We start from the raw sequence: 55892 nt of genomic DNA on the forward strand, positions 1-55892 counted from the left end.
CCCGAGCGCGTCGGCGAGCCCATCGGCCACGGGGTCGAGCGGGCCGGCCGTCCCGCCGTCGTGGTCGAGCCCCGTCGCGCTCGTCCCCCTCGTCGTCGCCACCCGCCGGGCGACCTGGCTCCTCGAGGTCGCCGCCGCGCGCTCCCCGAAGGCGGTGCGCTCCGCGTGGCTGCGCGACATCACCGCGCTGCAGGCCCTCACCTCCGACCTCGTCGACGCCACCGGACCGTCCGCGCCCGAACCGGACCTCGGGCAGACGCTCCCCCGGCCGGTGACCACAGCCGCCGAGGCCGCGACGCTCGCGACCGAGGCGTTGACGACCCTGCTCACCGCGATGGGCGCCGCGCTGCGACCGGCGATCGACGCCGACCCCGAGGCCGCGTTCGCCGCCCTGCCCGGCTGGCTCGGCACGGTCGCGGCGGTGGCGCACCAGCACGGCATACGGCTCACGGCGTTCCCGGGTCTCGCGTGAGGGGATTCGCGTGAGCGAGACGTCCGCGCGGGAGCCGCTCGCCCCGCTCGACCCGCGCGCCCCGGCCGAGTGGCGCACGTGGATGAGCCGGCTGCCGGCCGAGGGTGGCCCGACGGGAGCCGACTGGGTCGCGACCGTCGACCGGCTCGCCCGCGAGTGCCTGGAGGCGTGGGACCTCGAGGTGACGGGCGCGCCGATGACCGGCTGGACGGCGGTCGTCCACCCCGTCGTGCGACGCGGCGGCGAGGGCGGCCCGCTCGTCCTCAAGGTCGGCTGGCCACACGTCGAGTCGGCCCAGGAGCACCTCGCGCTGCGGGCGTGGGACGGGCACGGTGCGGTGCGGCTCGTCGCCGCGGACCCGTCACGCGGTGCATTGCTCCTCGAACGGCTCGACTCGGGCCGCGACCTCGACCCCGTCGACATCGAGGACGCCTGCACCGTCGTGGGCGGGCTCTACCGCGAGCTGCACGTGCCCGCGCCACCGACGATCCGGACGCTCACGGCATACCTCGACCCCTATCTCACCCAGCTGCGCCAGCGCACCGACCTGCCGCGACGAGTCGTCACCCGCGTCACGGGACTGGCCCGTGAGCTGCTCGCCGAGCCCGGGCCGAGGGTGCTGCTGCACACGGACCTGCACTTCCAGAACGTCCTCGCTGCCGACCGGGCGCCGTGGCTCGCCATCGACCCGAAGCCGCTCGCCGGACCTGCGGCATACGAGCTGCATCCGTTGCTGCGCAACCGGATCGAGGAGATGGGCACGGGCTCGTCACTGCGCTGGTCGGTGCGGCAGCGGCTCGAGCTGGCATGCGACGCGGGCGGCGTCGACGAGGAGCTGGGGCGGCTGTGGTGCATCGTCCGGTGCGGCGTCGAGATCCTCTGGGCGGCGGTCGACGGGGACGACACCGAGCTGTCGAAGAACCTCACGCTGCTCAAGGCGCTCGAGGACTGAGCCGGACGGCGTCACCGGGCACCCCGGGTCAGCTGCGCCAGCCGTACTCCACCTCGGGGCGTCCGGCGCCGGAGTAGCGCGAGCGCCGTGTGGCGACACCGCTCTCGTGGAGGTGCTCGAGAAAGCGCCGCGCGGTCACCCTGCTGACCCCCAGCTCGCCGGCGACCTCGCTGGCGGACAGCGCCGACGGCGACTCCCGCAGCGTCGAGATGACCCGGCCGAGCAGCTCCTCGGACATCCCCTTGGGCAGGCTCACCGGGCGGGTCGGGCGGGCGGCGGCGAAGACCTGGTCGACCTCCGCCTGGCTGCCGACCTCGGCGGCGGCGACGTGCGTCGCGCGGTAGTCGAGGTAGGCCGAGAGCCGGTCGCGCAGGGTGCCGAAGGCGAACGGCTTGAGGACGTACTGGACGACGCCGAGCGAGACCGCCGACCGCATGATGTCGAGGTCGCGCGCGGAGCTCACCGCGATGACGTCGGCGCCGTGACCGGCCGCGCGCATCGCCCGCACCACCTCGAGCCCGTGCCGGTCCGGCAGGTTCATGTCGAGCAGGACGACGTCGACCTCGGTGCCCTGGAGCGCCCGCAGCGCCTCCTGGCCCGTCGACGCCACGGCGACGACGACGAACCCCGGCACGCGGCCGACGTAGGTGGCGTGCGCCTCGGCGGCGACCGGCTCGTCCTCGACGACGAGGACGCGCAGCGGGTCAGGCACGGGACTCCTCCTCGCGGGGCACGAGCGGCAGGCTCACGACGAAGCGCGCACCAGGCGGGCCCGTCACGTCGAGGGTCCCACCGAGCCGGTCGATCGTCTGGGCGACGAGCGCGAGACCGATGCCGCGCCGGCCCGCACGGCCTTCACCCTTGGTGCTGAACCCGCGCCGGACGACGGCGTCGACCCCCGCCTCGGGCAGCCCCGGACCGGAGTCGGAGACCTCGAGGACGAGGTGGTCGTCGTCGACGCGGGCGTCGACCTCGACCCGGCGCTCCGACCCGGGTGGCAGGCTCGCCACGGCGTCGAAGGCGTTGTCGATGAGGTTGCCGGCGATCGTCACGACGTCGCGCACGGGCACGGCGCCGGTCGGCCACTGCGCACCGGGCGCGATGCGCAGGTCGATGCCCCGCTCGCTCGCCTGGGCGCTCTTGCCGACGAGGAGGGCGGCGAGGGCGGGCTCGGTGTCGGCCGCGACGACGTCGTCGGTGAGCTGCTGGGTCACGGCGAGCTCGTCGGTGGCGAAGTCGAGCGCGCGCTCCACGTGGCCGAGCTCGATGAGCGAGACGATCGTGTGGATCCGGTTGGCCGACTCGTGCGCCTGCGAGCGCAGCGCCTCGGTGACGCCGCGCGCGGAGTCGAGCTCACCGGTGAGGTGCTCGAGGTCGGTGCGGTCGCGCAGGGTCGCGACGGTGCCGAGCCGGCGACCCTCCCACATCGCGGGGGCGGTGCCGAGGACGAGGACCCGGGCGTCGGTGACGTGGAGCTCGTCCTCGCGCCGCTCGCCGTCGGAGAGCGCGGCCGTGAGCCCCGGGCTGAGGCCGAGGTCCGCGAGGGGCCGGCCGCTCGCCCCGTCGGGGAGCCCGAGCAGACGGACCGCCTCGTCGTTGGCGAGCTGGAGCCGGCCGTCCTGGTCGACGAGGAGGAGGCCTTCGGTGACGGCGTGGAGGACGGCGTCGTAGTACTCGTACATCTCGCGCAGCTGCTCCTCGCCGAGCCCGAGCGTCTGGCGGCGGGTGCGCCGCGAGACGAGTCCGGTGCCGAGGCCGGAGAGCAGCGCGGCCGCGGCGCCGGCGAGGAGGAGACCGGGCAGCTGCTCGCTCACCGCGCGCGACAGGGCGGTGCGCCGGATGCCGACCGACACGAGCCCGACGACCGTCCCGGCGTCGGACTGGACGGGCACGACGACCCGGCGGGAGGGACCGAGGGTGCCGGTGTAGTCCTCGACGACCTCACCACCGCGCACGGCCGCGTCGATGTGGCCGAGAAACTTCTGACCGACCTGCGACGGGTCGGGGTGCGAGTAGCGCACGCCCGCGGTCGTCATGACGACGACGAAGTCGGTGCCGGTCCCGCGGCGCACGTCCTCGGCGTAGTCCTGCACGGCCGCGGTCGGGGTGGCCGACGCGAGCGCGTCGACGACGGCCGGGGTCGAGGCGACGGTGCGGGCCACGGACATGGCCCGGCTCGTCGCCTCCTGCGTCTGGGCGCGTCGGGCCTGCACGTAGGCAGCGGCGAGCCCGACGGTGACGACGAGCAGCGCGACCCCGACCTGGAGGACGAACGTCTGGGTCGCCACGCTCCACCGCGCCGGCGAGCGCGGGGAGCTCACCCGGCCCGCCGGCATACGGGACAGGGGTGCGCGCGGGGCAGCTCGCGCACGGCCCCGCGGAACTCAATGAACACAACGGTGACCCTAGCCAGTCGCGACACCAGAATCGGGGTCGCCCAGACCCGGGACCACCCCGGGCCCGCCCACCCAGGAGAAACCCGTGACCGACAACGTCGTCGACCGGCCCGTGCGCCGGGACCGCACGCACTGGCTCTACATCGCCGTCATCATCGCCATGGTCCTCGGCATCGCCGTCGGGATCATCGCCCCGGACTTCGGCGTCAAGCTCAAGTGGCTCGGCACCGCGTTCGTGGACCTCATCAAGATGATGATCAGCCCGATCATCTTCTGCACGATCGTCCTCGGCATCGGCTCGGTCCGTCGCGCCGCGCAGGTCGGCAAGGTGGGTGGGCTCGCCCTCGGCTACTTCCTCACGATGTCGACCGTGGCCCTGGCCGTGGGTCTGCTCGTCGGCAACATCGTCAAGCCCGGCGCCGGGCTCAACCTCACCGACGAGCTCGCGGCGAGCGGCCAGAAGGCCGTCGGCGAGGAGCACGAGACGACCGTCGACTTCATCCTCGGGCTCATCCCCGACACCCTCGTCTCGGCGCTCACCGCCGGCTCGGTGCTCCAGACGCTGCTCGTCGCCCTGCTCGTCGGCTTCGCGCTCCAGAAGATGGGCCGCGCGGGCGAGCCGATCCTCGGCGGCATCCGTCACCTCGAGCGGCTCGTCTTCCGCCTCATGGCGATGATTATGTATGCCGCACCCATCGGTGCGTTCGGAGCCATGGCTGCCGTCGTGGGCGCCACGGGCTGGCAGGCGCTCAAGTCGCTCGCGCTCATCATGGTCGCGTTCTACGTGACGTGCTTCCTCTTCGTCTTCGTCATCCTCGGGGCGCTGCTCAAGGCCGTCACCGGCATCAACGTCTTCGCGCTCCTCAAGTACCTCTCGCGCGAGTTCCTCCTCATCCTCTCGACGTCGTCGTCGGAGTCGGCCCTCCCCCGCCTCATCGCCAAGATGGAGCACGCCGGCGTCTCCCGCCCGGTCGTCGGCATCACGGTCCCGACGGGCTACTCGTTCAACCTCGACGGCACGGCGATCTACCTGACGATGGCCTCGCTGTTCATCGCCGAGGCGCTCGACAAGCCGTTCTCGATCGGTGAGCAGGTCTCGCTGCTGCTCTTCATGATCATCGCGTCCAAGGGCGCCGCCGGTGTCACCGGCGCCGGGCTCGCGACCCTGGCCGGCGGCCTCCAGTCGCACCGCCCCGACCTCGTCGACGGCGTCGGCTTCATCGTCGGCATCGACCGCATGATGAGCGAGGCGCGGGCCCTGACGAACTTCGCGGGCAACTCGATCGCGACGGTGCTCATCGGGCACTGGGTCGGCGAGCTGGACCGACCGAAGCTCGACCGGGTTCTCGCCGGCGACGACCCGTTCGACGAGGCGTCGATGCTCGACGACCACGACGACGAGGGTGCCGAGCGAGACCTCGTCGGCGACCCGCAGTCGCAGACCGTCGGTCGTCACTGACCCCCTCCGTCTGGAAGGCCCGGATTCCCGATGTCGGGGATCCGGGCCTTTCCTGGTGCTAGTGGGCCCGGGTCGCCGACACCACGCGGGAGCGGACAGGTGTCATTTGGGTTGAGAGCCAATAGGTGTTTCGAAGTACCTATCGGTTCTCCACCCGAACCGACCCACGCGACACGCTGCCAGCGCCTCATCGTGGTCCGGCAAGCGGCACAGCGTCAGGTTTGGGAATCGGCTCCCCCTCGAACTACCCCGTTGTTGAGGTTTGCTCGAGAAGACCTATACGAGAACTAAGCTCCGACTCGCGTCGCGGTCGCAACCGGACTGGCCTTTGCGATCGTGTCAGCGAGCGCCGCGATCTCTTGTTCGACGTGTTCGGGCGGGCCGCCTAGGTCGACAGATCGAAGCACCAACTTCTTGGCGGCGTTCCTCACAGTCACGACACTATGGTCCGTATCGTCCTGACGCCTGCAATAGATCAACATCCCTTCGGACAGGTCCATCGCCGTTGCATACGCCAGGAGCTGGTAGTAGTCCCCACTGCGGCCGCGTGCATCCGTTGCCAGCTTGTACTTGACGTCTGCCACGTAGCAGACCTCGCGGCCCGGTTCGCGGAACACGAGGTCCGGTTGCATGGCCACCTGTCGCCCTAGGCCCAGGTGCACAGTGGGCTCGTCGACGACGTTCAGAGTGCCTCGAAGTTCGCGCCGGAGACGCTCGGTAACAAATCTCTGGAACAGGTCATTCATGTCCACCATGAAGGAAGAGGCGGAAGTCGCTCCCCGCACATCAGTGAGTGTGAGGTTCGCGAGCACAAGGCGAGCGAGCCCCAGTGCCGGCGCATAGTGCTGGTTGAGCCTGGTCATCCGAATCATGTCGACTGTGTCGGTTCGGATATCCGTGTCGGACACGCCCTCTAGAGCGACGAGTTGCCGCATGAGGCGCCGCCGCTCTGCGGCGTCCACCCGAGGAACCCGCAGTGCCAGCCGGACGGCCGCCCGTAAAACGCGGTTCTCAATGACGTCCTCCGAGAAGTCGTCGTATGAGCAAGCCACCGGTGTGAGAACTCCCGAGCGTTTGAACTGGCCGACGATGTCCAGCCGGCCACGCAACGCGACGAGCGACTCGTCCCGCGCTTGGTAGGACCGCAGGACTCCGCGGCCGAGGGTGGTCTCGACCGTTCTCGCGAAGAAGGCGATGACTGATGGCAGCAGGTCGGAGGTGACGTCGTAGTCGAAGGCTTCCTTGCGCCACGCGCTCGGCGGGAGTCCTGGCTCGAGCAGCAAGAAGAGGTTCTCCGGGTTGATCTTGGGACGGATGAGCAGTTCTATCCCGTCCACCACGAGTGAGCCCACGTACGACGTGGCCGTGACGCGCCAAAGACCTGCCGGGGCCGGAGTGACGTCAACGAAGCCTGTTCGTTGGATGGCCTCCGCCTGTGTGCGCGTCAGCTCAAGCTCCGACCAGCCGTACTCCGAGAGGACAGGCACGATTGTCAGCCCCCAGCCTCGTCGGATGCCGGCTCCGCGGTGATCGACTCTGGAGCCAGATCGCTGAAGCGGCCCCAAACCTGCGCGAACCGGAAGCGGTCGATGCGTGGGGCGTCGCCGAAGAACTGATCTTCGATAAACGGCTCGATGTCGTACTCCCAGATCCGCCGGAGCACGTCTTTGTCGAGGCCGGGCCTCATGAAGTGGCTCGGTCCAAGTTGCAGATGAGGGCCTCCGAGCTCCTGCTCAAGCTCGTCATTGACCTGGGCCACCAACTCGCCGACCCACGCTGGCTCTCCCTCGCGCTTGAGCCAACGATCTAGGAGGCCCGCCATCGGGCCGTGATTCGGAAAGAACGGTACGAAATGGAAGCGGCGCCGCAGAGCCGCGTCGACCAACGCGATCGAACGGTCCGCGGTGTTCATGGTGCCGATGAACCAGATGTCCTTGGACAGTTCGAACGGGTCGTCGGGACGGTAGAGGGTGCGCACCGGAGTGTTGCGGTATTCGAAGAGGAACAGCATCTCGCCGAGAACCTTCGGCAGGTTGGCGCGGTTGATCTCGTCGATGATCATGAGGTGGCGTCGTCCCGGCGCGTCACTTGCCCGCGCAGCCAGTTCCGCGAGCGGTCCACGCTGCAAGCGGTACGACATGACGCCTTCCGCGTCGGTCTCGGGTCGATAACCCTCGAAGAAGTCCTCGTAGGAGGTGGACGGGTGAAACTGAACGACGGGCCGGCGCTCAGCATCCGGTACCAGCGCCTCAGCCAACTTGCGAGCGAAGTAGGTCTTTCCGGTACCGGGCGGCCCGTAGAAGACCACCTGGCGCTTGTCCTCCAGTAGCGCGACCACATCATCGATGAAGGCCCGATCGACAAGAGCTTCCTCAGCCAATTCATCGAGGGGATCAGCTGTCGGTTGGGGTTCATGGCCCTCCCCCCGCTCGGCGTACCAGTAAAGGAACGCGCCGACGCCGAGGGCATCCCCCGGGAAATAGCGATCGAGTCGGGCGCGCAATGCGTCGTTAGATGCGACTTGCCGCTCGCCTATCGAGGTGGCTTCTGGTGCGCTGATACCCAAAAGTTTGAGCATCCGCAGCTTCCCTTTCGGGCCCGTGTACGGGTACACGGTGATGAACTGCTCAGGGTGGGTGATGGCCAGCATTTTCATGATGACCGACTCGCCGAGACCCTTGACTCGGAGGGAGTCCTCGTCAAGGACCCGATCGATACGAGTCGCGGGAGAGTCATCGCCCCAGCAGAGGTAGCGGAACGTCTCGATGATCCGGTGGTACTCGGCTTCGTCGGCATCACGCAGGCTGGTGTTGAGGATCGACATGGGTCCGGTACCGCCGTATCCGCCGGCGTTCCAGATGCGTCGTAGGTCGACCCGGTCAACGATCGCGAGATCGTCAGGGTCGAGGAGCTTGGCGAAGTCTCGCCGGGTCGCCTTGTCATGCTCGTGGCCGGGCGTCGGATACCCGGTCGATTCTCTGAACTCGGCAACGATGGGGGCGAGATCGTCATCTCGGTCGATGATCTCGGTGTCGCCGTTAAGTTCTGCAATCAGCGGTGCAACATCGCGCGCCGTCTGGAGCACCTGATTGACAGCGTCCAGCGACCCGAGCGCCTCGCGGCCGAACCAGCGCGCGTAGATCACCTCGCCAGATCCGCCCCCGATGAAGCCGACGTCCTTGCCGATTCGTGATCCGCCGCTGGCAAGGACCTCGTAGCCGGGCAGCGGGTGGCTCTCCAGGAGCTTGAGGACGCGCTCGGTGCCTCCGGCATCTCCGTCCGGATAAGGGCGAAGCCCAATTGCAAGTCCGCGCCCATTGAGCCAGACACGGACGGCGAGGCCATAGCTGGTGGGGACCCGCCAGTCGACCCAGAGGTCGCCACGCGGCCACACCCCATCCCACATCAAAGCAGGCTTGTTCCACTTGAGCGTGCGACCGGCCGACTCGGCGACTCGGGCTTCGAGGGATGCGCCGATGTGGTGCGCCACGGCGACCAGAGCGCGCGCGTTCGCTCGGTACTGCTCGGGGTCGTCATGCGCTTTGTTCGCACCCTCGCGAAGAGCCGCCCGGTCGCAAAGGACCTCGTCGATGACCACGGGCTGGGTGTCGGCCCACCAGGCTGCCACCTGCTCGAAGCGGATCGGATCGCCGTCGAGATCCATCGCGTGGCGGTACAGCGCGGCATAGCGGACACCTTGGTCGTCGTAGTCCGCGGTTCCGGTGCAATAGTCCAAGTAGAGGGTCGACTTGGGCCACGCCACAGGCCATGCCTTCGGATCATCGAGGCCCCAATAATACGACGCGACGAACGGCGCACGTTTGGGGCTGGGATGCGCACCTACTCGAATTGACTCCAAGTGGTCAGCGAGGAGTCGGACTTTACGCATCGCGTCGTCCAGGTCTGTTGGCGTCGTCAGCGCATCCAGCAAAACACTGACCGCGGCGTCCGGATCGGGTGAGATCTTGTTGATCTGGTTGATGATCATTTGGCCGGCGGCGCCAGCAAACCCGGACGTGAAGGTCCGCACCCACTTGTCAGTCCCCGCTTGGAAGGCGCTCAGGTCGCGGGACTTGCGCAGCGCGGCGAGGAACGGACGCGCCTCATCCGCATGTGGGGCGATGTTTGTGTCACGCCATGGGACGTAACTTTTGTCTACTCCCGCCGCGAATCGCTGGACGTGCGCCTCGTGCCACCTTCGCTGGAACTCCCGCTCCTGGACCTCGACATCCTCGTGGTGGGTCATGTCGCTCCCGTTCTCTCGCCTCGGGGGGAGCGTAGCGATGACCCGCAACCTTGGCAGGCCTGCGCAGGAATGGGCGCAACCCGTCACGGCATCCCAGTCGCGGGGTCGCCCCGAGTCGATGACCTATGGGTGTTTTGGAGTACCCATCGGCTATCGACCAACACCGGCCTATGTAACGGCGCCCCTCGCCTCTTCCTCGTCCGGGGAGCGGCATACGGTGCAAGCATGGCGAACCGACTCGCGACGTCGACCTCCCCCTACCTCCTCCAGCATGCCGACAACCCGGTCGACTGGTGGGAGTGGGGGGATGACGCCTTCGCCGAGGCACGCCGGCGCGACCTGCCCATCCTGCTATCGGTCGGCTACGCCGCCTGCCACTGGTGCCACGTCATGGCGCACGAGTCGTTCGAGGACGAGCACGTCGCCGATGTCGTCAACGCCGGGTTCGTCGCCGTCAAGGTCGACCGCGAGGAGCGTCCGGACGTCGACGCGGTCTACATGAACGCGACGACCTCGCTCACCGGCCACGGCGGCTGGCCGATGACGTGCGTCCTCACCCCCGACGGCGACCCCTTCTTCGCCGGGACCTACTTCCCGCGCGAGCAGTTCCTCAGCCTGCTCGCCAACGTCTCCCGCGTGTGGTCCGAGCAGCGCGCCGACGTCCTCGCCTCCGGCGCGCACATCGCCGCCCGCCTGCGTGAGGTCACCGCGCCCGGGCCGTCCGCGCCCATCACCCGCGAGACGACCTCGTATGCCGTCCGCGCCCTCCGCGGTCACTACGACCTCACGCGGGGCGGCTTCGGTGGTGCACCGAAGTTCCCGCCCTCAATGGTGCTCGAGTTCCTCCTGCGCCACCACGCCGCCACCGGCGACGCCGATGCCCTCGCCATGGCGCGCGGCACGTGCGAGGCGATGGCGCGCGGCGGCATCCACGACCAGCTCGCCGGCGGCTTCGCCCGGTATGCCGTCGACGCCGACTGGGTCGTCCCCCACTTCGAGAAGATGCTCTACGACAACGCCCAGCTGCTGCGCGTCTACGCCCATTTGTGGAGGGCCACAGGCGAGCCTCTCTGGCACCGGATCGCCTCTGGCACAGCGGACTTCATCATGCGCGACCTCGGCACGGCGCAGGGCGGCTTCGCCTCGGCGCTCGATGCCGACACCGTCGTCGACGGCGTCTCGGTCGAGGGGGCGACCTATGCCTGGACCCCGGCACAGCTCGTCGACGTCCTCGGTGAGGAGGACGGACGCCGGGCCGCGCGGCTGCTCTCGGTGACCGAGCGGGGCACCTTCGAGCACGGCTCCTCGACGTTGCAGCTGCGCGAGGACCCCGACGACGAGGCGTGGTGGGCCGACGTGCGCGCCCGCCTGCTCGCGGCCCGCGCGGCCCGGCCGCAGCCGGCCCGCGACGACAAGGTCGTCACGTCGTGGAACGGGCTGGCGATCGCCGGGCTCGCCGACGCTGGCGTCCTGCTCGGCCGGCCGGACCTGCTCGACGCAGCGACGCGGTGCGCGCGCTTCGTCGTCGACTCCCACCTCGTCGACGGACGGCTGCGACGCGCGTCGCGGGACGGCGTCGTCGGCGCCGCCGCCGGGGTGGCCGACGACCACGGCAACCTCGCCGAGGGCCTGCTCGCGCTGCACCAGGCGACGGGCGAGCCGGAGTGGCTGGTCGTCGCCGGCGACGTCCTCGACGTCGCCCTGGCCCACTTCCGCGACGCCGACGGGGCGGTGCACGACACCGCCGACGACGCCGAGCAGCTCTTCACCCGTCCCCGCAGCCAGGGCGACAACGCCGAGCCGAGCGGGCTCTCCTCGCTCGCGGGCGCGTGGCTCACCCTCGCCGCCCTCACCGGCTCGACGACCCACCGCGAGGCCGCGGAGTCGGCCCTCGCCGCGGCCGGGCCCCTCGCCGAGCGCGACCCCCGCTTCGCCGGCTGGAGCCTCGCGGTCGCCGAGGCCGCGCTGGCCGGCCCGCTCCAGGTCGCGCTCGTCGGCGAGGGTCCCGCCGCCGACGAGATGCTCGCCGTCGCGCGGTGGAGCACCTCTCCCGGGCTCGTCCTCGCGCACGGCGCTCCGGACTCCCCCGGCCGCCCGCTGCTCGAGGCGAGGCCGCTCGTGGGAGGTGGGCCGACGGCATACGTGTGCCGTGGGTTCGTCTGCGACGCACCCGTGACCGACGTCGAGGACCTGCGAGTGGCCCTCGTCAGGCCTGGAGAGTGACGCGCCCCTCGATGCGGGTCACCGCGTCACCGGAGACCCAGACCTCGCCGTCGGCGGCCTCGACGTGCACGCGGCCCCCGCGGCCGATAACCGAGCCCTGCCGCGCGACATAGGAGTCGGGCAGGGCTCCGGTGCCGACCAGCCACTGGGCGAGGCCCGCGTTGGCGCTGCCCGTGACCGGGTCCTCGGCGAACTCGTTGCCATCGGCATAGAAGGCGCGCACCTCCACGTCCGCGCCCACCTCGGCCGCCGTCGCGTCGTCCCACCGCCCGAGCAGGCAGACCTTGAGGTCGGTGAAGGCCGCGAGGTCTGGCACGACATCGACCACCGCCGACGCGGCGCCGAGGTCGACGCCCACCCAGCCGGGCCCGTTGTCGACCCAGGCCATGTCGTCGACCGTCGACGCGTCGAGCCGCAGCCCGCGCAGGATGCGTGCCCGGTGGTCGTCTTCGACGGGACCGGAGCGACGCAGCGGCGGTGCCGCGAACCCGAGCCTCGGTGAGCGCCGCACGTCCACGAGCCCCGCGCCGCACTCCTGCACGACGACGTCGCCCTGCGGCTCACCCCCGGCCTCGAGCCAGGCGTGCGCGCTCCCGATCGTCGGGTGGCCCGCGAAGGGCAGCTCGCCGCCCGTCGTCCAGATGCGCACGCGGTAGTCCGCGCGCGGGTCGGTCGGCGCGCAGAGGAACGTCGTCTCGGACAGGTTGGTCCAGCGTGCGAACGCCGCCATCTGCGCGTCGGTCACCCCGTCGGCGTCGTGGACCACCGCGAGCGGGTTGCCGAGCCACGGCTCGGAGGAGAAGACGTCGACCTGGCGGAAGGGCAGCACCGGCCCATCCCAGCACACGTCCGGTCAGAGCAGGACGAGCCGGTATGCCGGGTCGCGGGCTTCCAGCAGGCGTCCCGCCCGCGCGGGGTCGACGAAGGCGGCGGTCGCCCAGACGTCGGCCCACAGGAGGTCCGGGCCGACGACGGTCGCGGAGCCGGGCCGGTTGACGCCGGCGCCGGTGCGCGGGTCCACGATGTGCGCGCCCCGCGCCGCCGCGCCCGAGGTAGCGACGGCCCCACGGCACAGGGTGACGACGTCGGCGATCCGGCCACGGACCCGGGGGTCCTCGATGCCGATGCGCCACTGCGGCGCCGGTCCGTCCCATCCGCGGCCGGTGCCGACGACGACGTCGCCCCCGGCGCCGACGCTGAAGGCGATGCCGGGCACCTCCTCGAGGTGGGCCGCGGCCGCCGAGACCGCCCAGCCCTTGACGAGCCCGGTCGGGTCGAAGGTCGGCCGGCCGCCGTCGCGGCTGCGCCAGGCGCGGAACAGCCCGTCGGTCCGGTCCTCGGCCTCGAGGCACAGCTCGGTGACCTCGGCGACCCACGGGTGGGCGGCGTCGGCGTCGAGCTCGCCGTGCTGGAGCCGGAGCAGGTCGCTGTCGGCGCGCCAGGTGCTCAGCGTGCGGTCGACCCGTCGCAGGTGCGAGTGCACGTGCTCGCTCGCCGCGTCAAGGACCGGGTCGTCGGGGTCCGTCGTGCGGACGTGGATGCTCACCGCGGTGCCCATGACGTCGTGGACGAAGACTCGTCGCGACGGTCCGGGCGGCGGGGGCGGCTGCTGGGCCGGCTGCTGCCCGTGCCGCGACGCACGGAGAGGGATCTCGAGGGTGCTCACAGCCCCGCCTGGTCGAGCGCGGACTGCAGCGACTGGATGTAGCCCTCGGACGTGAAGGTCGCGCCCGAGACCATGTCGATGTCGGCGCTCTGCGCGGAGACGGCCTCCTCGTTGAGGATCGGCACGGCCCGCGAGTTGATCTCCTGGTCCTTGTGGTCGCGCCACGGCACCTGCGTGACGTCGACGGCGGTGACCTTGCCGTCGGCCACCGTGATCTGGACCTGGACGTCGCCGTAGCGCGTCGAGACCGCGTCGCCGGTGACGGTCGTGGATCCCGAGGAGCTGGAGGCGCCGGCGGAGCCGGAGGACCCCGACGAGTCCGAACCCGATGAACCGGAGGTCGACGAGTCGGACGAGCTCGAGCCCGACGAGCCGGACCCGGACGACCCGGACGACCCGCTCGACCCGGACCCGCCGGCGGCGACGACCCCGTCGTTCGCTGCGGCGACGGCACTCGTCGTCGTGCCCGCGGAGGTGGACGTGTGGTAGCTGAAGAGGAGCACGAGCATCGTCACCGTGCTCGCGGCCCACATGGTGATGCGGCGCATGGTTCGTCTCCGGTTCGGTGTCGAGGTGGGGGTCAGTAGCTGAAGCGTTCGAGGTGGACGTGCTCGTCGGGCACGCCGGCCTCGACGGCGGCGGCACGAGCGGCCTCCATCCAGGCCGGGCTCCCGCAGAGGTAGACGTCGTGCTCGGCGACGTCGGGGACGAGGTCGCGCAGGGCGTCGGCGTCCGTGAGGTGCGACGCCTGGGCCGGCAGCCAGGTCGGGCGGCCGGGGATGCGTGGGCCCGCGACGACGACGTGCCGGGCACCCTTCGCGGCCGCGAGCGCGGAGATCTCGTCGCCGAGGACGGCCGCACCCCGGTCCCGCACCCGCTGCACGACGGTGACGTCGCCGGGCGCCGCGTCGAGCTCCTCGAGCAGGGCCCGCATCGGGGTGATGCCGATGCCCGCGCCCATGAGCAGCACCTTGCGCCTCGTGCGAACGCCCTCGTGGAGCCGTCCGTAGGGACCCTCGAGCAGGACGCGCGTCCCCGGCCGCAGGGTCGCGAGCCGCCGGGTGCCGTCACCGACGTGCGCGGCGGTGAACCGGAGCGAGGTGCCGTCGGGCGCCGCCGACAGCGAGTAGGGGTGCGCCCGCGTCCAGCCCGGCCCGTCGAGGAAGCGCCACTGGAAGAACTGCCCGCCGCGCGCCCGCAGCCGAGCGACGCCCGGGCCGGTGACGGTCACCGTCGTCACGTCGTGGGCGTCGTGGCGGACCTCGGCGACCCGCAGCGGTGAGCGCAGCGAGCGGACGAGAGGCACGCCCACCCGGAAGACGAGCACGGAACCCGCGGCGACGGCATACAGGGTCCACCAGAACCACGTCGAGACGGGCGACGCGGTGAAGTCGCGACCGGTCCACAGCTGGTGCGGCAGGGCGAGGCCCGCGCCGAGGTAGCCGTAGAGGTGGATGAGGTGCCACGACTCGTAGCGGAGGCGGGCGCGGGCCCGCTTCACCGAGGTGACGACGACCATGACGAGCGCCGCAGTCCCGGCGACCGCGAGCAGCATGCCCGGGTAGCTGACGACGAGGTCCCACACGGTGCCCCACAGCCCGAGGTCGGAGGACGCCGCGTAGCCCAGGACGATGAGCACGATGTGGCCGAGCATGAGGGTGAACGAGGCGAACCCGACGAGGCGGTGGGTGCGCGCGAGGCGGTCCTGGCCCCAGGCCTGCTCGACCCACGGCAGGCGCGCCATGAGCAGCACCTGGACGAGCAGGAGGGCCGAGGCGAGCAGCCCGGTCAGCCGGCCGAGCGAGGTGAGCCCGTCCGCGAGCCCGGTGAGGTCGTGGAGCCCGCCGTGGAGGACCCAGAGGGAGGTCACCCAGACGAGCAGCGCCCAGAGGGCGAGCCCGGAGGACTCCCGCCACCAGCCGGGGACGGGTGCGGCGCCGGGGGCGCGCCGGCTGTCGACGACGCGGGGGCGGGGAAGTGCGGTCATGGTTCGAGGGTGGTGGCGCCGCCTGTGGCCCTGCTGTGGGCGAGCACTGCGCGCGCAGTGAGTCAGACGGGTCCACAATGGCGCTCGTGACGACGTCCCCGCCGCCTCCCGTCGACCTCGCCGGAGTCGCGCCCGAGCTGCGCGAGATGTTCATGCTGCGCCTGGAGCGCTGGTGGCCCGACCTCCACGACGCGCTCGTCTCGCTGCACGGCACCGGCGCCATTCCCCTCGCCGAGGAGCTCGTCTCCCTTGCGGCACAGGCGTTCCGGGACCGCTCCCCCGCCCTGCGACGCCGCGACCTTCAGCGCATCCTGCGTCCCGACTGGCTCCAGGACCCGTCGATGATCGGGTATGCCGCCTACACCGAGCGGTTCGCGGGGAACCTTCGCGGGGTGGTCGAGGAGATCCCGTACCTGCGAGACCTCGGGGTGACCTACCTCCACCTCATGCCGCTGCTCCAGCCGCGCGAGGGCGACAACGACGGCGGCTACGCCGTCGCCGACTACCGCGCCGTCCGTCCGGACCTCGGCGACATGGACGACCTCTCGGACCTCGCCGCCGCGCTGCACGAGGAGGGCGTGAGCCTCGTGCTCGACCTCGTCCTCAACCACGTGGCACGCGAGCACGACTGGGCCGCGCGAGCGCGAGCCGGCGAGCCGGCATACCGGGACTACTTCCACGTCTTCCCCGACCGGACGCTGCCCGACGCCTACGAGCGCACGCTGCCCGAGGTCTTCCCCGACTTCGCGCCCGGCAGCTTCACGTGGGACGACGAGCTCGACGGCTGGGTGTGGACGACGTTCAACGAGTGGCAGTGGGACCTCAACTGGGCCAACCCGGCCGTCCTGCGCGAGTTCGCCGCGATCATCCTCGAGCTCGCCAACCGCGGCGTCGACGTCTTCCGGCTCGACGCGATCGCGTTCATGTGGAAGCGGATGGGCACCGACTGCCAGGGCGAGCCGGAGGTGCACGCGATCACGCAGGCGCTGCGTGCCGTGACCCGGATCGCCTGTCCCGCAGTGGCCTTCAAGGCCGAGGCGATCGTCGCGCCGAGCAAGCTGCTCGCCTACCTCGGGCAGGGTCGCTACTCCGGCAAGGTGAGCGACCTCGCCTACCACAACAGCCTCATGGTGCAGGTCTGGTCGATGCTCGCGATGAAGGACGTCCGGCTCGCCGCCCACGCCCTCGACCGGCTGCCGACGAAGCCGACGACGTCGACCTGGCTCACCTACCTGCGGTGCCACGACGACATCGGCTGGGCGATCCAGGACGAGGACGCGGCGGCGGTCGGCCTCGACGGCCACGCGCACCGGCGGTTCCTCACCCGGTGGTACGCCGGCGACGAGTGGGGATCGAACGCCGACGGCCTCGTCTTCCAGTACAACCCCGAGACCGACGACGGGCGCACGAGCGGCACGGCGGCCAGCCTCGTCGGCCTCTCGACGGCACGCACCGACGAGGAGCGCGACCTCGCGGCGCGGGCGCTGCGCCTCGGTCACGCCGTCGTCCTCGGCTGGGGCGGCATCCCGGTCATCTGGAGTGGTGACGAGCTCGGCCAGCCCAACGACCCCGACTGGGCCGACGAGCCCGGGCACGAGGACGACAACCGGTGGGCGCACCGGCCGCGCCTCGACCGCGAGCGCCACGACGCGCGGCACGACCCGACCGCGACCGCGGCCCGCGTCTTCGAGGACCTGCGCGAGCTCGTCCGCGCCCGCGCATCGCTCCCCCACCTCCACGGCAGCATCGAGTCGCGGGTCGGTCCGGTCGACGACCCCGGCGTCCTCGTCACCGTGCGAGAGCACCCGCTCGGGCGCTTCGTCGCGCTGCACAACGTCACGCCGACGTGGCGACGGTGGCCGGGCCACCGCGCCCACGAGCTCGGGGTCGACGCGTCGAGCGACGCCATCACCGGCGCGTCCCTGCGCTGGGACGGCGGTGACGTCGTGCTCGAGCCCTACGCCGTCCTCTGGCTCACGACCCCGGTCGCCGAGAGCTGACGACGACGCCGTCGAGGAGCACGACGTCCGCGCGGGCCTCGCCCTCGGCGACCGCGCGGGCGTTGGCCTCGTCGGAGCGCAGCACCCATGCGGTCGCGTCCGCGACCTCGCGACCGGTCTCGACGTGGCGGGCGATGAGCCGCTCGACACGGGCGTCCGGGGCGAGCGCACACCACCAGACCTCGTCGAGCAGCTCCGGCACAGCACCCCAGCCACCGTCGTCGAGCAGGAGGTAGTTGCCCTCGGTGACGACGAGGTCGGCATCGACCGGCACGACGAGCGAGTCCGGCACCGGCTCGCCGACGACGTGGTCGAAGCTCGGCGCGGTGACGACCGCGCGCGGCTCGGTGCGCACGGCGGCGAGCAGGCCGGCATACGCGCTCGCGTCGAAGGTGTCCGGCGCGCCCTTGCGGTCGCGCCTGCCGAGCGCGTCGAGCTCGGCGTTCGTGAGGTGGAAGCCGTCCATGGGCACGTGCGCGACCCGCCCGGACAGGCGTGGGTATGCCGTCACGGCCGTGAGCAGCCGCGTCACCAGGGTCGTCTTGCCGGCTCCGGGGGGGCCGGCGATGCCGAGCACGGCGCGACGCGGGGCCACGCTGTCGACGAGGTCGGCGAGGCGGTCGAGCAGGTCCTCGACCTGCTGCTCCGACGGGTTGTCACCAGTCACGTCACCAGACACCGAGCACCTGCCCTCCGATTCGGATGATGAACGCCGCCACGACGACGACGAAGACGACGCGCACGAAGCCGCTCCCGCGGGAGACAGCCGTGCGGGCACCGACGTATCCACCGAGGAGGTTGGCCGCGGCCATGACGGCGCCGACCTTCCACATGACGTGGCCGCCGGGGGCGAAGACCGTGAGCGCACCGAGGTTGGTCGCGAAGTTCGCGATCTTGGCCTTGGCGCTCGCCTCGAGGAAGGCGTAGCCCATGAGACCGACGAGCGCGAAGACCATGAACGAGCCTGTGCCCGGCCCGAGGGCGCCGTCGTAGATGCCGATGACGAAGCCGACGACCATCGCGACGACGGTGTGGCGGGTGCCGTCCCAGCGCAGCGCTGTGCTCGTGCCGAGCGAGGGCTTGAAGAGCGTGTAGGCGCCGACCGCGACGAGCATGACGAGGATGATCGGGTTGAACGCCGACTTCGGGATGTGCAGCCCGATGAGCGCGCCGCCGATGGCACCGAGGTAGGCGACGCCCGCCATGGGCAGGGCGGTGCGCAGGTCCGGTCTCACCCGCCGCCAGTAGGTCGTGGCGCTGGCGACCGTGCCCGCGATCGAGCCGATCTTGTTGGTCGCGAGGACCTGGGCCGGCGTCGCGCCCGGGAAGCCGAGGAGCAGCGCCGGGATCTGGATGAGGCCTCCCCCGCCGACGACCGCGTCGATCCAGCCCGCGACGAACCCGGCGAGGGCCATGAGCGCGAGCGTGGTGAGGCCGACGTCGCCGAGCGCCTCGCTCATGCGGCGGTCATGACCCTGACCAGCCGTCGACGATGTCGAGGACGTCGAGCAGCTCGTGCGCGACGGCGTCGGGCGTGACCTCGACGGCGACCTGCTGGTCGACGGGGATGTCGGAGTGCGGAATCCAGATGGCGCGCATCCCGACCTGCTGCGGGCCGTGGACGTCCTCGAACGGACGGTCCCCGACGTAGGCCGCGGCCTCCGGGTCGACGCCGACCGCCTCACACGCGGCGAGGAAGGCGTCGGCGTGCGGCTTCACGACGTGGATCTCCGAGGAGTAGACGTCGGCGTCGAGCAGGTGGAGCACGCCGTCGCGCTCGAAGACCTCGCGGTGATAGTCGCGCGACCAGATCGTGTTGGAGAGGACGCCGATGCGGATTCCCCTCTCGCGCAGGCCTTCCCAGACCGGGCGCACCTGCTCGTCGGTGTGGGTGTGCGGCTCCCAGAAGCCGCGGTAGGCCGCGAGCGCGAGGTGGTGGCGGTCGTGCTGGGGGTCGACACCGGCGTCGTCGAGGATCTCCTCGAGGGTCGCGCTCGAGTGGTCGCTACGGCCCCGCTTCCACGCCCGGTCCTCCGCCTCGAGGATGCGCAGGGCGAGCGAGTCGGCCTCGGCGAGCTCGTCGGCGGGCATCTCGCTCGCGTCGACGGGGATGCCGTGGACCTGGCGGGCGTAGACCCGCCACTGCTGCGGCAGGTCGACGTCGTGCCAGGGCGTGAGCGTCCCGCCCCAGTCGAAGATCACGGCCTCGATGGGGCGGGACCCGCTCATGCCTGGGCCTCGGCGGGCGCGCCCTCGCCGGCGACCGCGGCCCCGCCGCGGACCTCGCGCACGACCTCGTCGACGATCGCCTCGACGGCGACCTCGCGGCGCTCGCCGGTGCGGCGGTCCTTGATCTCGACGACGCCGTTCTCGAGCGACTTGCCGACGACGACGATGGTCGGGACGCCGATGAGCTCGGAGTCCTTGAACTTCACGCCGGGGCTGACCTTCTCACGGTCGTCGTAGATGACCTCGAGTCCCTGGGCCTCGAGGGCAGCGGTGAGCTCGTCGGCCTTCTCGAAGACCTCCCCGTCACGCTCGCGGTTCTTGCCGGTCGCGACGACGTGGACGTCGGCGGGCGCGACGTTGCGCGGCCAGCACAGCCCGGCCTCGTCGAGGTTGCCCTCGGCGATCGCAGCCACGGCGCGCGAGACGCCGATGCCGTAGGAGCCCATCGTCACCGTGACGAGCTTGCCGTTCTCGTCGAGCACCTTGAGGTCGAGCGCGTCGGCGAACTTGCGGCCGAGCTGGAAGATGTGACCCATCTCGATGCCGCGCGCGGTGTGCAGGACGCCGTCGCCGTCGGGGCTCGGGTCGCCCTCGCGCACCTCGGCGGCCTGGATCGTGCCGTCGGCGGTGAAGTCGCGGCCGTGGACGAGGTCGAGGACGTGCTTGCCGTGCTCGTCGGCGCCGGTGACCCACGCGGACCCCTCGGCGATGGACGGGTCGAGCAGGTAGCGGATGCCGGACGAGCGCTCCTCGCCGAGGACGCCGGGGCCGATGTAGCCCTTGGCGAGCACCGGGTTGGCCGCGAAGTCCTTCTCCTCGAAGGCCTCGACCTCGGCCGGCGACACCTGCGCCTCGAGCCGCCTGGCGTCGACCTCGCGGTCGCCGGGCACGCCGATGGCGAGCGGCTCACGCGTCCCGTCCGGGTGGACGAGCATGACGATGACGTTCTTGAGCGTGTCGGCGGCCGTCCACTCGCGACCGTCCTCGCGCGCGTGGTTCGCGTTGAGCGAGGCCACGAGCGTCTCGATCGTCGGGGTGTCGGGGGTGTCCTCGACGTGCGCCGCCGGGACCCCGGAGGCGTCGACCGGCGCGGCCTGGGGCACGACGACGGCCTCGACGTTCGCGGCATACGAACCGCTGTCGTTGCGCACGAAGGTGTCCTCGCCGATCGGGCTCACGGCGAGGAACTCCTCGCTCGCCGAGCCGCCCATCGCGCCGGACATCGCGGCGACGATGACGTACTCGAACCCGAGCCGGTCGAAGATCCGGACGTAGGCCTCGCGGTGCGCGTCGTAGGACGCCTGCAGCCCCTCGTCGCTCACATCGAACGAGTACGAGTCCTTCATGATGAACTCGCGCCCGCGCAGCAGCCCGGCCCGCGGACGTGCCTCGTCGCGGTACTTGTTCTGGATCTGGTAGAGGCTGAGCGGCAGCTCCTTGTAGGAGCTGAACATGTCCTTGACGGCGAGGGTGAACATCTCCTCGTGCGTCGGCCCGAGCAGGTAGTCGACACCCTTGCGGTCCTTGAGCCGGAAGATGTTGTCGCCGTACTCGGTCCAACGGTTCGTCGCCTCGTAGGGCTCACGCGGCAGCAGCGCCGGGAAGGTCAGCTCCTGCGCGCCGATCGCGTCCATCTCCTCGCGGACGATCGCCTCGACCCGGCGCAGCACCTTGAGCCCGAGCGGCAGCCACGTGTAGATGCCGGGGGCTGCGCGACGGACGTATCCGGCGCGCACGAGGAGCCGGTGACCGGGCAGCTCGGCGTCGGCCGGGTCCTCGCGCAGGGTTCGCAGGAACAGCGAGGACATGCGCATGGCCACAGGGAGTCTCCAGGTGTCGGTCGGGGGGAACCCGCCAAGGATAACGACGCCCCCGTATGCCGTTCACTCCGATTCCGCGTACCTCGCCCGGGCGGTCGGCACGGACCGTCCCGGGCGAGGTGCACGACCGGCCTCCGCGGTCGTCAGGGCCGGGCGAACACCTTCTCCACGAACGTGCTGAGCTGCGCGTCGTCGAGGTGCCTCGCGAGGTCGGCCTCGCTGATCATGCCGACCAGGCGGTGGTCCGAGATGACCGGCAGGCGCTTGATCTGCTCGCGCCCCATCATCTCGACGATGTCGGTCATGTCGGTGTCCGCGTCGACCCAGGTGACCTTGCCCTGGGCGAGCTCGGCAGCCGTGCAGCTGCTCGGGTCCATGCCCTCCGCGATGCACTTGATGACGATGTCGCGGTCGGTGATGATCCCGTGCAGCTTCTCGTCGTTGCCGCAGATCGGCAGGGACCCGACGCCCATGTCGCGCATCATCCGCGCGGCCTCGTCGAGGGTCTGGTTCTCGCGGATGCACTGCGTGCCCGCGTGCATCACGTCTCGAGCCGTCGCCATGGTGAACCTCCTCGGTGGTGGGGACTTCCGGGGCGGCGCACTGGGCGGTCGGGTGACGAGGCCGCGTCCGGCGCGTCGTCGCCTCCCACTCTGCTCGCGTCGGCGGGGCGGCACAAGATCACCGGAGCCGCCGCTCGGCCGACGGCGAGTGCCACCTCTGCGGGACCGGCCCGAGATCGCCCTAGGCTGGCGACATGGCGAGCGAGCTGACGATCGAACGGGTCCTCACCCTGGTCGAGCTCGTCCCCCGGGGTCGTGTCGTCAGCTACGGCGACCTCGCGAAGATCGTCGGCATCGGCCCGCGCGAGGTCGGGTCGTTCATGTCCCGTCACAGCGACGGCCTTTCGTGGTGGCGCGTGACCAATGCCGCCGGCGACCTGCCACGAGACCTCCTCGACCGCGCGCGGCCGCACTGGGCCGACGAGGGGATCCTCGTCAAGCGCAACGGGCTCGGGTGCCGGATCGCCGACTACCGCGCGGACCTCGACGCCCTCGCGACGGCATACCGGCTCCGCATCGCCGACACGCTCGCGCGCATGGGCACGGAGATCCCGCACACGAGCAACCCGGCCTCGCGTGCGCTCACCGCGGCGGGACTCACGACGCTCGAGGAGCTGAGCGAGTGGCGCCGGGCCGACGTGCTGGCGCTGCACGGGATGGGGCCGAAGGCGCTCGGCATGCTCGACGGGGCGCTGCGCGAGGCGGGCCTGGGCTGGAAGGCGTGAGCGTCGGCGCGGCCCCTTGGCCGGCTCGACGGCGTCAGCCGGCGGGACGTGACTCGGCTGCGGCCTTGAGCCGTGCGAGGCCCTTCTCGAAGTCCTTGCCGACGAGCTTCTCGGTCGGCATGACCTTGGCGAGGAGCGCGGCGAGCCCGGTGTTGTTGCCCCGCATCACCCAGTCCACCTTCGTGCCGTCGCCGGCGGGCGTGAGCACGAACTCGATGTCGTTGTCGGCCTTGAACGGCTTGAGGAAGCGCAGGTCGATGGCGATGCGCTCGGGGGTCGAGCCGGTGATCTCCATCGAGCCCTCGCCGGCCTTGCGGTTGCCCTGCCACTCGTAGCGGGCGCCGACACCCGAGTCGGCACCGGAGTAGGCGCGGCGCAGGTCGGGGTCCACGTCCTCCCACGGTGACCACTTCTCCCACTCGTGGAAGTCGTCGACGAGTGCGTGGACCACCGCCGGCGGGGCGTCGATGGTCGTGCTGCGGCGGAACTCGAAGGCGGCCGTGGCGACAGGGTAGGCCGTGGGCGGCCCCGGGCGTGGACGGTCAGAGACGACCGGCCGCCCGCAGCGCCGTGCGGATCATCGGCCACTGCATCGGCAGCCTCGCCACGGTGCCGGCGAGGAACGCCTTCGAGCCGGTGTCCTGCTTGCGCTGCGCACGCTTCGCGTGGTTGGCGGTCATCTGGACGTTGGCCGGGAAGACGGCGACGAGCAGCGCGGCGCTCGCGAGCCCGGCGACCTTGCGGGTGCGCGAGTGGAGCAGGCCGAGCGCGCAGGCGATCTCGGCGGCGCCGCTCACGTAGACGAGGGCGCGCTTGCGCGGCAGCACGTGCGGCACGATCCCCTCGAAGACCTGGGGGCGCACGAGGTGCGTCGTGCCCGAGGTGAGGAAGAGGGTGGCGAGGCCCACGGTGGCCTTGTCGAGCGGCGGGGTCGTCTGCGGCATACGGGCCAGCATCGCAGAACGCGCCCCGGCTGCCGGGGCAGCGGGGGCGCGTTCCAGGTGCGACCATCGGTCAGGCCGGCGGCGGGGGCGGCGGGGTCGTCCCGTCGGTGCGCGGGCCGACCGCGTCGTGCGGGGTGGTCGTGGGCCCGGCCACCGGTCGGGCCGAGGAGATGCCGAGCCCGGCACGCAGGGCGTTGCCGCCCTTGCCGACGTGGCCGGCGTACTTCGGGCTCACCTTCTTGCTCACCGTCGACTCGACCTTGCCGATGGCCGACGAGACGGACTCGGGGTTCTTCTGGGCGTAGTCACGGGCCTGCTTGGCGAGGCCGGCGAGGGCGGCGAGCTTGATGACGCCACGAGCCATGGGTCCTCCTGAGGTTGGGGATGGTCCTGTGAGGGGCAACTCGTCAGCCTGCCGCAGGGTTCCCGCCCATGGGGTCTCGGGGCTTGACCAACTCCTGAGGCGTTCCTGACACGTTGCTGACCGGGGCCTTGCCGACGCCTTCCTAGCGTCGAAGGTGCTGGCTTCGACTGACTCACGCGCAGGCCACCGCGAAGCTCTCTGCCGCCGGCATCACGTGGTCGTCGTCGGGCGGGTGCAGCAACCGCACCCTCTCGACGTGCACGTCGTTCGACCAGGTCAACTCGACGACGATCGACGGCGTCATCACCCTCAAGCGCGCCAGCGGGTGCGCCGTAACGTGACCGGCGGCACCGAGACCGGGCACGCCTCGGGGACCCACAGCCACTGGTACGGCTACAAGGTCGACATCTCGCTCTACTCGTGCGTGAGCAGCTACATCACGAACACCTTCGCGTATGCCGGTACCCGCAGTGACGGTGCCGCGCTCCACCGCTTGGGGGCCGGCAACCTCCATGCCAAGGAGGGCAGCCACTGGGACATCCTCTACTACAACTGCGGCGGCTGCTGACCCCTCGCTCGTCGCTCCCGGTCCTCACGAACGGGGGACATGTCACGCACATGTGAGGACCGGGAGGCCGAGGCCCCGCGCCACCTGATGCATGAAGCGGTCCGGTTCCAGCCGAAGCCCGAGGAGGGGGATGCGAAGCACCCGCGTCGACCCGAGGGCCACCTCGTTGGCCCTGAGCGCGTCGTCGGTCGGGTTGAGCCCCAGCAGGTGGTGGCCACCGTCGATCTCGACGACGAGCCCGTCCCACTCGGCGTCGAGGTAGACCCGTCCGGAGGGGCCGGACCGGAGGCTCTGTCGCACGGGTGGCGGCAGGCCGTGGCGGCGGCACCATCCTCCGAAGTCGAGCTCGCCCAGCGAGTGTGCGCCGTCGCAGACATCGGGGATGATCTGGCCGAGGAGCGCGCGACGGGGCGAGCGCCTCACACCGAGCCAGGTGTCGAGCAGCCGCTGGGGCTGGACCAGTCGTTGCTGCACCGGCAGGCAGACCAGCAGCGCCGCCTGTCGGTCGGTGGAGGCCCACTGGGCCGCGTGGATCGTGGCCCACTCCGGAGCCAGGCGCGGCACGCCCGCGCGGATCCACCGCTCGAGCCGTCGACGCTGGTGCGTGGTCACCCCTTCGACGTCGCGCACGGTTGACGACCTCGGCAGGCTGACGTCGACGGTCGACGGGGTGAAGTGGGTCATGCCGTGGGCAACCAGCGCGGCGGGACCATCGAGCACGGCGCCGGGGCCGGACTCCCACACGGCTCGCCACAGATGGCCCACCGGCTCCATCGGAACCTCGAGCACCGCGACGGTGTGCAGCCCCCACGACCACCAGCGCCCGTTGCCGCACTCTGTCCGGACATCGTTGCGGTGCACCCCCGCTGCACGCAGGTCACGGCGGCACACGACTCCGCCGTGCGCCGACGCCAGGCCCACTGCGACCCGCCTTCTCTGATCCTTGTCCATCCGCCGATCGTCGGACGGCGCGTGGCCCGGAGCCACCTGCGGTGTGGTTCCTGTGGACCCCGAGGCCCCAGGCCCTCAGCTGTGGACGACGGGGGTCCTCACGAACGGGGTGCATCTCCCCCGGTTGCGAGGACGCGGGCATCAGCGTGGTTGGATCGTGACCGGTGCTTCATCGAATTCCTGCACGGTGGGGCCGGTGAGCCCGGATCATGGCTGCGCATGGAGGGTGATCGTGCGTCGGGGGTGGCGTGGGCGGTGCGCTGGGTCGGCGCACCGACGACGCTCGTCGCGCTCGTCGTCCTCGTCCTCAACGACCGGGTGCTCAAGGACGCGTGGCCCGGGCTGCTCACCGGCAAGCTGAGCGACGTCGCCGGGCTCGTCGTCGCTCCCCCGCTGCTCGCCCTCGCCATGGCGGCGGCCCGGCTGCCTCACGCCCGTGCGTGGGCTGTCGGGTCGACCGGCGTCCTCTTCGCCGTCGCCAAGGCAACGCTCGTCGGCAGCGAGGTCGCGTCCCAGGCGTGGTCGCTCGCACTGCCCTCGCTCGTCCGCCACGACGTCACCGACCTCGTCGCGCTCCCCGCCCTCCTGCTGGCGTGGCGCGCAGGTGGACGGGCATCCCGACCGTTCCCGGCTGGACGGCGGCGGTCGTCCCTCGCCGTCGGCGCACTCGTGCTGCCCGGGGCGGTCCTGGCCACGACGGCGACGTCCTGCTCCCCCGCCGACGGTCTGCGGGAGGTCACGGTCTACGAGGGCGTCTTCACCGGCGGTGACGGCGGCATCGAGCGCCGGATCGTCACCAGCGACTGGTCGGCGGTCACGATCGACGACACCGGACGGCTCCAGCAGCTCAGCGGGCTGGACGAGGAGCGCCTCGCAGAGGACAGCGACGTCGTGACGACCGAGGCGTGCTCCACGAGCGACCCGCGCCGTTGCTGGCGCCGCGCGCAGGGCGCCCCGGCGGCCGTCGAGACCAGCTCCGACGGAGGTGCGACGTGGCAGCTCGAGTTCGCCGTCGACCGCCGCGAGCTGGCGGCCGTGCGGGAAGAGGTCGGTGACCGACGCTGCGGGTCCGAGCCGCCCCTCGGCGTCTCCGACATCGTCGTCCTCGACGGTCCGCAGGGTCAGGTCGTGGCCGCGGCCTCGTCCAACTCCGGTCTCCTCCTCCGCAGCACGACGGGCCAGTGGCGACGCGTGCCGCTCGGAGCCATCGGCCGGTCGGCCGACCCGCCGCCGACCCCTGATCCGCAGGTTCAGCTCTTTCCCGTCGACCGCGCCCCGACACCCACGACGACGACCCCGGGTCCGACGGGATCGACGGGTCCACGGGGGACCAGCGGACCGGCGCCGAGCCCGACGTGCGCCTCACCCGGGACACGGACCTACACCCCCGACCCCCGCAACGGCCCGCCCGTCGTCGTCACCCGCTGCCCCTGACCTGACCGAGCGAGGGTCGGTCAGAGCAGGACCGTGGTGAACTCCCCGACCGGCGCGAACCCGAGCCGGTCGTAGGTCGCGAGCGCCGGCGCGTTGAAGTCGTTGACATAGAGCGAGACGAGGGGAGCCGGCCCGGCCATGACCTGCTCCATGACCGACGCGATCATCGGCACGGCCAGCCCCTGCCCCCGCAGGTGCGGCGCGAGCCACACCCCCTGGAGCTGGGCGCACCCCAGAGCGAGTGAGCCGATGTCGGTCTTGAAGACGACCTCGCCGTCCTCGACGACCACCCACGTGTGCCCGCGGGCGATGAGTGCCGCGAGCGAGCCTCGGTAGCTGCGCGGTGACCCCGTGTAGGGCGGGTACCCGATCTCAGCGGTGAACATGTGGGCCGCCGCTGGCAGGACGATGTCGACCTCGTCCGCACGCGCCGGTCGCACCCGCATGTCGAGCTCGATGCCGAGCGCGGACGGCGGGGTCGACGTCGACAGCATCGGCTGGTGAGCCCGGACGGCGCGCGGCTGTCCCCAGTGCGGCTCGAGGTCGTCCCAGAGGTCGACGACCTCCTCGCGAGGACCGAGCAGGGAGGCGATGCGCCCCCGCCACCGGCGCATCCGCTCGGCGTACATCACCCGTTCGGCCGCGGTCGTCTCGACCGGCACGACGTTGGAGCTGGCCCAGCACAGCGATGTGAGCCGCCCCTCCTCGCGCACGCCCATCACTGCGCTCACCGACCCCGCCGCGACCGTCTCGAGGATCCGCGCGGCCACGAAGACGTGCGCCGCGACGTTGCGCGAGCAGAGCTCGAGGGCGTCGTCGACGTCGGTGCGGGTGAGGGACCTCACCGGGCTGCGGGTGCGGAGCACGCGCTCAGCCTAGGCGGCAACCCTGCCCACCACCCGGCGCACGAGCCATTTCGTCGCGCCCCGCGACGCGACGCCCAGCGGCAGGTCAGCCGACGGTGACGCTCGGGACGCCCGCGGACTCCTCGTCGATCGGCTCGCCCATCTCCTCGGCGATCCGCATCGCCTCCTCGATGAGGGTCTCGACGATCTGGCTCTCGGGCACGGTCTTGATGACCTCGCCCTTGACGAAGATCTGGCCCTTGCCGTTGCCCGAAGCGACACCAAGGTCGGCCTCGCGGGCCTCGCCGGGTCCGTTGACGACGCAGCCCATGACGGCGACGCGCAGCGGCACGGTCATGCCCTCGAGGCCGGCGGTGACCTCGTCGGCGAGCTTGTAGACGTCGACCTGCGCGCGACCGCACGACGGGCACGAGACGATCTCGAGCTTGCGCGGCTTGAGGTTGAGCGACTGGAGGATCTGGTTGCCGACCTTGACCTCCTCGACCGGCGGGGCCGAGAGGGAGACGCGGATCGTGTCGCCGATGCCCTTGGAGAGGAGCGCGCCGAACGCCGTCGCCGACTTGATCGTGCCCTGGAACGCCGGCCCGGCCTCGGTGACGCCGAGGTGCAGCGGCCAGTCGCCCCGCTCGGCGAGCAGCTCGTAGGCCTTGACCATGACGACCGGGTCGTTGTGCTTGACCGAGATCTTGAAGTCGTGGAAGTCGTGCTCCTCGAAGAGCGAGGCCTCCCACACGGCCGACTCGACGAGCGCCTCGGCGGTCGGCTTGCCGTACTTCTCGAGCAGCCGCTTGTCGAGCGAGCCCGCGTTGACGCCGATCCGGATCGAGACGCCGGCGGCCTTGGCGCGCTTGGCGATCTCGCCGACCTGGTCGTCGAACTGACGGATGTTGCCGGGGTTGACGCGCACGGCGGCACAACCGGCGTCGATCGCGGCATAGACGTACTTCGGCTGGAAGTGGATGTCGGCGATGACCGGGATCTGCGACTTCTGCGCGATCGCCGGCAGCGCCTCGGCGTCGTCCTGGCTCGGGCACGCGACGCGCACGATGTCGCACCCGGCCGCGGTGAGCTCGGCGATCTGCTGGAGCGTCGCGTTGATGTCGGTCGTCGGGGTCGTGCACATCGACTGCACCGAGATGGGGGCGTCGCCGCCGACCTCGACCTTGCCGACCTTGATCTTGCGCGTCTTGCGACGCGGCGCGAGCACGGGAGCTGGCAGGGACGGCATACCGAGACCAACAGTCATGCGACCCAGTATCCCGTATGCCGGGAGCGCGCCTTCCCGGGCACCCTCACCCGCCGAGGTCGATGGGGTTGACGATGTCGGCGTAGATGAGCAGGGCCGACATGACGAGCAGACCGAGCGAGACGGCATACGCGACAGGGAGCGCCTTGGCGACGTCGACGTGACCGGGGTCGGGGCGGCCGCGCAGGCGGGCCCAGCCCTTCTTCGTGCCCTCCCAGAGCGCACCGGCGACGTGGCCTCCGTCGAGGGGCAGCAGCGGGATGAGGTTGAAGACGAAGAGCATGAAGTTGAGCGAGGCCAGGAGCATGACGAGGAACCAGGCCTTGTCGTCCCACGACTCCCCGACGATGTCGTCGAGCTTGCCGGAGGACACGTCGCCGGCGACCCGGCCGACGCCGACGACCGAGATCGGGCTCTCGACGTCGCGCTCCTGCCCGGAGAACGCGGCGTTCCAGACGCCGACCATCTTCTGCGGGATGCGGACGATCGCGCCGGCCGTGCGCCACAGGTTCTCGCCGATGATGCCGGGCACGGCGGTCAGCGGCTGCGCCTCGTAGTCGAGGATCGACGACGAGCTGACTCCGAGGTAGCCGGTCTCGATGACCCTCTGGGTGCCGTCGCCACCGAGGATGGGCTGGCCCTGGTCGTCGTAGGCCGGGAGCGTGTTGAGGATCGGGGTCACCGTCAGGGTGCGCTCGGCACCGTCGCGCAGGACGACGACCTCGGTCGGCTGGTCGACGCGGGGGCGCACGAGGCGACCGACGTCCGCCGAGGTCATGACGGGCTCGCCGTTGATCGTGCGGATCTCGTCACCGGGCAGGATGCCGGCGGCGTTGGCCGGCGTCTCGGGCGCCCCGGCGCAGCTTGGGTCGGTGCGGGCCTCGTCGACGGTCTTGACGCACTCGGCGACGGCGGCGACCCGCGCGCCCTCCTGCACCGAGAGGATGCCGTGGGCGGTGACGAGGACGGTGAGCAGGACCGTGCCGATGACGAAGTTCATGAAAGGGCCGCCGAGCATGATGACGACCTTGCGGTGCACCGGCAGCCTGTAGAAGACGCGGTTCTCGTCGCCGGGCCGCAGCTCCTCGAGCGAGGCCTTGCGCGCCTCGTCGGCGAGCTGGCTGAACCGCCCGGTCGAGGACACCCGCACCTTCGTCGGGTCCTCGCCCGGGCGCGGCGGGAACATGCCGATCATCCGGATGTAGCCGCCGAGCGGGATCGCCTTGATGCCGTACTCGGTCTCGCCCCGGCGGCGCGACCACAGGGTGGGCCCGAAGCCGACCATGTACTGGGTCACCCGCACCCCGAACTTCTTCGCGGGCACGAGGTGGCCGATCTCGTGCAGCGCGATCGACGCCCCCACGCCCACGGCGAGGACGAGGACGCCCACGAGATACGCGACAACGGTCATGAGGGAAACCTTCGGTGCCTTCCGGTGGTGCGTGCGACGGTCCCAGAGGATCGGTCTCGGACGAACGGCTCAGATGCCGAGCTCGGTGGCGGCCTGCCCCCGGGCCCACGCGTCTGCGCTGAGCACTCCCTCAACGGTCGACGCGTCGACATCACTCCCAGTATGCGCGTCCGCGTGGGCGTCGACGACCCGCTCCACCGAGCGGACGATGTCGACGAACCCGATCCGGCCCTCGTGGAAGGCGTCGACGGCGACCTCGTTGGCCGCGTTGTAGACGGCGGGGAACGTCCCACCCGCCTCCCCCACCCGGCGCGCGAGACGCACGGCCGGGAAGGCGTCGTCGTCGAGCGGCGCGAAGTCCCACGACTGGGTCAGCGACCAGTCGCAGGGCTCGTCGACGTCGTCGAGCCGCTCGGGCCAGGACAGACCGAGCGCGATCGGCACGAGCATGCGTGGCGGTCCGAGCTGGGCGATCGTCGAGCCGTCGCGGAACTCCACCATCGAGTGGATCTGCTGCTGGGGGTGGACGACGACGTCGATCCGGTCGAAGGGGATGTCGAAGAGCAGGTGCGCCTCGATGACCTCGAGACCCTTGTTGACGAGCGTCGCCGAGTTCGTCGTGATGACCCTCCCCATCGAGAAGTTCGGGTGTGCGAGCGCCTGCTCGGGCGTGACGCCGGCGAGCTCCTCCCGCGTCCGCCCGCGGAACGGCCCGCCGCTCGCGGTGATGACGAGCCGGCGCACCTCCTCGGCGCGGCCACCGCGCAACGACTGCGCGATGGCCGAGTGCTCCGAGTCCACGGGCACGATCTGGTCGGGCCCCGCCGCGCTGCGCACGAGGTCGCCACCGATGATGAGCGACTCCTTGTTGGCTAGGGCGAGCGTCGAGCCGGCGGCCAGGGCCGCCAGGGTCGGGCGCAGGCCGATCGACCCGGTGATGCCGTTGAGGACGACGTCGGCTCCGCACCCGGCTGCCCTCACCGCAGCCTCGTCCCCGACGACGATCTCGGGTGCGTATGCCGTTCGTCCCCGCTCCACGGCATACGCACCGACAGCGGAGCGCACGTCCTCGACCGAGCCGGACGCGACCGCCACGAGGGGCACGTCGAAGTCGACGGCCTGGCGGGCGACGAGGTCGACGTTTCCGCCGGCGCTCAGCGCGACGACGGTGAAACGGTCGGGGTTGCGGCCGATGACGTCGAGGGCCTGGGTGCCGATGGAGCCCGTCGACCCGAGGAGCGCGACCGTGCGCGCGCTCACGCGCCCTCCCGCGACTCGTCCTGGGCCTCGGCTGCCCGGGAGGCCTCGATCGCTGCGCGCATGGCGAGCCGGTGCTCGCGCCGGATCTCGGCCTCGCGGAAGCGCCGCTTCTCCTCGGCGGTCTCGAGCTCCAGCGGCGGCACCGCCTTGGAGCGACCGTCGGCGTCGACGGCGACGAAGACGAGGTAGGCACTAGCGACGTGGACCCGGTCGGTGTTGGAGTCCCAGCGGTCGACCTCGACGCGCACGCCGACCTCCATCGAGCTGCGGCCGGCCCAGTTGAGCTGCGCGCTGGAGTGGAGGATGTCGCCGACCCGGACCGGGGTGAGGAAGGACATCTCGTCGAGGGCGGCCGTGACCGCCGGTCCACCGGCATAGCGGTTCGCGACGACGCCGGCGATGCTGTCGACGGCCTTCATGATGTTGCCGCCGTGCACGGTGCCGAGGAGGTTGGCCTCGGTCGCGCGCATGATCTCGGACAGGTTGACGCGGGTCTCGCTGGGTGTCGTCACGCACCCATCCTGCCAGCGGGTCGATGGCGCCTTCGAGACGCTCGTCAGCGGTCGATAATCGTCACGTGGACGCCCGGGTGGACCTCGTCGAGCTCGGCGAGGACGGACTCGATCCCGGTGGCGGCGCGCGGGTCCGCGCGCCGGAGCTCGGCGGCGTCGTCCCACACGATCTCCCAGTCGCTGCCGCTCTCGCGGGCGATCGTGTCGAGGCAGTCGGCGAGCGCGTCGAGGTTCATGCCGAACCACTCCGGGAAGTTGAGCGCCTCCGAGAACGCCTCGAGCGTCTCCTCCTTCGTCGCCCGGCCGTGGACGACCTGGACCTGTCGCCCCTCCTCGACGGCGTCGGCGACGAGCCCCTCGAGGTCGACGCGGTCTCCGAGAACGCGCATCACTGGCCCTCCTTGATCTGCCGGAAGCTGGCGTAGTGGTCGTCGGTCCAGAAGCGGTCGCCGGCGGTCCCGCTGACGATCCGGCGGGCACCGCGGTCGTCCGACCCCGGTGTCTCGACGGTGTACTCCCGGTAGTAGCCGCGCTTCTGCTCGGGCAGGATCCCCTCGCGGTTCTGGAACGTCTTGTCGTCCTGCTCGTGGGGGAAGGGCCCGCCGATGCGGATGAGGTCGAGCGTCGTGCGCGCCTCGGCGGGCAGGGCCGACTCCGGGATCGTGGCCAGTCCCGAGTCCGGCGTGGCGGGGACCGTGGGGTATGCCGTCGGGCTGGGTTGCGCGGTCGCCGTGGGCCGGGCACCCCGGTCGCCCCCGCCATCGGTGGTCCCGTTGTTCCCCGTCCACCAGAGCAGCGCGACGAGCACGGCCACGGCGAGCGGCGCGAGCCACATGAGGCTCGAGCGGCGTCCGGCCACGGGTGAGGTCACGCCGCCATTGTGCCGTGGGCGGACGGCATACGCCGTGCGGTGTAGGCGGGTCCGTCCTGCGACGGACGCGGGCAGCGTGGTCGCCGCCTAGCCTTGCCGCATGAGCGACGTGTGGGGCGACGATCGGCCGACCCGGCGGCAGGTCCTCGCCGACGTCGCGGTGGCCGTCGGCTTCGGCCTCTTCATGCTCGCCGTCCACGTCGCGATCGGCGCGTGGCCGGTCCTCGCGGCGGTCCTGCTCGCCGTGGCGCTCGGGCTGCGCCGGGTCTCGTGGCCGCTCATGTCGGCCTTCGCCGTCGCGGGGTCGGTCGCGCAGGTCGTCGGCGACGACATCGCCTACCTCGCCAACATCGCGTATGCCGTCCTCTTCTTCACGCTCGGCGCCCACCGCGACTCTCGGGTCCGGCGGTTCGGCCTCGCCGCGGCTGGAGTCGCCGTGCTCTGCGCGGCGGCCTACGGCGCGACCCGCGGTGCGCCGGACCTCGGCGGCTTCAAGCGAGGAGTCGCCACCGTCGGCCTCGGGTCGACGGCCGCGGTGGTGTGCCTCGGCGGCTGGGGCGGGGGCTACGTGCGGTGGCAGCAGCGACAGGCGGTGCAGGCCCGTGTCGACGCGCAGCTCGAGGCCCTCGAGGTGCGCCGGGTGACCGAGCTCTACGACCTCGAGCAGGAGCGTCGCCGCATCGCCGCCGACATGCACGACGTCGTCGCCCACTCCTGGGCGGTCGTGGCCGCGCAGAGCGACGGTGCACGGTATGCGTTGCGGGACAGGCCTGCCGAGGCCGAGCGCGCACTCGAGGTCATCGGCGAGACGGCCCGCACGGCCATGGGCGACCTACGCCTCCTCGTCGCCCGCCTCCGCGACCGGGAGCTCCGGCCGACGACCCCCGGACCCGCGCAGCAGGAAGCGCTGCTCGACCGCATGCGAGCGTCGGGCATGGACCTCCGGATGTCCGAGACCGGCCCGGCCGAGGTGTCCCCGCTCGTCGCGCTCACGGCATACCGGCTCCTCGGTGAGTCGCTCACCAACGCCCTCAAGCACGGGGACCTCACCCGGCCGGTGGAGGTCAACGTCGACTGGACCGACGGCTACCGTCTCAGGGTGACCAACACCGTCGGAGCGACCGAGCCACCCCTCCCGGGCGGTGGGCACGGGATCGCCGGCATGACCGAGCGAGCGCTCGTCGCCGGGGGCACGCTGGCCTCGGCGCGGCACGGGGACCGATGGGTCGTCGAGGCGCACCTACCGCACGTCGTGACGTCCTCGGACGGCGAGGGCCGCACGTGAGCGTGCGGGTCGCCCTCGTCGACGACCAGGCCCTCTTCCGGGCCGGGATCGCCATGGTCGTCTCGAGCCAGGACGACCTCGAGGTCGTCGGTCAGGCCGGCGACGGAAGCGAGGTCGTCGCCCTCGTCGAGCACTGCCGTCCCGACGTCGTCCTCATGGACGTCCGGATGCCCCGCGTCGACGGGGTCGAGGCGACCCGCCGTCTGCTGGCCCGCTTCGGCGAGGAGGCACCACGGGTGCTCGTGCTCACGACCTTCGACCTCGACGAGCTCGCCGCCGACGCCATCGAGGCGGGCGCCTCCGGCTTTGTCCTCAAGGACACCCAGCCCGAGCTGCTCCTCGCCGCGATCCGGGCCGTCGCCGAGGGAACCCAGGTCGTCGCGGCGGGTGCGACCCGGGCGGTCTTCGAGCGCTTCCGTCAGCGGACGACGGCCACCCCCGGAGCGGAGTTCGAGCGGCTCACCCCGCGCGAGCGCGAGATCCTGCTGCGGGCGGCCCAGGGCCTGTCGAACGCCGAGATCGCGGCGGCCGAGTTCCTCTCCGAGGCGACGGTGAAGACGCACGTGTCGCGCATCCTCACCAAGCTGGCGCTGCGGGACCGGGTGCAGCTCGTCGTCTACGCCTACGAGCACGGCCTGCTCTGAATCCGGCCCGCGGGCGAGGAGTGCGGCTCAGCCCTGCGGCGGGTGCTGGTCGATGAAGTCGTGGATGGGGCGGAGCTGTTCGAGGGGCGCGAAGAACCCGAGCACGCCCTGGTCGACGACGACTCGCTTGACACCGTGCTCGGCGAGCTGGTCGCACAGGGCGAGGATGTTGTCGCTGGGCACGGCGAGGACCTGGTTGGCCTGCTCCTCGCTGAACCCGTTCGCGAGCGCGAACTCGCGGGCCCGGGCGCCGGTCGTGAAGGCGAGGAGACACGGAACCTCGTCGACGGTGCCGACGAGCGGGCCGACGTCGGGCATGCTCCCCCGGGCGACGAAGAACCAGCGCTCGAGGCCGAACATCGCCCGCCAGAGGGCGGTCTGCGGGCCGAGGGCGCCGCCGGACTCGCGGACGGTGTGGGACAGCGCGTCGATGGTCGCGGGGTCGGTGAAGGTCGCGGGGGTCTCGCTCATGCCACGCACCCTACGGACCGGGGTGGTGAGGGCCGAGCGGCGGTCGGCGCACGGCATACACCTGTGGTCATCCGCGCGAGGGTCGGGCGGATACATCGCCGGACGGACCGGGATGCCTCTCGAGCCGGATGTGGTCCGGGGGACGCCGTTCCTAGCGTCGTTCGCATGACATCGACACCACACCAGGAACAGTCCGCATCGGCCGTCGTCTCGCTGCGACGGGTCTCGCGGACCTACGGCGAGGGCACCGGCAGGGTGGCCGCCCTCGACGAGGTCAGCGTCGACATCGACCGCGGCGGGTTCACCGCCATCATGGGCCCCTCCGGCTCGGGCAAGTCGACGCTCATGAACGTCGCGGCCGGGCTCGACGACGTGACGAGCGGCGAGGTCATGCTCGCCGGCCGGCCGCTCACCCACCTCGACGACGACGCGCGGACGAGGCTGCGGCGTGAGGAGGTGGGCTTCGTCTTCCAGGCCTTCAACCTCGTCCCGACGCTGTCGGCCCGCGAGAACATCCTCCTGCCGTTCGAGCTCGCCGGTCGGCAGGTCGGCGCCGAGCAGCAACGGTGGATCGACCACCTCGTCCTCACCCTCGGTCTCGGAGAGCGGATCGGGCACCGGCCGAGCGAGCTCTCCGGTGGCCAGCAGCAGCGGGTCGCCATCGCCCGGGCTCTCGCCTCGCGGCCGTCGGTGATCTTCGCCGACGAGCCCACGGGCAACCTCGACTCGCGCTCGTCGCGCGAGGTCCTCACGCTGCTGCGGACCGCGGCGCGTGAGTACGGCCAGACGATCGCGATGGTGAGCCACGACCCGGTGGCCGCGTCCTACGCCGACCGCATCCTCGTCCTCGCCGACGGACGGCTCGTCGGCGACCACGGACCGCTGTCGCCGCAGCAGATCTCGGACCTGCTCATCGGCTTCGAGGTGGGCGCGGCATGAGGCGCAACCTCGTCCTCGGGAGCCTGCGCGAGCTCGGCACGGTCGGCCTCGTCGCCGGTCTGTGCGGCGCCTACGCCGCGACGCTCATGACGACGTCGTCGATCCTGGAGACCGTGAGCCGCGCGTCCGGTGGCTCGGTCGGCCTCCTGCTCGGGATCGTCGCCGGCGTCTTCGTCCTCATCGCGCTCTACGTCGGTGCGATCGTCATCGTCGGCGCGGTCGACACGGTCGTCGCCGGTCGGCTGCGCCACATCGCCCTGCTCCGGCTCCTCGGTGCCCGCGGCCGGGAGCTGAGGTCGTCGGTCATGCGCGGCACCGCCGCTGTCGGGGCGCTCGGGGCGCTCGCCGGTGTCGCCCTCGGGACGTCGCTCACCCATGTCGTCCGGGTCGTGCTCGTCGCCCGCGGCACGCTGCCCGAGGCCGACTACTTGTGGGCGACGTGGCAGCTCGGCGGCGCGCTCGTGGCGATCGTCGCGTCGGCGACCGTCGCCGGCTGGTTGGGGTCGCGCGGCGTGCTCCGGGTGTCGCCCGCAGCCGCCCTCGCCGGGACCGCCGCGCACACCCCTCCCCCGCGGTCGGCGTCGGTGTGGCGAGCCGTGATCGCTGGCACCGGCATCGTCGGTGGGCTGCTCGTCCTCGCCCTCGGGGCCGTTCTCGGTGAGTCGAACCCCGCGGCGGGCTTCCTCCTCGCCTTCGTCGGAGCCGCCGGCTCCGGCACGGGGTTCCTCGTCGGCGCGCGGTTCGTCATCCCCGGCGTCGTCGGGGCGCTGAGCAGGGTGCTCGGCAACGACCCGGCGAGCGTCGTGGCCCGTCGCAACGCGTTGCTCGACCCGCTGCGGACGACGCGGTCGACGATGGGGCTCGTCATCGGCGTCGCCCTCGTGACGACCTTCACCTCCGGCATGTCGGCACTGCGCGACAGCGTCGCCTCGTGGGACGTCGATGCCGCCCAGCGCGCCCAGGCCGACCAGGTCTATGCCGTGACCTCGACCGTGCTCGTCTGCATCATCGTCGTCTCGTCGGTCATCGCCGCCGTCGGGTTCGTGAGCACGATGTCGCTCAGCGTCATCCAGCGCCACCGCGAGATCGGCCTGCTCCGCTCGCTCGGGTTCACCCGCCGCCAGGTCCGCACGATGATCACGAAGGAGTCGGTCGCGCTGTCGGCATCGGCCGTCGCCTTCGGCGCGGTGCTCGGTCTCGTCTACGGGTCGGCGGGCGCGCAGGCTCTCGTGGGAGCCCCGACCGAGGGCCTCGTCTGGGGTATGCCGTTCGGTGCCCTCCTCGGCATCGCCGCGGCCGGCGTCGTGCTCGTGCTCGTCGCGTCGCAGGGTCCGGCCCGGCGGGCCGTCGCCGTGGCCCCGGTCGAGGCGCTGCGCATCGACACCTGACGTCCCTGCCCCGACGGGGCTCAGGGGTTGAGCGAGACGTAGGTCGTCTCGAGGTACTCGGAGATGCCCTCGAACCCGCCCTCTCGGCCGAAGCCGGAGTGCTTGACGCCACCGAAGGGGGCAGCGGCGTTCGACACGATTCCGGTGTTGATGCCGACCATCCCGAACTCCAGGCCCTCGCTCACCCGGATGACGCGGGCGTGGTCGCGGGTGTAGGCGTAGGCGACGAGGCCGTACTCGGTCGAGTTCGCCTGCCGCACCGCGTCCGCCTCGTCGGAGAAGGTCGTGATGGGCGCGACGGGTCCGAAGATCTCCTCGGCGAGGACCCGCGCGTCGGCCGGCACGTCGACGAGCACGGTCGGGGCGTAGAAGTGGCCGCGGCCGGCCACCGGCTCGCCGCCGGTGAGCAGCCGGGCGCCCTTGTCGACGGCCTCCTGCACGAGCTCGTGGACACCGTCGCGGGCCTTGGCCGTGATGAGCGGGCCGACCTCGACACCCGGCTTCGTGCCCTTGCCGACGGTGAGCCCGCCCATGCGCTTCGCCAGCAGCCGGCCGAAGTCCTCGGCCACCGACTCGTGGACGAGGAAGCGGTTCGCGGAGGTGCATGCCTCCCCGATGTTGCGCATCTTGGCGAGCATCGCCCCCTCGACGGCGGCGTCGAGGTCGGCGTCGTCGAAGACGAGGAAGGGCGCGTTGCCGCCGAGCTCCATCGACACCCGGAGCAGCTGCTCAGCCGACTGCTCGACGAGCCTGCGGCCCACGGCGGTCGACCCGGTGAAGGTGAGCTTGCGCAGGCGTGGGTCGCGGATGATCGGCTCGGAGACGACGGCGGTGTCCGAGGTCGCGACGACGTTGAGGACCCCGCCCGGCAGACCCGCCTCCTCGAGGAGCGCGGCGAGGGCGAGCATCGACAGCGGCGTCTCCTGGGCCGGCTTGACGACCATCGTGCATCCTGCCGCGACGGCCGGGCCGATCTTGCGCGTCCCCATCGCCAGCGGGAAGTTCCACGGCGTGATCATGAACGTCGGGCCCACCGGCTTCTGCATCGTGAGGAGGCGTGACCCGCCGGCCGGGTTGACGGCATACCGGCCGTGGATGCGCACGGCCTCCTCCGAGAACCACCGGAAGAACTCCGCCGCATAGGCGACCTCTCCGCGCGACTCGGCCAGCGGCTTGCCCATCTCGAGCGTCATGAGCATCGCGAACTCGTCGGTGCGCTCGGTGAGCAGCTCGAAGGCCCGGCGGAGGATCTCGCCGCGCTCGCGCGGGGGCGTCGCCGCCCAGTCGGCCTGTGCCGCAACGGCTGCGTCGAGCGCGGCCTCACCGTCGGCGACCGTCCCGTTGGCCACCTCGACGAGCACGCCGCCGGTCGCCGGGTCGTGCACGGGGAAGGTGGTCGCGCTGAGCGAGTCGCGCCACTCGCCGCCGACGAACAGCTGGGTCGGCACGGTGGACAGGACGGACTTCTGCGTCACGGGAGCCATGGTTCGACCCTAACCGCGGGGCAGGATGAACGGCATGGACGAGATCGAGACGTTGGGCGACCTCGACGCGGCCCTGTCGAGCGGCGCACCCCTCGCGGGCCGCCGGATCCAGGACCTCGACCTCACCGGCCACGAGGACGAGCTGCTCGGCCGCACCGACCTCGAGGCGCTCGTCGTCCTCGGCGGCCGACTGTCCCCCGCGCTCGACGCCCACCTCCGGCTGCACGGAGCCCTTGTCTTCCCGACCGACCCGCACGCACCGGTCAACCCCTACCGCGCCACGCTCTACCAGCCGCACGAGCTCTATGCCGGCCTGGCCGAGCGCGGCTACGAACGGACCCCCGACGCCCTCGCCTACCACTGGTCGCGCGACGCCACCCTCCGCCACGACGTCTTCGTCAGCCTGCTGCGCGCCATCCACGACGACTCGGTGAGCGACGCCCTCACCGAGTTCCTCGGCGACTCGCCCGTCGTCGGCGTCATGGGCGGGCACGCGCTCTCGCGCGAGAGCGAGGCGTATGCCGGCGCCGCCCGTCTCGGCCACCGGCTCGCCTCCGCGGGGCTCGTCGTCGCCACCGGCGGCGGGCCGGGGGCGATGGAGGCCGCGAACCTCGGTGCGCTGTGCCCGACCGAGGACGTCCTGCGCGACGCGCTCGGGCGACTGGCCGGCATACCGTCGTTCCGTCCGTCCATCGACGACTGGGCCGGCATCGCCCTCGAGGTCCACGACGACGTCCTGCGGCAGCCGGTCGCGGACAGCCGCGTGCGCTCGATCGGCATCCCCACATGGTTCTACGGACACGAGCCGCCCAACGTCTTCTGCAACGGGATCGCGAAGTACTTCAGCAACGCCGTGCGCGAGGACGGACTGCTCGCGCGCTCGACCGCCGGGCTCGTCGTGCTCCACGGCGCGGCCGGCACGGTGCAGGAGATCTTCCAGTCGGTCACGCCGCTCTACTACGCCGAGGCGGAGCGCACCCTGCCGCCACTCGTCCTCGTCGGCGTCGACCACTGGTCCCGAGCCGTGCCCGTCTGGAACGCCATCGAGGCGCTCGGTCGCGACCGCGGTCTCGGTGAGGTCGTGCACCTCGTCGACACCGTCGAGGAGGCCGCCGAGGTCGTGCTCAGCCGCGCGTGAGCAGGACGACGCCGAGGCACATCTCGTCGGTCGTGCCCTCGCCCCAAGCGACGTAGCGCTCGCGCGTGCCCTCGTAGGCGGGCAGCACGTCGCGCATCGCCTGGTCGTGGGTGCACGTCACGGTGAGGGTGTCGCCCTTCTTGATGGGCTGCGGCTTGGGCAGCGGGACGGCGTCCTGGTCGTCGAAGTTCCACACCGGGATGTCGAGGACACGCTTCGCCTGCGGCGTGCCCTTGTTGACGTCGACGGTGATGGACTTGCCGAGCAGGTGCATGTGCCCGGCGACGGCCCGGATCTGACCGGCCTCGGTCACCGGCCGCGTGCAGGACTGCGTCGGGCCGGGCTTGAGCTCGCCGCAGAGCAGGTGCAGCAGGTCGGCCGTCGCGACCTGCTCGCCGAAGCGGGCACGGATGTCGGCGACGGCCGGCGTGCGAGCGCAGAGCTCGCCGGGAGTGCCCTTGCGGCAGGGCAGCTCGACAGGGGCCGGCAGGAGCATCGTCTGGAGCGGGGTCTTCGTGCCCGCCGCCGCCGGGGTGAGCCGGAGCCGGGCGCTGCTCTGGTCGGGGCCGTCGCCGACGAGGAGGTTGTAGTGCATCTGCATGACGAGCTGCGAGCCTTTGGCCAGCGGGATGCCGATGTCCTCGGCCATGACCCGCTCGCCCCCGCCCGGCGCCCAGGCCGCGACCCACTCGGCACTGTTGATCTGCGAGGCGGCCCCGCCCTTGATGCCCGTGCCGCCGAAGCAGGTCCAGCCGTCGCCCTCGTCCTGCGCGTCCTGCGCCTTCGCCGCGGCGACGTCCTGCGGCTCGACCTTGTAGAGGATGACGTGGTGGACGGCGTCGGGGTTGTCGGGCATGACCTTGACGCCGCTGACGATCATGTCCTGGGCGAAGTTCGGGTCGACGAGGAAGCAGCGGTAGTCGTCGGTCCCGCTGCCGAACGGCGCCTTGGGCGTGTACTTCGCCGCCATCGAGATGTCCTGGAAGGCCTCCCCCTTGCGCAGGGGCACGTCCGGCTTCTCGGGCTTGGCCGGCTTCGAGCCGGCGGCCGCCTTCTCCGGCGACGAGGACGCACCGTGGCTGCTGCCGTGCGTGTCCTCGCCACGGAGGTTGTCCGGCAGGGTGCCGCCGCAGGCGGTGAGGGTGAGCGCGGCGACGATGCCGGCCGCAGCGAGACGCAGGCGCATCGCCCCAGAGTAGTCGCGCTGGCTGAGAGGCCCGGGTGGAACCGCACGACACCGGCGCACGTCACAGTGGCATGACCCGGCTCCCGAGTCGTGCGCCCGCCCGCCGAACCGCACGCGTCGTGCCCCTCCTCGCCCTCGCTGCCGCGGCCGCGTCCGCCACCGCGGGCTGTGGCGCAGGGGTGCTGCCCGGCCTGACCGGCGGCGACCCCACCTCCCGTCTCGTCGTCACGTGGAGCGAGTCGACCGCTCACAGCCGGGCCGATCGGGACGAGTGGGGCGACGCGCAGCTGCGGACCAGGCTCGTCGCCGACGACGCACAGCGCCGCGAGCTGCTCGCGTCGCTACCCTCGGTCGTCGGCCCGGACGAGCGGGCGCCCGTCGAGGCCGTCGACCTCGACGAGGAGGTGCTCGTCGTCGGTGTCTACAACAAGTGCACCGAGAAGTCGCACGTCGAGCGGGACGGCTCGTCCCTCCGGTTGGTCATCGAGCGTGACTCCGACACCAACTGCGGATGGGCGCCGCGCACCGTCGACGTCTGGGCGGTCGAGCGCGAGGGCCTCCCGACACCGATCACGCTGCGCGACCAGGAGGGCGTGCCGGTGCCCGGCTGAGCGCCGCAAGGGTCGTCCGTGACTCGCGGGGCAACCCGGCCTGACGGAGGTGGGCGGCCGGCATACGACGACGAGCCGGTATGCCGTTCGCTCCCGTTCGCGACCGCGCTGGGTCAGGCTGTCGTGGCCGCCAGCTGGCCGCAGGCGCCGTCGATGTCGGAGCCGCGGGTGTCGCGCACCGTCGTCGGGATGCCGTGTGCGCGCAACCGCTCGACGAACTGCTGCTCGACGCCACGGCGCGACGCGGTCCACTTCGAGCCGGGCGTCGGGTTGAGCGGGATCGGGTTGACGTGGACCCAGCCCTTGCCGCGGGCGACGAGCTTCTCGCCGAGGAGGTCGGCCCGCCAGGCGTGGTCGTTGATGTCCTTGATGAGGGCGTACTCGATGCTCACGCGACGACCGGTGGCCTCGTAGTAGCGGTGGGCCGCGTCGAGCGCCTCGTCGACCTTCCACCGGGTGTTGATGGGCACGAGCTCGTCGCGCAGCTCGTCGTCGGGCGCGTGCAGGCTCAGCGCCAGCGTCACCGGGATGCCCTCGGCGGCCAGCTTGTCGATGCCGGGCACGAGCCCGACGGTCGACATCGTGATGCCGCGCGCGCTCATGCCGAGGCCGTCCGGGCTGGGGTCGGTGAGCCGGCGGATCGCGCCGATCGCCGCCTTGTAGTTGGCGAGCGCCTCGCCCATGCCCATGAAGACGACGTTGGACACGCGCTGCGGCCCCGGCCCCGAGGCCGGCTCGTCGTCGCCGTAGTGCTCGTCGGACTCGTCGCCCAGACCCGCCTCGGCCGGGTGCGTCGCGCCGATCGCCGGGAGGGCGCCGTTGCGGAGCCGACGGTTGGCGTCCACGACCTGCTCGACGATCTCGCCGGCAGACATGTTGCGGGTGAGTCCGGCCTGCCCGGTGGCGCAGAACGGGCAGTTCATGCCGCAGCCGGCCTGGCTGGAGATGCAAATCGTCACGCGCCGCGGGTAGCGCATGAGCACCGACTCGACGAGCGCGCCGTCGTGGAGGCGCCACACCGACTTGAGCGTCGCTCCACGGTCGGCCTCGAGGGTGCGGACCGGTGTGAGCAGCGGCGGCAGGAGGTCGGCGACGAGCTGGTCGCGCACGGCCTTGGGCAGGTCGGTCATCTCGTCGGGCGACTCGACGAGCCGCTCGAAGTAGTGCGTCGAGAGCTGCTTGGCGCGGAAGCCCTTGTGGCCGAGCTCCTCGACGGCGGCCTTGCGCTCGGCGGGGCTGAGGTCGGCGAGGTGGCGCGGGGGCTTGCCCCGACGCGGAGCCTGGAAGGTCAGCTGGCCGGGCGCGGGTCGGCCGACGGTGGGTTCAGGGAGCGAGGTCATCGCGTCCAGTGTCCCACTCGCGGGGCACTGGCTCCGAACCCGCGTGGGCGTTGCTCGGCTGCGGGAGGCGGCAGCCTCTCCGGAGGTCAGGTGACCGGGGCGGCCCAGAGCAGCAGGGCCCAGACGACCGGGATGCACACGAGGAGCGAGTCGAGCCGGTCCATGAGCCCGCCGTGGCCCGGCAGGAGTCGGCCCATGTCCTTGATGCCGAGGTCGCGCTTGATGCTCGACTCGATGAGGTCGCCGATCGTGGCCGCCGCGGCGACGACGACGCCGATCACCGCGCCCTGCCACCACACGCCGTCGAGGAGCGTCGCGAGTCCGACGGCGCCGACGACCGCGCACGTGAACGCCGAGCCGCCGAAGCCCTCCCACGACTTCTTCGGTGAGAGCGAGGGCGCCATCGGGTGCTTGCCGAGGAAGACCCCGAACGCGTAGCCGCCGATGTCGGAGGCGACGGTGACGAGGACGAAGTAGATGATGCGCAGGTGCCCGTCGTCGGCGGCGAGCAGCAGCGAGGCGAACCCGCCGAGGAAGCACGGGTAGAGCGCGACGAACAGCGCCCCGGAGATGTCGCGCATGGCGTTGTCGAGCCCGTCGGCGACGCGCCAGACGAGGATGCCGACGCAGGTGAGCCCGAAGGTGAGGACGAGCGCCTCCGGCCCGCGGTAGAACGCGGACAGCAGCATCGACACCGCGCCGATGACGACGGGCACGAACGGCACCTCGACCCCGGCCTGGCGCACCGCCCGCCGCATCTCCCACGCGCCGATGACGATGGCGACGACGAGGACGGGCAGGAAGAGCTCGCGACGGAAGACGAGCGAGCCGATGACGACGAGCGCGAGGCCGACGCCGACACCGATCGCCGCCGGCAGGTTGCGTCCCGCCTTCGTCTTGCCCTTGCCGTCGGTGCCGCCCGCGGCCGCCGCAGCGGCCGTGGCGGAGGCCTCTGCCGGCGCCGGTGCAGCCGCCGGGCCGTCGGTCGTGGAGGAGTCGCTCATGCGCGCAACGTCTGCCCGAGGTCAGACCTCGAGCAGCTCGGTCTCCTTGCTCTTGAGCACCTCGTCGACGGTGTCGACGTACTTCTTCGTCAGGCCCTCGAGGTCCTTCTCGGCGCGCGAGCCCTCGTCCTCGCCGACCTCGCCGTCCTTGACGAGCTTCTCGATGGCCTCCTTGGCCTGGCGGCGGATGTTGCGGATGGCGACCTTGGCGTCCTCGGCCTGGCCGCGCGCCATCTTGATGTACTCCTTGCGCCGCTCCTCCGTGAGCTGCGGGAGGATGCAGCGGATGACGTTGCCGTCGTTGGAGGGGTTGACGCCGAGGTCGGCGTCGCGCAGGGCCTTCTCGATGTTGGACATCGCGCCCTTGTCGAACGGGGAGATGAGGATCGTGCGGGCCTCGGGCGTCTGGAACGACGCGAGCTGCTGCAGCGGGGTCGGCGCGCCGTAGTAGTCGACGACGACCTTGTTGAACATGCCCGGGTGGGCGCGGCCCGTGCGGATGCCGGCGAAGTTGTCCTTGGCCACCTCGACGGCCTTCTCCATCTTCTCCTCGGCCTCGAGCATCGTGTCGTCGATCATGGGCGCAGGTCTCCTTCGGTATGCCGTGCCGCCCGGTGGGGCGGCCGGGTCCAGTCTGTCAAACAATGGCGCGAACGCCGCAGTGGCCGGGCCTCAGGCCGTGACGAGGGTGCCGATGCGCTCTCCCTGGATGGCCCGGGTGATGTTGCCCTCGCCCTCCATCCCGAAGACCATCATCGGCAGGCCGTTCTCCATGCAGAGGCTGAACGCCGCCGCGTCGACGACCTTGAGGCCGCGTCGGAGGGCCTCTGCGTAGGTCACCGTGTCGAGCTTGCGGGCGTCGGGGTTGGTGCGCGGGTCGGAGTCGTAGACACCGTCGACGCCGCTCTTGGACATGAGCACCATGTCGCACTGGCACTCCAGCGCCCGCTGGGCGCTCACCGTGTCGGTGGAGAAGTACGGCATACCGGCTCCCGCGCCGAAGATCACCGCGCGCCCCTTCTCGAGGTGGCGGATCGCGCGACGCGGGATGTAGGGCTCGGCGACCTGGCCCATGGCGATGGCCGTCTGGACCCGCGTGTCGATGCCCTCCTTCTCGAGGAAGTCCTGGAGGGCGAGGCAGTTCATCACCGTGCCGAGCATGCCGATGTAGTCGGCGCGCGAGCGCTCCATGCCCTTCTGCTGCAGCTCGGCGCCGCGGAAGAAGTTGCCACCTCCGACGACGATCGCGACCTGGGTCCCCTGGCGGATCGCCTCGGCGATCTGGCGGGCGATGCCGCGCACGACCTCGGGGTCGACGCCGATGCGGCCACCGCCGAACACCTCACCGCTGAGCTTGAGCAGGACCCGTCGGGGCCGTCCTGCGGTGGTCGTCGGAGCGAGCTGCGTCTGGACGTCAGTGGTCACCGTGCCTCCTCGGCGGGGTTGCTGGCGGTGCCCCGAATCCTCGCACACCGCGTCATGGCCCGACGCTTCCGGGTTGGCACACTGGGGACGTGACCGACACCCCCGCGCCCACCCCACCGGGCCGAGGTCCCGTGACCGTCGCCATCACCCGCCGGGTGCGTCCCGAGGACGAGCTGCTCATGCGGGCCTGGGCCGACGCCGGCACCCAGATGGCCAGCCACTTCCCCGGCTTCCTCGGGTCGGGCTGGGTCCGCCCGTCGCCGCAGTCGACCGACTGGCACATGCTCTACCGGTTCGACTCGCGCGACTCCCTCGCGACCTGGCAGGGGTCCACCGAGCGCAACCGCTGGCTCACCGCGGGCAGCAACCTCGTCGAGGACACGCGGATCGAGCACCGCACCGGCATCGAGGGCTGGTTCGACGAGCCCGAGGAGCGCGACACCACCGACCTCTCGGCCCCGATCGCACCTCCCGCTCCCCCGCGCTGGAAGCAGATGGTCGTCATCTGGCTGGCGTTCTTCCCGACGTCGGTGGCGCTGGGCTACCTCTTCGCACCGCTCACCGGCGGCTGGCCGACCTGGGCCCGGGTGCTGCTGTCCACGCTCGTCGCGACGCCGCTCATGACCTACCTCGTCCTGCCGAGGATGACGCGGCTCTTCCAGCCCTGGCTCACCCGCGGCCAGGCCACCGACTGATTGCCGGTTCCAGCGGGGAGGAGGGCAGCGTCGACCGCTGGAACTGGCAATCAGTCGTCGTCCGTGAGGTGCCGGAAACGTAGGTATGCCGCCCGCTCTCGTGAGCGGACGGCATACCGGGTGCTGTTGCCAGCGGGGGGTCAGACGTGAGGGTCAGCCACCGACGCGGAAGCGGGCGAAGGACGTGGCCTTGGCGCCGGCCTCCTCGAGGACCTTGGCGACGGTCTTCTTCGGCTCCTTGGCGAACGGCTGCTCGAGCAGGACGTTCTCCTTGAAGTAGCCGTTGACGCGACCCTCGACGATCTTCGGGAGCGCAGCCTCGGGCTTGCCCTCCTCCTTGGCCGTGGCCTCGGCGACGCGACGCTCGTTCTCGACCGTCTCGGCGTCGACCTCGTCACGGGTGAGGACGGTCGGGCTGAACGCCGCGACGTGCATCGCGACGTCGCGGGCGACCTGCTCGTCGCCACCCTCGGTCGCCACGAGGACGCCGATCTGGGCGGGGAGGTCCGGGCTGGTCTTGTGCTGGTAGGCAGCCACGACCGGGGCCTCGACGCGGGCGACCCGCTTGACCTCGATCTTCTCGCCGATCGTCGCGTTGGCGTCGTCGAGCAGCTCCTTGACGGTCTTGCCGTCGGCGAGGGTGCTCGAGAGCAGCTCCTCGGCGTTGGAGGCCTTGGTCTCGACGGCCTGGGCGAAGACCTGGTCGGCGAGGGCGATGAACTTCTCGCCCTTGGCGACGAAGTCGGTCTCGCAGAGGACCTCGACGAGCGTGCCGACGCCACCCTCGGCCTTGGCGATGACCAGGCCGTTGGAGGTGGTGCGACCCTCGCGCTTGGTCACGCCCTTCTGGCCCTTGACGCGAAGGATCTCGGTGGCCTTGGCCTGGTCGCCGTCGGCCTCGTCGAGGGCCTTCTTGACGTCGAGCATGCCCGCGCCCGTGGACTCACGGAGCGCCTTGATGTCAGCGGCGGTGTAGTTCGCCATGTGGATGTGCGCTTCTTTCTGTGGAAAGACGGACAGGAAGGAGGGGGAAGGCTCAGGCCTTCTCGGCCGGGGCGGCCTCGGCGGAGGCGTCGGCCTCGGCCGGAGCGGCCTCGGTGGCGTCCGCGGCGGCGGTCGCGCCGGCCTCGGGGGCCACGGCCTCGGCGGTCTCGGCAGCAGCCTCGGCGTCGCCACCGAGGAGCTCGCGCTCCCACTCGGCGAGCGGCTCGTCGGCGCCCTCGGTGTCCGCGGCGGCGTTGCCACCCGAACGCGAGATGAGGCCCTCGGCGACGGCGTCGGCGATGACCCGCGTCAGCAGCGTGACGGAGCGGATCGCGTCGTCGTTGCCGGGGATCTTGTAGTCGACCTCGTCGGGGTCGCAGTTGGTGTCGAGGATCGCGATGACCGGGAGGCCGAGCTTGCGAGCCTCGTCGACCGCGAGGTGCTCCTTCTTGGTGTCGACGATCCACACGGCGGACGGCACCTTGGACATGCCGCGGATGCCACCGAGGGTCTTGTCGAGCTTGTCGCGCTCACGCTTGAGGAGCAGGAGCTCCTTCTTGGTGCGGCCGGAGCCGGCGACGTCGTCGAAGTCGATCTCGTCGAGCTCGACGAGGCGGGTCAGACGCTTGGAGATCGTCTGGAAGTTGGTGAGCATGCCACCGAGCCAACGGTGGTTCACGTAGGGCATGCCGACGCGCGTCGCCTGTTCGGCGATGGGCTCCTGCGCCTGCTTCTTCGTGCCGACGAAGAGGATCGAGCCACCGTGGGCGACCGTCTCGCGGACGAACTCGTAGGCGTTGTTGATGTAGGTCACCGACTGCTGCAGGTCGATGATGTAGATCCCGTTGCGCTCGGTCATGATGAAGCGCTTCATCTTCGGGTTCCAGCGACGGGTCTGGTGCCCGAAGTGGACGCCGCTCTCGAGGAGCTGGCGCATGGTGACGACGGCCATGCCGTGTTCTCCTTGTGCGTGGTTTCAGTTGCGTCGGTGACCCACGGATTGCGGGCACCTGCCTGGCGTCCTGACACACCCCGCCGTATGCCGTGTGGCTCCGGACTGTCGTGGTGCGTCCCCGCTTCGTGGTGATCCAGTCAGCGGCGGTGGAACGCGCGAATTTGGTTCCGGGTGCGAGCACACGAAACCGCGGTCCATCCTACGGGTGACGAGCAGGGATCGAGAAATCCGGTCGCCCGCACGCACGCGAGTCAAGCGGCCCGCTCGAGGTGGGCGAACGGCATACGGGGTGGGTGGGCTGTGCGGGGCGCAGAGCGGGACGCGCTACGGGCCGCGCGGGGCTAGGGTCGTCCCTCGTGTCTCGTCTGGGGGAAGTGCTCGCGCCGTCGCGCCTCGGGCGACCGTTCCGGTGGCTCATGGCGGCGTCGTGGACGAGCAACATCGGTGACGGCATCGCGCTCGCCGCCGGGCCGCTGCTCGTCGCGTCGCAGACCCGCAACCCCACCCTCGTGGCGATGGCCGCCCTCCTCCAGCGGCTGCCGTGGCTGCTGCTCGGGCTGTGGGCCGGCGCGATCGCGGACCGGCTCGACCGCGAGCGGATCATCGTCACCGCCAACACCCTGCGCGCCCTCGTCGTCGTGGCCCTGTGCGGGTTCATCGTCAGCGACCACGTGTCGATCGCCGTCGTCCTCGTGACGATGTGCCTCTACGGCGTGTGCGAGGTCTTCGCCGACTCCACGGCCGGCACGCTCCTCCCCATGCTCGTCCGGCGCGACGACCTGCGGACCGGGCAGGTGCGCCTCCAGGCGGGCTTCCTCACCGCCAACCAGCTCGTCGGGCCGCCGATCGGGGCCTTCCTCTTCGCCGCGGGCATGGCGTGGCCCTTCGTCACCCAGGTGCTGCTCGTCGTCCTCGCCATCGGGCTCGTGGCGCGGGTGGACCTCCCCCGCGGTGGTGTCCGCGGCGCCGTGGACACCCACGTCCGGGCCGACATCCGCGAGGGGCTGCGGTGGATCCGCCACCACGCCGCCATGCGCACGCTCGCGCTCGTCATCCTCACGTTCAACGTCACGTGGGGCGCGGCGTGGTCGGTGCTCGTGCTCTACTCGCTCGACCACCTCGACATGGGCGAGGTCGGCTTCGGCCTGCTGACGACCGCGAGCGCCGTCGGGGGCGTGATCGCCACGCTGTCGTTCGACCGGATCTCGAGCAGGTTCTCGCTCGCGCTGCTCATGAAGGTCTGCCTGCTCGCCGAGGTCCTCACCCACCTCGCGCTCGCGCTGACGAGCACCGGCTGGGTGGCCATCGTCATCATGTTCGTCTTCGGCGCCTATGCGTTCACGTGGGGCACGGTGAGCAACACGGTGCGGCAGCGTGCCGTGCCCACGGCCTACCAGGGGCGGGTCGGGTCGGTCTACATGACCGGGCTGTTCCTCGGCCTGGTCATCGGGCAGGCGATCGGTGGACCCATCGCCGAGCAGTGGGGGCTCACCGGACCGTTCTGGTTCGCCTTCGCCGGCACGGCCGTGATGCTGGCCCTCGTCTGGCGGCAGCTCGACTCGATCGCACACGCCGGCGACGACGACCCCGATGCCGAGTTCTGCGACGAGTCGGGGGTTGTGTGACGAGTCGGGGATCCCGCGGCCCCCGACTCGTCACCGGAGGCCCGACTCGTCGCGCGACCCTGCCCGATCGGTCGTCACAGGTGCTTGAGCGCCTCACGCCGGCTCAGGCCGGACATACGGTCGGAGTGCCGGTCGACGAGGGCCCGGACCCACACCGGGTCGGTCCGGGCGTACTGACGCAGGGCCCACCCGATCGCCTTGCGGACGAAGAACTCACGGTCGTCGAGGTTGACCTCGATGACCGACGCGAGCAGGTCGGTGTCGGTACGCTCGCGGTGCCGCAGCTGGCTGATGATGGCCGACCGTCGCAGCCAGAGGTCGTCGCGCTCGGCCCAGTCGCGCATCCGCAGGCCCTCCCCCTCGGGGTCGACGAGCAGCACCTCGCCGACGACGTTGGACAGCTCGTCGACGACGTCCCACCACGCGCCGGTGACGACCAGCTCCTCGACAAGGGGCATGAGGTCGGGGTCGCGCCACGCGCGGTAGGCACGGTGGCGGAGGAGGTCGAGGGCGGCATACCTCTCCTCGCGGAAGCGCGCGTCGTCCCAGAGGGTGCGGACGGCGCGCTCGAGCTCGGCGCGCGTCTCGAGCCTCAGGCCCGGGTCGGCGAGCAGCGGGCGCACGATCTCGCGGCGCCGCGGCGAGGTGAGACCGAGGAAGGGCATCGCGCTCTTCATGTAGCGCTGTTGCCCCGCCGCCCGCTCGGGGTCGGCGCCGGTGCGCAGGGCGGCGCGCAGGGCGTCTACGAGCTCGGGTCCCGGGTCGGTCATGTCGCCGAGCGTAGGGCCGACCCCTGACGGCTAGCCTGCGAGACATGGACTCGCCTCTCGTGCACCGCATGCAGGGCTTCGGCTCGACGATCTTCGCGGAGATGTCGGCTCTCGCGCACGAGCACGGGGCCCTCAACCTCGGCCAGGGCTTCCCCGACACCGACGGGCCGCAGGAGGTGCTGGACGCGGCGAAGGCTGCCATCGACGGCGGCCGCAACCAGTACCCGCCGGGCGCCGGTGTCCCCGAGCTGCTCGACGCGGTCGCCGCCCACCAGAAACGCTTCTACGGGCTCGACCTCGACGCGCGTCGGGAGGTCCTCGTCACCGTCGGTGCGACCGAGGCCATCGCCGCGACGGTCCTCGCGCTCTGCGAGCCGGGAGACGAGGTCGTCACCTTCGAGCCCTACTACGACTCGTATGCCGCGTCCATCGCCCTCGCGGGCGCCACGCGCCGGACATCGGTGCTGCGGTTCCCCGACTTCGCGGTCGACGAGGAGTCGCTGCGGGCGGCCTTCTCGTCGCGGACCCGGCTCGTCCTGCTCAACACACCGCACAACCCGACCGGCAAGGTCTTCACCCGCGCGGAGCTCGACCTCATCTGCACCTTGGCGCGCGAGCACGACGCGTGGGTCGTCACCGACGAGGTCTACGAGCACCTCGTCTTCGACGGCGTCGAGCACGTGCCGGTCGCGACGCTGCCGGGGATGTGGGAGCGAACGCTGACGATCTCGTCCGCAGGCAAGACGTTCTCGACGACCGGGTGGAAGGTCGGCTGGGTCACCGGCCCCGCCGAGGCGGTCGCGGCGGTGCGCACGGTCAAGCAGTTCCTCACCTACGTCGGCTCCGGCCCCTTCCAGCCTGCGGTCGCGGTGGGGCTGGGCCTGCCCGACGACGTGTATGCCGGCCTCTCGCGTTCGCTGCAGGGCAAGCGCGACCTGCTCGTCACGGCGCTGCGCGACATCGGTCTCTCGGTGGCGGTGCCCTCGGGGACCTACTTCGTCGTCGCCGACGCAGCGCCGCTAGGTGCCACCGACGCCCTCGCGTTCTGCCGCGAGCTGCCGGCGCGTGCCGGTGTCGCCGCCGTGCCCGTCTCGGTCTTCCACGACGACGTCGGCGCGGCGCGCACCCTCGTGCGGTTCGCGTTCTGCAAGCAGGACGACGTGCTGCGTGAAGCCGCCGTGCGGCTGTCGGCACTGCGCGCCTGACCTGCGTCCCTACCGGCGACGCAGACGTCTGGCGGCTGCTCTCTGCTGGACGCGGCTGAGCCGCACGACGAGGGGTACGGCCCGCATGGCCAGGCCCGGAAAGAGGTCGAAGAGCCGGACCTCCACGCCGCGCCACCGGGGCAGGGCGAGCACCGGTCGGGGCCGGTCGACCAGCGCGAGGACCGCATCGGCGACGTCGGTCGGCTGGAGCAGCTGCCCCGAGAACGACATGGAGGCACTCGGGTCGTCCAGCCGGTCGTGGAGCATCGGCGTCCACATGCCGTCCGGGCAGAGGCAGCTGATGTGGATGTCGCGCTCCCCCGCTGCGCGGAGGTCGGCCAGCGTCGAGGTGCTCAGGCCCACGACGGCGTGCTTGGTCGCGGCGTAGACGCCTTCGCCGGGTACCGACACGAGGCCGGCGAGCGAGGCGACGTTGATGATGTGCCCGCGGTGGGCCGGTCGCATCACCTCGAGCGCCGCGACGGTGCCGTGCATCGTGCCCAGGGCATTGACCTCGAACATGAACCGGCGCTGCGCGTCGTCCTGGTCCCACACCGGGCCGGTGACGAGGATCCCGGCGTTGTTGACCCACAGCGTGACGGACCCGGCCCGCTCGACCGCGACCCGCGCGACGTCCCGGGCCGCGTCCTGGTCGCGGACGTCGAGCCGACGTCCCGTCGCCCTGCCACCGCGGCGGGTGATCTCGGCCGCGGTGTCCTGAGCGGCCGCCTCGTCGACGTCGGTGACGATCACGTGGAACCCCGCGGCACCGAGACGGACGGCGACCTCCTTGCCGAGCCCTCTGCCGGCACCGGTGACCACGGCGCCACCGTGGAGGCTCACGAACGCGCCTCCGACGCGTCGTGCGCGACCCCGGGCCCGGGGGCGGACGGCATACGGCGCCGGGCTGCGCGGGCAGCACCACGGCGACGCTCGCGCTCGAGGTCCCACAGGTAGTGGTCGAAGTCGACCTCCATCGTGTGGCGCGGCGAGGCGTAGAACTGTCGCCGGTTGCGTTCGTGCTCGGCCGCCATCTGGCGCCGCACCTCGTCGACGGGCGGCGGCGCGTAGCGGCCGGCGAGCATCTGGGCGACCCACGTGCCCTGCGCCTCGGCGAGCGGCATGACCGCACCCACCGGCTGGAGGAGTCCGATGAAGAAGAGACCGGGCAGGTCGGGGTGGACGGTGCGCTTCCACAGGGGCAGGTCGTTGTCGTCGGCGGAGACGAGCGAGGCGTCGAGGAAGGGGAAGGTCACTCGGTAGCCCGTGGCCCACACCACGAGGTCGGCGGGTGCGCTCGAGCCGTCGACGAAGACGACCCGGTCGCCGTCGAGGCGCTCGATGCCCGGCTTCGGTGTGACGGCGCCCGAGCGCAGCGCGGCGCGGATGCCCTCGGACTGGACCGGGTGCGACTGGCCGGGCTTGTGGGCGGGCTGGGGCAGGCCCAGCCGCGCGACATTGCCGGACGTCAGGGCGCCCAGCCGCAGCCGCAGGGCGGTCGCCCACCACGGCAGCCAGCCCGGCAGCGCGACCTGGTCGGACGGGCGTCCGAGGGTGAACTTGCGCAGCACCCACTGGCCCCGCCGCTGCGAGAGCACCGTCGAGCGGGCGACGCGGCCGGCCTCGACGGCGATGTCGAGCGCCGAGTTGCCCGAGCCGACGACGACGATGTCGCGTCCCTCGAGCTGGGCTGCGGAGCGGTAGTCGTGCGCGTGGATCTGCTCGCCGGCGAAGGTGCCGGGATAGGCGGGTTCGGGCCAGCGGGGGTCCCAGTGGTGCCCGTTGGCGACGAGGACGGCGTCATAGGTCCGGGTCTCGCGACCGGCCGGGCCCTCGACGGTCACCAACCACGTGTCGTCGGGTGCGGGCGTGACGTCGGTGACGGTCGTGTCGAACGCGATGCGGTCGCGCAGGGCGAAGTGGTCGACGTAGGCCTCGAAGTAGGCGGCGACCTGGTCGTGGCGTGCGTATGCGGGGTAGTCGGCGGGCATCGGGAAGTCGGAGTAGGCCATCCGCGGGCACGAGGTGTTGATCTCGAGCGTGTCGTAGCAGGCCGACTGGCCGTTGGGGTTGTCGAGAACCCAGTTGCCGCCGACGACGCTGCCCTGCTCGAAGCAGTCGAAGGGGACCCCGGCCTGCGCGAGCGCCTTCACGGCCGCGATGCCGGAGGAGCCGGCGCCGACGACGCAGGCCCGTGGCAGTGTCGGGTCGACCGGGACGGGCGAGGTGACGGCCGGCGCGCGGTGGCGCTGCTTCACGGAGTAGGCCATGGCGGCGATTCTGGCAGCGCGGGTGGGCCTGGCCGGCGTGGCGGGGACGTTGGGTGCGCCACGCTCCGCCCAAGCGGCTCGTCCGGCTCGCCCCCGCTCGTCGGCTCGTCAACAGCGCCCGGTTCCGGTGGCGGTCGTCCACAGCTTGCGCGGGTGCGGGTGGCTACCGGGCCGGGGTGGGGCCGATGCTCGAGCCATGTCGACCTCGTCAGCCGTCCGCCGCGCCCTTGCCGTCCTCGGTGTCGCCGGCAGCGTCCTGCCGGGGGTGGCGCCTCCCCCGCCGCCCACCCTCGTGGCCCCTAGTCCTGGGGCCGGGACGCCGGCGGTCGCCCTGCCGCTCAGGTCGCTCGACGTGGACGACCTACGGCGGACCTGGGCGTGGCCGCTGCAGCCGAGGCCTGCGGTGAGGTCACGCTTCGTGGCGCCCGCCTCGACGTGGGGCGCGGGACATCGGGGTCTCGACCTCGCCGCCAGCGCGGGCCAGCAGGTGCTCGCCGTCGACGACGGCCTCGTCACCCACGCCGGCGTGGTCGCGGGCCGGGGCACCGTGAGCGTGACCCATGCCAGCGGGTTGCGCAGCACCTACGAGCCGGTGGACGGGGCCGTCACGGTCGGCGCCCGTGTCGGTCGCGGTGCGGTGCTCGGCATCGTCACCGGCCGGACGCACTGCGGCGGCGCCTGCTTGCACCTGGGAGCAGTGCGCGGCGCCGGCTACGTCGACCCGAGACCCCTGCTCGAAGGTGGCGCGGTCATCCTGCTGCCCCTCGGCGGGCGCCGCTGACTGCCTCAGGGCAGGGTCGGCCACGCGTTCGGCCGGCACCCGTCGAGCCCCTTGGACTGCTGGAGCATGATCGGCGCCAGCTCGTCGTCCCCGGGGCAGTCGACGTGACCGTGGTAGAGACCGTGGCCGATCTCGTGGTTGACCATGTACTGCCGGTATGCCGGGAGCGCACCCTCGTAGCCCGCGACGCCGAGCGTCCAGCGAGCCGTGTTGAGGACGACCCTGCGCAGGTTGAAGCAGGACACCTTGCCGTTGGTCCGCAGCGGCTTGCACAGCGCGTCCGTCATCGTCGGGCTCGCCAGGACGATGGTGATGTCGACCTCTCCCCGGGACACCGCGTCGGCGTCCACGGCCCGGAACCGCACGCGGTCCTTGGTCTGCCAGCCTCGGGCGTCGCCGAGGGTCGTCGAGACGATGTTGGCGGCCTCCTGCGCGTCGACGCCCGCGCCGTCCTCGACCTCGAACGCCACGCGGATCGTGCGGGTGGGGTTGACGGTGGGTGCGGCGATGGCGGGAAGGGCGACGGG

General features: G+C 71.6%; 55 protein-coding genes and 1 pseudogene (1 of these 56 running past the window's edge). 18 read left to right on the forward strand and 38 right to left on the reverse strand.

Features of this window, described 5'->3' with window-relative positions:
* Together N798_RS18310 and N798_RS03980 are read left to right on the forward strand one after the other, a co-directional pair.
* Positions 1–472, forward strand: a 472-nt coding sequence (locus N798_RS18310) for a hypothetical protein (RefSeq protein ID WP_035946447.1), incomplete at its 5' end; no start/stop codon positions are given.
* 10 nt (positions 473–482) lie between these two features.
* Positions 483–1424, forward strand: coding sequence for an aminoglycoside phosphotransferase family protein (locus N798_RS03980; RefSeq protein WP_052116891.1), 942 nt, complete (start codon positions 483–485; stop codon positions 1422–1424).
* A 28-nt stretch (positions 1425–1452) separates the two neighbouring features.
* Here N798_RS03980 and N798_RS03985 read toward each other — a convergent pair whose 3' ends face one another.
* The gene (locus N798_RS03985; protein WP_035946448.1) at positions 1453–2136 is read right to left on the reverse strand and encodes a response regulator; all 684 of its coding nucleotides are present in this window, start codon (positions 2134–2136) and stop codon (positions 1453–1455) included.
* Positions 2129–3712: a sensor histidine kinase gene (locus tag N798_RS03990; RefSeq protein WP_229708705.1), complete on the reverse strand. Its 1584-nt coding sequence runs from the start codon at positions 3710–3712 to the stop codon at positions 2129–2131. Before N798_RS03990 ends, N798_RS03985 begins: the two co-directional genes overlap by 8 nt.
* A 193-nt stretch (positions 3713–3905) precedes the next feature.
* Between N798_RS03990 and N798_RS03995 the strand changes: the two genes are divergently transcribed.
* Complete coding sequence (locus N798_RS03995; RefSeq protein WP_035946450.1) at positions 3906–5279, forward strand: cation:dicarboxylate symporter family transporter; 1374 nt, start codon at positions 3906–3908, stop codon at positions 5277–5279.
* A gap of 287 nt (positions 5280–5566) precedes the next feature.
* On the opposite strand, the gene N798_RS04000 is transcribed toward N798_RS03995, so the two are convergent.
* Entirely contained in the window at positions 5567–6766 is a 1200-nt protein-coding gene (locus tag N798_RS04000; RefSeq protein ID WP_035946451.1) for an McrC family protein, read from the reverse strand.
* Positions 6767–6771: 5 nt separating this feature from the next.
* A complete protein-coding gene (locus N798_RS17205; protein WP_052116892.1) occupies positions 6772–9525 on the reverse strand; it encodes an AAA family ATPase in 2754 nt (917 codons plus the stop codon).
* A 225-nt stretch (positions 9526–9750) separates the two neighbouring features.
* On the opposite strand from N798_RS17205, the gene N798_RS04010 reads away from it, so the two are divergent.
* The gene (locus tag N798_RS04010; RefSeq protein WP_035946453.1) at positions 9751–11748 is read left to right on the forward strand and encodes a thioredoxin domain-containing protein; all 1998 of its coding nucleotides are present in this window, start codon (positions 9751–9753) and stop codon (positions 11746–11748) included.
* Here the strand turns inward: N798_RS04010 and N798_RS04015 are convergent.
* From N798_RS04015 to N798_RS04030, 4 genes are read right to left on the reverse strand one after another with little or no spacing between them, the layout of a single operon-like run.
* A complete protein-coding gene (locus N798_RS04015; protein ID WP_084100084.1) occupies positions 11732–12577 on the reverse strand; it encodes a PhzF family phenazine biosynthesis protein in 846 nt (281 codons plus the stop codon). The genes N798_RS04010 and N798_RS04015 overlap by 17 nt on opposite strands.
* Before the next feature lie 24 nt (positions 12578–12601).
* Positions 12602–13414, reverse strand: coding sequence for an FAD:protein FMN transferase (locus N798_RS04020; protein ID WP_229708703.1), 813 nt, complete (start codon positions 13412–13414; stop codon positions 12602–12604).
* On the reverse strand, positions 13411–13962 hold the full coding sequence (locus N798_RS04025) for an FMN-binding protein (protein ID WP_035946455.1): 552 nt from the start codon (positions 13960–13962) through the stop codon (positions 13411–13413). The genes N798_RS04020 and N798_RS04025 overlap by 4 nt, the downstream gene beginning before the upstream one ends.
* A 32-nt stretch (positions 13963–13994) precedes the next feature.
* Entirely contained in the window at positions 13995–15401 is a 1407-nt protein-coding gene (locus N798_RS04030) for a ferredoxin reductase family protein (RefSeq protein WP_035946457.1), read from the reverse strand.
* 77 nt (positions 15402–15478) lie between these two features.
* Between N798_RS04030 and N798_RS04035 the strand changes: the two genes are divergently transcribed.
* Entirely contained in the window at positions 15479–17401 is a 1923-nt protein-coding gene (locus N798_RS04035; protein ID WP_035946458.1) for an alpha-amylase family protein, read from the forward strand.
* Here N798_RS04035 and N798_RS04040 read toward each other — a convergent pair.
* The 5 genes from N798_RS04040 to N798_RS04060 form a co-directional block, all read right to left on the reverse strand.
* A complete protein-coding gene (locus N798_RS04040; RefSeq protein ID WP_084100086.1) occupies positions 17376–18068 on the reverse strand; it encodes a nucleoside/nucleotide kinase family protein in 693 nt (230 codons plus the stop codon). The two genes, N798_RS04035 and N798_RS04040, sit on opposite strands and share 26 nt — an antisense overlap.
* Position 18069: 1 nt before the next feature.
* Positions 18070–18861: a TSUP family transporter gene (locus N798_RS04045; RefSeq protein WP_035946459.1), complete on the reverse strand. Its 792-nt coding sequence runs from the start codon at positions 18859–18861 to the stop codon at positions 18070–18072.
* 7 nt (positions 18862–18868) lie between these two features.
* A complete protein-coding gene (locus N798_RS04050; protein ID WP_035946461.1) occupies positions 18869–19630 on the reverse strand; it encodes an HAD family hydrolase in 762 nt (253 codons plus the stop codon).
* Positions 19627–21444 (reverse strand): proline--tRNA ligase, encoded by a 1818-nt coding sequence (locus tag N798_RS04055; RefSeq protein ID WP_084100101.1) that lies wholly within the window; start codon positions 21442–21444, stop codon positions 19627–19629. The genes N798_RS04050 and N798_RS04055 overlap by 4 nt, the downstream gene beginning before the upstream one ends.
* Positions 21445–21593: 149 nt before the next feature.
* On the reverse strand, positions 21594–22013 hold the full coding sequence (locus N798_RS04060) for a CBS domain-containing protein (RefSeq protein WP_035946463.1): 420 nt from the start codon (positions 22011–22013) through the stop codon (positions 21594–21596).
* Between the two features lie 194 nt (positions 22014–22207).
* Here N798_RS04060 and N798_RS18910 point away from each other — a divergent pair, with 194 nt between their 5' ends.
* Positions 22208–22738 carry an MGMT family protein gene (locus N798_RS18910; RefSeq protein ID WP_084100088.1) on the forward strand — a complete coding sequence of 177 codons (531 nt, stop codon included), beginning with the start codon at positions 22208–22210 and terminating at the stop codon, positions 22736–22738.
* Positions 22739–22772: 34 nt separating this feature from the next.
* Here the strand turns inward: N798_RS18910 and N798_RS04070 are convergent.
* The 4 genes and pseudogenes from N798_RS04070 to N798_RS18865 form a co-directional block, all read right to left on the reverse strand.
* Positions 22773–23219, reverse strand: a pseudogene (locus N798_RS04070) (SRPBCC family protein); the annotation flags it as partial.
* Positions 23220–23280: 61 nt separating this feature from the next.
* Complete coding sequence (locus tag N798_RS04075) at positions 23281–23682, reverse strand: DoxX family protein (protein WP_035946465.1); 402 nt, start codon at positions 23680–23682, stop codon at positions 23281–23283.
* A gap of 70 nt (positions 23683–23752) precedes the next feature.
* Positions 23753–24046 (reverse strand): Rv0909 family putative TA system antitoxin, encoded by a 294-nt coding sequence (locus tag N798_RS04080; protein ID WP_052116893.1) that lies wholly within the window; start codon positions 24044–24046, stop codon positions 23753–23755.
* A gap of 172 nt (positions 24047–24218) precedes the next feature.
* A complete protein-coding gene (locus tag N798_RS18865; protein ID WP_268234568.1) occupies positions 24219–24350 on the reverse strand; it encodes a hypothetical protein in 132 nt (43 codons plus the stop codon).
* Between the two features lie 21 nt (positions 24351–24371).
* Between N798_RS18865 and N798_RS18630 the strand changes: the two genes are divergently transcribed.
* Positions 24372–24614, forward strand: coding sequence for a hypothetical protein (locus N798_RS18630; protein ID WP_229708696.1), 243 nt, complete (start codon positions 24372–24374; stop codon positions 24612–24614).
* A gap of 42 nt (positions 24615–24656) precedes the next feature.
* Here the strand turns inward: N798_RS18630 and N798_RS04090 are convergent, their stop codons facing one another.
* A complete protein-coding gene (locus N798_RS04090; protein ID WP_035946466.1) occupies positions 24657–25565 on the reverse strand; it encodes a hypothetical protein in 909 nt (302 codons plus the stop codon).
* Between the two features lie 219 nt (positions 25566–25784).
* Between N798_RS04090 and N798_RS18315 the strand changes: the two genes are divergently transcribed.
* Entirely contained in the window at positions 25785–26999 is a 1215-nt protein-coding gene (locus tag N798_RS18315) for a hypothetical protein (RefSeq protein ID WP_188450448.1), read from the forward strand.
* A gap of 20 nt (positions 27000–27019) precedes the next feature.
* On the opposite strand, the gene N798_RS04110 is transcribed toward N798_RS18315, so the two are convergent.
* The 7 genes from N798_RS04110 to N798_RS04140 form a co-directional block, all read right to left on the reverse strand.
* A complete protein-coding gene (locus N798_RS04110; protein ID WP_035946471.1) occupies positions 27020–27865 on the reverse strand; it encodes a GNAT family N-acetyltransferase in 846 nt (281 codons plus the stop codon).
* 85 nt (positions 27866–27950) lie between these two features.
* Positions 27951–29111 (reverse strand): flavodoxin-dependent (E)-4-hydroxy-3-methylbut-2-enyl-diphosphate synthase, encoded by a 1161-nt coding sequence (gene ispG, locus N798_RS04115; protein WP_035946472.1) that lies wholly within the window; start codon positions 29109–29111, stop codon positions 27951–27953.
* A 46-nt stretch (positions 29112–29157) separates the two neighbouring features.
* A complete protein-coding gene (locus N798_RS04120; RefSeq protein WP_035946473.1) occupies positions 29158–30522 on the reverse strand; it encodes a M50 family metallopeptidase in 1365 nt (454 codons plus the stop codon).
* Positions 30523–30591: 69 nt separating this feature from the next.
* Positions 30592–31782: a 1-deoxy-D-xylulose-5-phosphate reductoisomerase gene (gene dxr / locus N798_RS04125; protein WP_035946474.1), complete on the reverse strand. Its 1191-nt coding sequence runs from the start codon at positions 31780–31782 to the stop codon at positions 30592–30594.
* Positions 31779–32294: an acyl-CoA thioesterase gene (locus tag N798_RS04130; protein WP_035946476.1), complete on the reverse strand. Its 516-nt coding sequence runs from the start codon at positions 32292–32294 to the stop codon at positions 31779–31781. The genes dxr and N798_RS04130 overlap by 4 nt, the downstream gene beginning before the upstream one ends.
* 44 nt (positions 32295–32338) lie before the next feature.
* Positions 32339–32683, reverse strand: coding sequence for a barstar family protein (locus N798_RS04135; RefSeq protein ID WP_035946558.1), 345 nt, complete (start codon positions 32681–32683; stop codon positions 32339–32341).
* Positions 32683–33165, reverse strand: a complete 483-nt coding sequence (locus N798_RS04140; RefSeq protein ID WP_229708693.1) for a guanyl-specific ribonuclease — start codon at positions 33163–33165, stop codon at positions 32683–32685. The genes N798_RS04135 and N798_RS04140 overlap by 1 nt, the downstream gene beginning before the upstream one ends.
* Before the next feature lie 100 nt (positions 33166–33265).
* Between N798_RS04140 and N798_RS04145 the strand changes: the two genes are divergently transcribed.
* Both N798_RS04145 and N798_RS04150 read left to right on the forward strand, forming a co-directional pair.
* On the forward strand, positions 33266–34450 hold the full coding sequence (locus tag N798_RS04145; protein ID WP_035946477.1) for a sensor histidine kinase: 1185 nt from the start codon (positions 33266–33268) through the stop codon (positions 34448–34450).
* On the forward strand, positions 34447–35094 hold the full coding sequence (locus N798_RS04150; RefSeq protein WP_035946479.1) for a response regulator: 648 nt from the start codon (positions 34447–34449) through the stop codon (positions 35092–35094). The genes N798_RS04145 and N798_RS04150 overlap by 4 nt, the downstream gene beginning before the upstream one ends.
* Before the next feature lie 27 nt (positions 35095–35121).
* Here the strand turns inward: N798_RS04150 and N798_RS04155 are convergent, their stop codons facing one another.
* Positions 35122–35565 carry a hypothetical protein gene (locus tag N798_RS04155; protein WP_156971610.1) on the reverse strand — a complete coding sequence of 148 codons (444 nt, stop codon included), beginning with the start codon at positions 35563–35565 and terminating at the stop codon, positions 35122–35124.
* Between the two features lie 165 nt (positions 35566–35730).
* Between N798_RS04155 and N798_RS04160 the strand changes: the two genes are divergently transcribed.
* Entirely contained in the window at positions 35731–36504 is a 774-nt protein-coding gene (locus N798_RS04160) for an ABC transporter ATP-binding protein (RefSeq protein ID WP_052116895.1), read from the forward strand.
* Entirely contained in the window at positions 36501–37892 is a 1392-nt protein-coding gene (locus N798_RS04165) for an ABC transporter permease (RefSeq protein ID WP_035946483.1), read from the forward strand. The genes N798_RS04160 and N798_RS04165 overlap by 4 nt, the downstream gene beginning before the upstream one ends.
* 20 nt (positions 37893–37912) lie before the next feature.
* On the opposite strand, the gene N798_RS04170 is transcribed toward N798_RS04165, so the two are convergent.
* Positions 37913–39376, reverse strand: a complete 1464-nt coding sequence (locus tag N798_RS04170) for an NAD-dependent succinate-semialdehyde dehydrogenase (protein ID WP_035946486.1) — start codon at positions 39374–39376, stop codon at positions 37913–37915.
* Between the two features lie 34 nt (positions 39377–39410).
* Between N798_RS04170 and N798_RS04175 the strand changes: the two genes are divergently transcribed.
* On the forward strand, positions 39411–40514 hold the full coding sequence (locus tag N798_RS04175) for an LOG family protein (RefSeq protein ID WP_035946487.1): 1104 nt from the start codon (positions 39411–39413) through the stop codon (positions 40512–40514).
* Here N798_RS04175 and N798_RS04180 read toward each other — a convergent pair.
* Positions 40501–41700, reverse strand: a complete 1200-nt coding sequence (locus tag N798_RS04180) for a monooxygenase (RefSeq protein ID WP_035946490.1) — start codon at positions 41698–41700, stop codon at positions 40501–40503. The two genes, N798_RS04175 and N798_RS04180, sit on opposite strands and share 14 nt — an antisense overlap.
* A gap of 119 nt (positions 41701–41819) precedes the next feature.
* Here N798_RS04180 and N798_RS04185 point away from each other — a divergent pair, with 119 nt between their 5' ends.
* Complete coding sequence (locus tag N798_RS04185; protein WP_156971611.1) at positions 41820–42311, forward strand: hypothetical protein; 492 nt, start codon at positions 41820–41822, stop codon at positions 42309–42311.
* A 113-nt stretch (positions 42312–42424) separates the two neighbouring features.
* On the opposite strand, the gene rlmN is transcribed toward N798_RS04185, so the two are convergent.
* From rlmN to pyrH, 4 genes are all read right to left on the reverse strand, one after another.
* Positions 42425–43651, reverse strand: coding sequence for a 23S rRNA (adenine(2503)-C(2))-methyltransferase RlmN (gene rlmN, locus N798_RS04190; protein ID WP_035946492.1), 1227 nt, complete (start codon positions 43649–43651; stop codon positions 42425–42427).
* An 86-nt stretch (positions 43652–43737) separates the two neighbouring features.
* Positions 43738–44655 carry a phosphatidate cytidylyltransferase gene (locus N798_RS04195; protein WP_035946493.1) on the reverse strand — a complete coding sequence of 306 codons (918 nt, stop codon included), beginning with the start codon at positions 44653–44655 and terminating at the stop codon, positions 43738–43740.
* 21 nt (positions 44656–44676) lie between these two features.
* The gene (gene frr / locus N798_RS04200) at positions 44677–45234 is read right to left on the reverse strand and encodes a ribosome recycling factor (RefSeq protein ID WP_035946495.1); all 558 of its coding nucleotides are present in this window, start codon (positions 45232–45234) and stop codon (positions 44677–44679) included.
* Positions 45235–45327: 93 nt separating this feature from the next.
* Positions 45328–46080 (reverse strand): UMP kinase, encoded by a 753-nt coding sequence (gene pyrH, locus N798_RS04205; protein WP_035946497.1) that lies wholly within the window; start codon positions 46078–46080, stop codon positions 45328–45330.
* Positions 46081–46169: 89 nt separating this feature from the next.
* Between pyrH and N798_RS04210 the strand changes: the two genes are divergently transcribed.
* On the forward strand, positions 46170–46775 hold the full coding sequence (locus N798_RS04210; RefSeq protein ID WP_084100094.1) for an antibiotic biosynthesis monooxygenase: 606 nt from the start codon (positions 46170–46172) through the stop codon (positions 46773–46775).
* 153 nt (positions 46776–46928) lie between these two features.
* Here the strand turns inward: N798_RS04210 and tsf are convergent, their stop codons facing one another.
* Together tsf and rpsB are read right to left on the reverse strand one after the other, a co-directional pair.
* Positions 46929–47759: a translation elongation factor Ts gene (gene tsf / locus N798_RS04215; RefSeq protein ID WP_035946501.1), complete on the reverse strand. Its 831-nt coding sequence runs from the start codon at positions 47757–47759 to the stop codon at positions 46929–46931.
* A 52-nt stretch (positions 47760–47811) separates the two neighbouring features.
* The gene (gene rpsB, locus N798_RS04220; protein WP_035946503.1) at positions 47812–48711 is read right to left on the reverse strand and encodes a 30S ribosomal protein S2; all 900 of its coding nucleotides are present in this window, start codon (positions 48709–48711) and stop codon (positions 47812–47814) included.
* A gap of 359 nt (positions 48712–49070) precedes the next feature.
* On the opposite strand from rpsB, the gene N798_RS04225 reads away from it, so the two are divergent.
* Positions 49071–50339 (forward strand): MFS transporter, encoded by a 1269-nt coding sequence (locus N798_RS04225; RefSeq protein ID WP_052116896.1) that lies wholly within the window; start codon positions 49071–49073, stop codon positions 50337–50339.
* Positions 50340–50413: 74 nt separating this feature from the next.
* Here N798_RS04225 and N798_RS04230 read toward each other — a convergent pair whose 3' ends face one another.
* On the reverse strand, positions 50414–51109 hold the full coding sequence (locus N798_RS04230) for a DNA alkylation repair protein (RefSeq protein WP_035946505.1): 696 nt from the start codon (positions 51107–51109) through the stop codon (positions 50414–50416).
* A gap of 44 nt (positions 51110–51153) precedes the next feature.
* Here N798_RS04230 and N798_RS04235 point away from each other — a divergent pair, with 44 nt between their 5' ends.
* Positions 51154–52314, forward strand: a complete 1161-nt coding sequence (locus tag N798_RS04235) for a pyridoxal phosphate-dependent aminotransferase (RefSeq protein ID WP_035946508.1) — start codon at positions 51154–51156, stop codon at positions 52312–52314.
* Positions 52315–52323: 9 nt separating this feature from the next.
* Here the strand turns inward: N798_RS04235 and N798_RS04240 are convergent, their stop codons facing one another.
* Positions 52324–53157 (reverse strand): SDR family NAD(P)-dependent oxidoreductase, encoded by an 834-nt coding sequence (locus N798_RS04240; protein ID WP_035946509.1) that lies wholly within the window; start codon positions 53155–53157, stop codon positions 52324–52326.
* Complete coding sequence (locus tag N798_RS04245) at positions 53154–54584, reverse strand: flavin-containing monooxygenase (RefSeq protein ID WP_052116897.1); 1431 nt, start codon at positions 54582–54584, stop codon at positions 53154–53156. Before N798_RS04245 ends, N798_RS04240 begins: the two co-directional genes overlap by 4 nt.
* Positions 54585–54780: 196 nt before the next feature.
* Between N798_RS04245 and N798_RS04250 the strand changes: the two genes are divergently transcribed.
* A complete protein-coding gene (locus tag N798_RS04250) occupies positions 54781–55365 on the forward strand; it encodes a M23 family metallopeptidase (RefSeq protein WP_035946511.1) in 585 nt (194 codons plus the stop codon).
* 5 nt (positions 55366–55370) lie between these two features.
* On the opposite strand, the gene N798_RS18020 is transcribed toward N798_RS04250, so the two are convergent.
* Positions 55371–55892, reverse strand: partial view of a DUF3152 domain-containing protein gene (locus tag N798_RS18020; protein WP_188450447.1) — the end only. The gene runs 642 nt beyond the window's last position; only the last 522 of its 1164 coding nucleotides appear in the window; its start codon lies off the right edge, out of view; its stop codon occupies positions 55371–55373.

It is taken from the genome of Knoellia flava TL1, from assembly GCF_000768675.1.
Taxonomy (GTDB): Bacteria; Actinomycetota; Actinomycetes; order Actinomycetales; family Dermatophilaceae; genus Knoellia; species Knoellia flava.

Bases quoted from the DNA above. Each gene is read 5' to 3' on its own strand.
- N798_RS17205 (WP_052116892.1), bottom strand. From the start codon at position 9,525: ATGACCCACCACGAGGATGTCGAGGTCCAGGAGCGGGAGTTCCAGCGA.
- N798_RS04010 (WP_035946453.1), top strand. From the start codon at position 9,751: ATGGCGAACCGACTCGCGACGTCGACCTCCCCCTACCTCCTCCAGCAT.
- N798_RS04025 (WP_035946455.1), bottom strand. From the start codon at position 13,962: ATGCGCCGCATCACCATGTGGGCCGCGAGCACGGTGACGATGCTCGTG.
- N798_RS04030 (WP_035946457.1), bottom strand. From the start codon at position 15,401: ATGACCGCACTTCCCCGCCCCCGCGTCGTCGACAGCCGGCGCGCCCCC.
- N798_RS04035 (WP_035946458.1), top strand. From the start codon at position 15,479: ATGGCGCTCGTGACGACGTCCCCGCCGCCTCCCGTCGACCTCGCCGGA.
- N798_RS04045 (WP_035946459.1), bottom strand. From the start codon at position 18,861: ATGAGCGAGGCGCTCGGCGACGTCGGCCTCACCACGCTCGCGCTCATG.
- N798_RS04050 (WP_035946461.1), bottom strand. From the start codon at position 19,630: ATGAGCGGGTCCCGCCCCATCGAGGCCGTGATCTTCGACTGGGGCGGG.
- N798_RS04055 (WP_084100101.1), bottom strand. From the start codon at position 21,444: ATGCGCATGTCCTCGCTGTTCCTGCGAACCCTGCGCGAGGACCCGGCC.
- N798_RS04060 (WP_035946463.1), bottom strand. From the start codon at position 22,013: ATGGCGACGGCTCGAGACGTGATGCACGCGGGCACGCAGTGCATCCGC.
- N798_RS18910 (WP_084100088.1), top strand. From the start codon at position 22,208: ATGGCGAGCGAGCTGACGATCGAACGGGTCCTCACCCTGGTCGAGCTC.
- N798_RS04075 (WP_035946465.1), bottom strand. From the start codon at position 23,682: ATGCCGCAGACGACCCCGCCGCTCGACAAGGCCACCGTGGGCCTCGCC.
- N798_RS04080 (WP_052116893.1), bottom strand. From the start codon at position 24,046: ATGGCTCGTGGCGTCATCAAGCTCGCCGCCCTCGCCGGCCTCGCCAAG.
- N798_RS18865 (WP_268234568.1), bottom strand. From the start codon at position 24,350: ATGACGCCGTCGATCGTCGTCGAGTTGACCTGGTCGAACGACGTGCAC.
- N798_RS04090 (WP_035946466.1), bottom strand. From the start codon at position 25,565: ATGGACAAGGATCAGAGAAGGCGGGTCGCAGTGGGCCTGGCGTCGGCG.
- N798_RS18315 (WP_188450448.1), top strand. From the start codon at position 25,785: ATGGAGGGTGATCGTGCGTCGGGGGTGGCGTGGGCGGTGCGCTGGGTC.
- ispG (WP_035946472.1), bottom strand. From the start codon at position 29,111: ATGACTGTTGGTCTCGGTATGCCGTCCCTGCCAGCTCCCGTGCTCGCG.
- N798_RS04120 (WP_035946473.1), bottom strand. From the start codon at position 30,522: ATGACCGTTGTCGCGTATCTCGTGGGCGTCCTCGTCCTCGCCGTGGGC.
- N798_RS04135 (WP_035946558.1), bottom strand. From the start codon at position 32,683: ATGCGCGTTCTCGGAGACCGCGTCGACCTCGAGGGGCTCGTCGCCGAC.
- N798_RS04145 (WP_035946477.1), top strand. From the start codon at position 33,266: ATGAGCGACGTGTGGGGCGACGATCGGCCGACCCGGCGGCAGGTCCTC.
- N798_RS04155 (WP_156971610.1), bottom strand. From the start codon at position 35,565: ATGAGCGAGACCCCCGCGACCTTCACCGACCCCGCGACCATCGACGCG.
- N798_RS04160 (WP_052116895.1), top strand. From the start codon at position 35,731: ATGACATCGACACCACACCAGGAACAGTCCGCATCGGCCGTCGTCTCG.
- N798_RS04165 (WP_035946483.1), top strand. From the start codon at position 36,501: ATGAGGCGCAACCTCGTCCTCGGGAGCCTGCGCGAGCTCGGCACGGTC.
- N798_RS04170 (WP_035946486.1), bottom strand. From the start codon at position 39,376: ATGGCTCCCGTGACGCAGAAGTCCGTCCTGTCCACCGTGCCGACCCAG.
- N798_RS04175 (WP_035946487.1), top strand. From the start codon at position 39,411: ATGGACGAGATCGAGACGTTGGGCGACCTCGACGCGGCCCTGTCGAGC.
- N798_RS04180 (WP_035946490.1), bottom strand. From the start codon at position 41,700: ATGCGCCTGCGTCTCGCTGCGGCCGGCATCGTCGCCGCGCTCACCCTC.
- rlmN (WP_035946492.1), bottom strand. From the start codon at position 43,651: ATGACCTCGCTCCCTGAACCCACCGTCGGCCGACCCGCGCCCGGCCAG.
- N798_RS04195 (WP_035946493.1), bottom strand. From the start codon at position 44,655: ATGAGCGACTCCTCCACGACCGACGGCCCGGCGGCTGCACCGGCGCCG.
- frr (WP_035946495.1), bottom strand. From the start codon at position 45,234: ATGATCGACGACACGATGCTCGAGGCCGAGGAGAAGATGGAGAAGGCC.
- tsf (WP_035946501.1), bottom strand. From the start codon at position 47,759: ATGGCGAACTACACCGCCGCTGACATCAAGGCGCTCCGTGAGTCCACG.
- rpsB (WP_035946503.1), bottom strand. From the start codon at position 48,711: ATGGCCGTCGTCACCATGCGCCAGCTCCTCGAGAGCGGCGTCCACTTC.
- N798_RS04230 (WP_035946505.1), bottom strand. From the start codon at position 51,109: ATGACCGACCCGGGACCCGAGCTCGTAGACGCCCTGCGCGCCGCCCTG.
- N798_RS04235 (WP_035946508.1), top strand. From the start codon at position 51,154: ATGGACTCGCCTCTCGTGCACCGCATGCAGGGCTTCGGCTCGACGATC.
- N798_RS04245 (WP_052116897.1), bottom strand. From the start codon at position 54,584: ATGGCCTACTCCGTGAAGCAGCGCCACCGCGCGCCGGCCGTCACCTCG.
- N798_RS04250 (WP_035946511.1), top strand. From the start codon at position 54,781: ATGTCGACCTCGTCAGCCGTCCGCCGCGCCCTTGCCGTCCTCGGTGTC.